We start from the raw sequence: 54,312 nt of genomic DNA, 5'->3' as shown, positions 1-54,312 counted from the left end.
GGCCTTTACCTTCGGGCAGAACTGGCCGCTTGGCTCTGCCCTGTCGATGATCCTGATCGTCATCATCGGGGGGCTTGCGCTGTTCGGGGTCTCCAAGGTCGATCTGGACGCGATCATGGGAAGGAAACGCTGATGACCACCAGCCGCTCGACCCGGATCGTGCTTTACGTCTACGGCATCCTTGTCATCGCGTTCCTTTACCTGCCGCTGATCTCTGTCGGCTTCGCCTCCGTCTCGCAGGCGCGGTATCTGAGCTTTCCGATCAAGCGCTATTCGACCAAGTGGTATGGCGAGGCGCTGGCCAGCAGCACGGTCAGCGATCTTCTGACGACATCGCTTTCGGTCGCGGTGCTGGTCACGCTGATTTCGGTCGTCGTGGCCTTCTTCGGCGCGCTGGCTTTCGCGCGCTATCACTGGCGGTTCCGCACCACGTTCCAGAAGCTGATCCTCTTGCCGATCTTCTTTCCGCAGACGGTTCTGGGCCTTGCGCTGCTGATGTGGTTCAACTCGCTTGGCATCATCCCAAGCTGGAAGACGGCGGTCGTTGCCCATCTGGTCTGGATCGCGCCCATCGCGACGCTGATCGTCGCCATCCGCGCCTACAGCTTCGACCCGGCGCTGGAAGAGGCCGCGCGCGACATGGGCGCCGGCACCTTCACCATCCTGCGCGAGGTCACGCTGCCCCTGCTGATGCCGGGGCTGGTCTCGGCCGGGCTTTTCGCCTTCCTCCTCAGCTGGGGGAACTTCCCGCTGTCGCTGTTCACCACCGGCGCGGATTCCACCCTGCCCGAATGGCTTTATGCCAAGATGGTGTCGGGCTATTCGCCTTTGGTGCCGACGCTGGGCGTCATGTCGGTGGTTGGATCCTTTGTCCTGATCCTTGCCGCCTTCGCTGTGGCCTGGCTGGTGCGGGCCAACCGGGACGCAAAGGTCGCGCAGGACTGAAAACAACGAGAAACTCACAGGGAGATCGCATCATGCTTACGTCACTGAAAGGCAAAAGCGTCATCGTCACAGGCGGGTCCAAGGGGATCGGCCGCGGCATCGCCACCGTCTTTGCGCGCCAAGGGGCGAAGGTCACCATCGCCGCACGGAATGAGGACGACCTGAAGAAGGCGGCGGGCGAGATCGCGGGCGACGTGCGCTATGAGGTCTGTGATGTATCCGACTGGGCTTCGGTCAAGGGCATGGTGGACAGCACCGCCGCCGCGCAGGGGGGCCTGCATGTCATGTGCGCCAATGCGGGCGCCTTCCCGCAAACGAAGATCGTCGATATGGACCCCGGCGAATGGGACCGGGTGATGGCCACGAACCTTCGGTCCGCCTTCCTCTCGGTCAAGGCGGCGATCCCGCATTTCCAGAAGGCGGGCAAGGGGCGCGTCGTCCTGACCTCCTCCATCACCGGGCCGATCACCGGCTTTCCGGGCTGGTCGCATTACGGTGCGTCGAAGGCCGGGCAGCTTGGATTCCTGAAGACCGCCGCGATGGAACTGGCGCGCTATAACACTACCATCAACGCGGTCATGCCGGGCAATATCTATACCGAAGGGCTTCAGGATCTGGGCGAGGATTACCTGGCCACGATGGCCGCCTCCATCCCCCTGAAGCGGCTGGGCGGGGTTGAGGATATCGGCAACGCGGCGCTGTTCTTCGCCTCGGATGAGGCGGGCTATATCACCGGCCAGCAGATCGTCGTCGATGGCGGTCAGATCATCCCGGAATCGCTGGAAGCCATCGCTGAGATCTGAAGGAGGGCGCGATGTCCGGTTCCGACATGCCGCTGGAAGAACTGCTGGGCCATCTGAACGATCTGGCCCAGTCGTCCCTGTCGCTTTGGGACGTGCCGGACGGCGCGACGGCGCGGCTGATCAACGTCTCCGAAAACGCGACCTATCTGGTCGAGGCGCCGGGCGGCTACCGTGCGGTCTTGCGCATTCACCGGGAGAATTACCACACCCACCGCGCGATCGAATGCGAGCTGGGATGGCTTGAGGCGCTGGACAGCGCGGGCGTGGTCATCACCCCCGGCGTCTATACCGGGCGGAACCGCGACCCGATCCAGCAGGCCCATGGCGACGGGCTGCCCGCGCCCCGCTACATGGTCCTGTTCCATTTCGTCGAAGGCAAAGCCCCCGATGAAAGCGGCGATATGACGGCGGGGTATGAGGAGCTTGGCGCGATTGCCGCGCGCTGCCACGAGCATGTCCTTGGCTGGAAGAAACCGGATGATTTTCAGCGCCTGACCTGGGACGAAAAGGCGGTCTTCGGCCCGACCCCGACCTGGGGCAACTGGCGCGACGCGCCCGAGGTGACGCCCGACATGGCCGGGGTGCTGGAGAAGGTGGAGCAGACGGTGCGCGACCGCCTTTCCGCCTTCGGCAAGGCGCCGGAGCGTTTCAACCTGATCCATGCCGACATGCGGCTGGCCAACCTTCTGATCGACGACAGGGGGACGCGGCTGATCGACTTCGACGATTGCGGCTGGGGCTGGTTCCTTTACGATTTCGCCGCCGCGATCAGCTTCATCGAGGACGATCCCCGTATTCCTTCGCTCAAGGCGGCCTGGGTGAAGGGCTATCGGTCGGTTCGCGATCTGAGCGCGGCGGAGGAGGTCGAGATCGACACCTTCGTCATGCTGCGGCGGATGGCGCTTCTGGCCTGGATCGGCAGCCATATCGAGGCGCCGGAACCACAGGCGCTGGCCCCCGGTTTCGCCGCCACGACGGCGCGGCTGGGCCAGGCCTATATGGAGCGTGTGCGCGCCATGGGATGAGGAGCAGGGGATGAGCGACTGGAAGAAAGCCTTTCGCAGTTTCTACTACGAGACGGCCGAGGACCCCGAGGACATCGCGCTGGAGCGCCGCCACACGGCGGTTCTGGTGATCGACATCCAGAACACCTACCTTGAACCCAAGGACGATCCCGAGGAGCAGCGCCGCTGGCAGCCCTTCTTCGACCGGATGAGCGGGACGGTGATCCCCAATTGCGCGCGGCTGATCGACTGGGCGCGGGCCGAAGGGATCGAGGTCATGTATGCCCGCATCGCCTGCCAGACCGAGGATGGCCGCGACCGCTCTCTCAGCCAGAAGAAGCCCGGCTTCAACTACCTGCTTCTGCCGAAAGACCGCACCGACAGCCAGATCGTCGACGCGCTGGCCCCGCGCGGGGATGAGATCGTGGTGACCAAGACCACCGACAGCGCCCTGACAGGCACCAACCTGCGGCTGATGCTGCGCAATATCGGGATCACCCATGTGATCGTGGCGGGCATCTTCACCGACCAATGCGTCAGTTCCACCGTCCGCTCGCTGGCTGATGAAAGCTTCGACGTCCTCGTCGTCCACGATGCCTGCGCGGCGGCGACCGATGCGCTGCATGAACGCGAGCTTGAGATCATCAACATGATCTATTGCCATGTCGTCGGTCTTGACGATCTGCCGGGCTTCCTGACCGGCGCGGGTTGAGCGCCCGCCTCAGCCGGACATCTGGATGGAGTGTTCGGGCCGCCAGCCGACCCAGACCGGCCCGCTTTCGGGCAGGTCGCGGAAATCGGCATCGCGGCCGAGGACCTTGATCACCTCCCCCCGCCAGTCGAGCAGGCAGGTGCCAAGCGCACCGCCAAAGATCTTCTGCCCCAGCCGCGCTTGCAGGCGGCAGGGCAGGTCCGGTTCGGCCACCGACAGGTGCAGGTTTTCGGGCCGCACGGCGACGGTGGGGGTCCGCACGCCCGGAACCAGCGTCCCGTCGGCCAGCCGCAGCCCGCCCGCCTCCACCGTGCCGGAAAAGATCCGCGCATCGCCAAGGAAGGTGGCGGTGAAGCTGTCCTGCGGGTCGTCATAGACCTCACGCGGGGGGCCGTGGCGGATCAGGCGGCCGTCTTTCAGGATGCCGATCCGGTCGGAAAGCGTCAGCGCCTCTTCCTGATCGTGGGTGACAAAGATCGTGGTGATGCCGATTTCCCGCTGGATGCGCTTCAGTTCGATCTGCATGTCCACCCGCAGCGCCTTGTCGAGCGCCGAAAGCGGTTCATCCAGCAGCAGCACGCGCGGCTGGGTGACGATGGCGCGGGCCATGGCGACCCGCTGACGCTGTCCGCCCGAAAGCTGATGCGGCTTGCGCGCACCGAAGGCCGCAAGCTGCACAAGCTCAAGCGCCTCGGCCACGCGGCGTTTCTTCTCCGCCTCGGTCACCTTGCGGACGGCCAGACCGAAGGCCACGTTTTCGGCCACCGTCATGTTCGGGAACAGCGCATAGTTCTGAAACACCATGCCGATGCCGCGCTTTTCGACCGGGACATTTTCCACCGGCTCATCGTCGATGAAAACCCTGCCGGTTTCCGGCAGGACAAACCCGGCGATGGCGCGCAGAAGCGTGGTCTTGCCGCTGCCCGACGGGCCGAGAAGGCCAAAGAAGCCGCCATCGGGAAACTCAAGCGTCACGTCGTCGAGCGCCCGCGCCGCGCCATAGGTCTTGACCAGATGTTCGACCCGGACCATCGCCATCAGCGTTCCCCTCCGAAATTCGAATAGCGTGCGGCAAGCAGCATGATGCCCATCGACACGGCGATGATGATGGTCGAGATCGCGTTGATCTCGGGCGTGAAGCCCTTGCGGATCGAGGTGTAGATCAGCACCGGCAGCGTGCTGTCGCCGGGTTCGGACAGGAAGTAGGACACGACGAACTGGTCGAAGCTGACGGCAAAGGCGAACAGCCCGCCCGCGATGATGCCGGGCAGGATCCACGGCACGGTGACGGCGCGGGTGATCTGCCAGGGCGAGGCGCCAAGGGAACGCGCGGCCTCTTCCAGCGTGCGGTCGAAACTCGTCAGCCGGGCCGAGACGACGACGATGACGTAGGGCAGCGCGAGGGCGACATGGCCAAGGATGACGGCGGGTGTCCCGCGCCCCAGACCGATGCCAAAGAAGAAGATCAGCATCGCGGTCCCGGTAATCAGCCACGGGATCGCAATGGGCGGGAAAAGCAGCACCTGCAACACCCGCTTGCCGGGGAAGTCATAGCGGAAAAGCGCGATGGAGGCCGCGGTGCCGAGGCTGGTGGCGATCGCCGTCACAATGACCGCGATCCAGACCGATCGCCAGGCGGCGGAAAGGATTTCCCGGTTCCCGGCAAGCTTGGCGTACCAGTCGGTCGTGAAGCTGAAGGGAAGCTGATAGAACTCTGACGCGTTGAAGGACATCGCCGCCATGACAAGGATCGGCGCGTACAGGAAGAACAGGATCAGGCCGACATAGGCACGGCCGAGATGGGCGAGGAAAGCGTTGCTCATGTCCGCGCCCTTTTCAGGATCGGGCTTGCGGCGGCAAGGATCGCCAACACCACCGCGAGCAGGATGAAGGAAAGCGCCGCCCCAAGGGGCCAGTTGAAGACGGCGACGAACTGATCCTCGATCACCGTGCCGTAATAGGTGCCAAGGCGTCCGCCAAGTAGGCGCGGCTCCATGAAGGACCCCACGACCGGGACGAAGATCAGCACCGCACCGGCGATGATGCCGGGGGCCGAAAGCGGCAGGATCAGCCGCCAGAGGATCGTCCGCCGTTTTGCCCCCAGCGACCGCGCCGCCTCGATCAGGCTGTCGTCGATGGCTTGCAGCGCGAGGTAGGAGGTCAGGATGACGTAAGGCAGGTAGGAATGGACGAGGCCGATCACGATGGCCGTCGGGCTGAACATCAGGTTCAGCTTTACGTCCCACGGCAGCACCGCGTTCACCGCCCGGTCCAGAACGCCATTGCCGCGCAGCACGATGGCCCATGAGAAGATGCGGACGAGCGAGTTCGACCAGAAGGGCAGGATCACCAGCAGAAAGAGCGCCTCACGCGACCGGCCCTTGACCACCTTGGCCAGCACCCAGGCGCAGGGAAAGCCGACGATCACCGACACGGCGGTCACGATCAGGCCAAGCTTGAGGGATTTCCACAGCAGCGTGGCATAGGTTGTCGTCTCGAAGAACGCCCGGTAGTTGTCCAGCGTGACGTGCCAGTCGCGGCCCCCGAAGGGGACGTCAGAGAGGAAGCTGAAGAAGGCCATCGCCGACAGCGGCAGGAAGACCGCCACCGTCAGCCACAGATAGGCGGGGGACAGAAGTGTCACGGCGCGCAGCCGGTCCTGACCTGCGATGGTCGTGGCCATCTGTCCCCCCCTTCCCTCGCGGTTACTGCGCCGCCTTCAGGTCCTGCCAAAGTTTCAGGTAGGCTTCCCGGTCTTCGTCGGAAACCGGCTTCATGAACTGCACCCGCGCGACCGTGGCCGGGTCCTCCACCAGCTTGCGGTTGAAGCTGGTTTCCGGCAGCGCGGCCAGTGCCTTGGTGTTCGACGACACGGGCGCGCCCTCGGCGTCCCATTTGACGTAGAACTCCGGGTCGACCATCCAGTCGATGAAGGCCGCCGCCGCGCCCTTGTGGGTGGAGCTTGCCGGGATCGACAGCCCGTCAAGCCAGCCGATCGCGCCTTCCTCCGGCACGACGAAGGCGATGGGCAGCCCCTTGGCCTGCGAACGCGACGCAGAACCGGACCAGTAGGTCGCAACCGCGAATTCCCCCGCCGACATGAATTGATTCCAGTCGTTTTCCGAGGACCAGAAGGTCGTGATCTGCGGCAGAAGCTCGGTCAGCTTGGCCTTGATCGCGTCAAGGTCGGTGATCTCGTTGATGTTCTGCCCCAGCGCCATCGCGGCGAATTGCACCGCCTCAAGCCCGTCGTCGCGGATCGAGACGCGACCCTTCCACGCCGGGTCCCAGAGGACCGAAAGAGAGGTCGGCATCTCGGCAAAATCGCCCGTATTCACCGCGATGGAGGTCAGGCCCCAGGTCCACGGAACGCCATAAAGCGCGCCGCCGGGGTTCAGGTCCTCATTCCCCGCCAGCGAAGGGTCGAGATCGGCGAAATGCGCGATCTTCGACGTGTCGATGGCGTCGATCAGCCCTTCGTCCTTGGCCTGCGCGGTATAGGCAGAGTTGATCAGCACCACGTCATAGGCGCCCGGATTGGTGCGCAGCTTGGTCAGCATCTCCTGTTCGGAGGTGAAGTATTCGTGGACCACGGTGTTGCCGGTCTTTTCGGTAAAGGCGGCGATGGCCCAGTCAAGGTCGGTGCCGTAGCCCTGCCAGTTCAGCACGCGGATTTCGTCGGCAAATGCGCCCTGTCCGGCAAGGATAAGGGCGGATGTCAGCAGCAGTCGTTTCATGGGGTCCTCCTGTGTCGGTTGTGTCATGCCGTCCGTGCCGGTTCATTGGCCTGCGCAAGAACCGAAAGGACATCAGCTTTCGTCGGGGCCGTGGACGGCCCTTCTTGGGTTGTGGAAAGGGCGGCGGCGATGTTGGCGAAACGTGCGGCCCGGAACGGGTCGCCGGTTTCGGCCAGCGTGGCGATGAAGGCGCCGATATGGGTGTCGCCCGCGCCGTTGGTGTCGACCGCGCGGACCGGGTGGCCGGGGATGTGGCGCGGTGGGCTGTCTGCGGTGGCGAGGAAGCAGCCATTCGCGCCGTCGCGAACGATGGCCCCGCCGGGCCGGTTGGCGAGCGTGGCGGCGGCAGCCTCGGGGTCGGCGCAGCCGGTCAGGGCCATCGCCTCGGCGCGGTTCGCGCTGACCCAGGTCGTGGCGGACAGGGCGGCGTCGCGGCTGCGGTCGGGGATCTGCGCCACCAGCGGCGAGGGGTCGAAGACAAGGTCGATCTTGCCCGCCCGCGCCTCAAGCCATTCCGTCAGCGCCGCGCGGCTGTCGCGGTAGCCAAGCGCATAGCCGGAGAGAAGGCACCAGTCCCCCGCGCCGGGCATCAGCGCCGCCAGGTCCGCCGCCGTCACGATGCCGTCCGCGCCGGATGCGGCGACAAAGGTCCGCTCCCCCGCCCGGTCGATGAGGCAGGTGCAGCAACCTTGATCCTGCCCGGAGAGCCTTTCGCGCAGGGTGTCGATCCCCTCATCCGCCAGCGCCGCCGCCACGATATCGGCAAACGGCCCGGTGCCGAGCGTTCCGGCATAGGCGACGGCCATGCCCGCCCGCCGGGCGGCAACCATCGCGTTGTAGCCGCCCCCGGCGCACAGTACCGCGCGCCGCACGATGGCCTCTTCCCCGGCGCGGGGGACGGCCTCCACCCAGTAGATATGATCGACGATCACGCCGGACAGCTGGACAAGGCGGGGGGTCATGCCGACACCTCCGCCAGGCGCCGCGCGCGGATAGACAGCAGCCCCCGCGCGACCGGATCAAGGTCAAGCCGGTTCACCGCGACGACCTGCGCGGCCTTGTCGGGGGGAAAGCCGGAAAGCCCGGCGCAGGCCCCCGCCATGGCGCAGGCAATCGCGCCGATGGTGTCCGTGTCGTCGCCGATATTCGCGGCGATCAGGCCCGCCTGCCAGGGATCGCCCTTGGCCAGCACGACGACGCCGAAGGCGGCTGGCACGGCCTCGTGGCTGGCGACAGAGGTGCCGATACGGGTGGCCAGATCCTCTTCCGTGCCGGTCCGGGCAAGCGCGATGGCGGCCGCGATCCGGCCTGCCATGTCCGCCTCACCCACCGGCGCGCCAAGGGTTGCGCCGATCCGCGCGACCGCCATCGCCTTGTCCAGCGCCGCCGCGAAGGATTGGCCCGCGACCCCAAGGCTGATGGTCATGGCAACGGCCGCCGCGGCAGAGATTGCTTCGCGCGTGTTATGGGTCACCCGGCAGGCTTCGGCAACGCGGGCGACCAGCGCCGCCGGATCGCCGGGCGGGGTCGCGATGCCGACCGGCGCGATCCGCATGGCGGCGCCGTTGGTCGTCCCCTCCCGCCCCGTCTCGCTCGCCGGCACTCCGGCCAAAAGCGCATCGAGCGCGCGTTTCGACGACGGGCCGAGAAGGTCGCGCAGCCCCCGCGCCCGCACGTCGCGTTCCCAGCCCAGCAGCGCCTCGGCCCATGCGCGGTCATCGACGCCAGCGGGGGAGCCGATCATCAGATCGGCCAGAAGCAGGGTCTGTTCCGTGTCATCCGTCACCATCCCGGCGCGAAGGCCATGGGAAACGGGGTGATCCGCGACAGGGTCGATCAGATCGGTGATCCGGCCATAGGCCGCTGCGATCCGCGCGCGGGGCAGCGTCTGCGACGGCATCCCCAGCGCATCGCCAAGCGCCACCCCGATCAGGGCGCCAAGCGCGCGATCCATCTTATGCCCCGGCCCGCCCATCAGAAATCAATCCTCAGGCCAAAGCGGGCGGGGTCGAGGATGCTGTCGACATATTCCAACACACTGCCATCCGCGCAGCGCGTCACCCGCTCCAGCCGCAGCATCGGCGCGCCGAACGGACGCTCCATGATCGTTGCATCACTTTCCGGCAGGGCGGGAATGACGCTGACCGTTTCCTGCCCCTTCGCGGCGAAGAGGCCAAGATCGGCAAGGCTGCGGTTCAGCGACCCTTCGGCAAGCCCGGCCCCGATCACATCGCCATACCCTTCGCGCCAGGGCAGGCGGCTGCGTTCCAGTGAAATTCCGGTTTTCGTCGCGGTGCAGAACCGCAGGCGATCCACATGCAGATAGTCGGCCGCCGTCCCCAGCGCCCGGTCCGCCCGGCCGCTGCCGCCACGGTCAAGGCGCAAAAGCCGCGTCGTCACCTCACCCCCGCCATGGGACAGCGCGACGGTCCAGCCCAGGTTGCTGTCGATGGTGGTGCCGTCATAGGTCACGAAGGACCCGATGCCGGTGCGGGTGGTGATAAGGCCCTGCCGTGACAGGATCTCAAGCCCCTTGCGGACGGTGTTGCGGCTGACCGAAAAGCGCCGCATCAGCCCGACTTCGCTTTCCAGAAGGTCGCCGTGACCGACGCGCCCTTCGCGAATCTCACGCTCAAGCGTCTGCGCGACGAGTTCGGATTTCGCGATGCCGGTACGGGGGGACATGAGCCTCTCGCAGAACCTGTTCCTACCTGTACCTTATCGGCATCCCGACACCTGTCAAGACGGTTGCAGACGGTTCACGCGACTTCGCGGGCGGGCAGCGCGATGTCGGCGAGTGTGGAGCGGTTGAGGTCCTCGATAAACCGCGTCTCGGCATGGCGAAGCCGCGCTTTCAGGCGGCAACACCCGCCGATGGTGCAGTCGCCGCCGGTGGGGCCAAAGCATTCGACCAGGTCCTGCCCCTGCTCCAGCAGCCGCACGACATCGCCAAGCCGCACCTTGGCCGGGTCCTTGCCCAGCCGCGCGCCCCCACCGCCGCCGCGCCGGGTTTCCACGATGCCGCCACGGGCGAGCTGCTGCATGATCTTGGTCAGATGGTTGCGCGACAGGCCGAATTCCTCGGCCAGTTCGGCGGTCGAAAAGGCCGTCTCCGGCGCGCTGGCCAGGCGCATCAACATGCGCAGCCCGTAATCGGTGAAAGAGGTCAGACGCATGGCGGGTGGCCTTATGAATAAACATTTACAATACCTATTAGCAGTCCTAGAAAGATTGGCAACCCGACGGAAGGAGGCGCGAGATGCATGAGTCCGGGAATGACGGATCACGGATCGTCTCGGTCCGCCCGAAGATGACCGCCGCGCTGATGGAACGCACGGGGCTGACCGAGGGGTTGCTGACGGCTCTTGTCTACCGTTTCTACGCCAAGGTCCGTGCCGACGCGGTTCTGGGGCCGATCTTCGAGGCGCGGATCGCCGACTGGGGTCCGCATCTTGACCGGATGGTTGCCTTCTGGTCCTCGGTCGCGCTGATGACCGGGCGCTACCACGGCGCGCCGATGCCCGCCCATGCCGAACTGCCGATCGAATGGGAACATTTCGAACGCTGGCTGGCGCTGTTTCGCGAGACGGCGGAGGAGACCTGTCCCGCCGAAGGGGCCGCGCATGTCATCACCGCGGCCGAACGGATCGCGCGATCGCTCCACATGGCGGTCGAAGGCGCCGCCCGCCCCGTCCCCTCGCTTCAGTGACCGCGATGCCAGAGCGCCCGCCCGTTCCCGACGATCCGGCAGAGCGCCTTCGCATCAAGCGGATCTATCGGGCGGTTCGCGTGTCGGACGGCAAGCGGATCCTTGTCGACCGGCTCTGGCCACGCGGGATCGCCAGGGACCGGGCGCGGCTCTTTTCCTGGTGCAGGGAGATCGCGCCAAGCGATGCATTGCGGCACTGGTTCCATGCCAACCCCGACCGCTGGCCGGAGTTCGAGGCGCGCTATCGCGCGGAGCTTGCCGCGCTGGGTGAACTGATGGATGAGCTTGCCGGATATACGCAGGACGGTATCGTGACGCTGATCTATGCCTCGAAGGACGAGGAAAGAAACAACGCCGTCGTGCTGCGGGACGTGCTGCGCGACCGGATCGTCAAGGGAGAGACGGGGAATGGCTGAGAACACGCGAAATGCCCTGCACACGCCGGTCTGCGACCTGCTCGGCTGCGAGGTTCCCGTCCTGCTCGCCGGAATGGGCGGCGTGTCGCATTGGGAGCTTGTCGCAGCGGTGGCGAAGGCGGGGGGGTACGGTATCCTTGGCATGGTCCGCGAAAGTCCTGCCCTGATCGCCGAGGAGGTGGCGGGCGTCCGGGGCGCGACCGACCGGCCCTTTGCGGTGAACGTGATCCCGTCGGCGACGGAACCGGGGCTGCTCGACGCGCAGATCGGGTGCTGCCTCGACCTTGGCGTCACCGCGTTCAGCTTTTTCTGGGACGTGATGCCCGATGTCGTGGCGCGGGTGAAGCGCGCGGGCTGCCTGGTGCTGCATCAGGTCGGAACGGTCGATGCGGCACGGATGGCCGAGGATGCCGGGTCCGACGTCATCATCGCGCAGGGTGTCGGCGCGGGCGGGCATGTGCATGGCCGCCAGCCGGTTTTCGAGTTGACCGAAGAGGTGCTGAACGCCGTCTCTGCCCCCGTCGTCGCGTCGGGCGGGCTTGGCACCGGGGCCGACCTTGCGCGCGCCCTGTCGATGGGCGCGGCCGGTATCCATTGCGGCACGGCCTTTATCGCGACCGCGGAATCCTTTGCCCATCCCTATCACAAGACCCGCGTGGTCGAGGCGACCGGCGCGGATACGGTGCTGACCGATGTCTTCGTCCTGAACTGGCCGAAGGGTGCGGCGGTGCGGGTGATCGACAACAGCGTGACCAAGGCCCTGGGCGGCGCCTATCTGGGACACGACCCCGACACATTGCCGCGTGAGGCGATCGCCTGGGACGGCGATCAGCCGCGCCTGCGCTTCAGCACGGATTCGCCCCTGCGCACCACGACCGGCGATCTTGAGGCGATGGCGCTTTACGCCGGTGAGGGCGCCGGGGCCATCGACGCGGTCATTCCCGCCGCAGACCGTGTCGCCGCGATTGCCGAAGGGGCGCGGCGCATTCTGGCCAGCACGTCCTAAAGCGTTTCGGGTTTTCGTTGAGAAAGTAAGTATCAGAATTCGAACGAAATAAGTTCAAATTCTGATTCAGTGTAAACCCGAAATGCTATAACGCCCGCGCCCGTCCTCCCCCAGCATCGCGATCAGGGCGAGGAGGATCAGCGCGATCCCCGGCAGGATCATCACCGGCGGTCCCCCTGCCCCAAGCGCGATTTCCCAGAGGATCACCCAAACCGGGACGAGGTAGGTATAGGCCATCACATTCGCCGCCGGGATGCGCAGGCTTGCGAACTGGGTCAGGGCGAAGCTGGCCGCGGTGGCGAAGACGGCGGTGTAAACGATCGTGATCCAGACAATCGGCGGCAGGGCTGCCCAGTCCGTCGCCACCAGCGCGGGCAGACCCGCGAGCATCAGGCCAACCATGGCGCCGATCACCGTGCCGAGGGTGAAGACCAGCGCGCTTTCCCCGCGATTGAGGATGCGGATCAGCGGGATATAAAGCGAATGCGCGACGCAGCCGAGGAAATAGATCGCCTCCCCCTGGCCGAGCTGAAATGAAAGCAAAGCGGCGAAGTCGGCGCGAAAGATTAGCCAAAGCGCGCCAAGGGCGGCGATCCAGACCGCGACGGCCATCCGCGCCGAAGGCCGCTGACCCAACAGCAGCCAGCCGAAGCCTGCGGTAACAAGCGGCGTGGTCGCATAAACGGCGGCGGCGGACACCGGGCGGGCGGTCTTCAGCCCTTCGAACATCAGCACGAAGTAAAGCGAGAAAAGCCCGCCAAGCAGGATGTAGCGCCAGAGCGCGTGGAAGGCGACGGCGGGGACCCGTTCGCCCCGAAAGCGGAGAAATGCCCACAGCACCACTGCCGCCAGCGCGAAACGCAGTGTGGTCAGCGCCAGCGGCGTGATATGCGGGGCGGCCATCGCGCCAAGGCTGAACGACCCGGCGACCAGCGCCGAAACCGCCAGCATCGCGGCGTGGCTTGAAGCCGTGGCTTTCATCCCGGCGCCCCCCGACGCGCACAAAACGAACACCCCCCGTCATGGCGGACGGGGGGTGTTGTCATGGCTTGGGCAGGCCCTATTTGAAGGCGCTGGCGGGGTAGAACTTCACGTTCTCCCACTTGCCATCCTTGGCCTGCTGGATCGAGTAAGCCCCGTCCGGCGTTCCGCTTTCGTCAAAGGCCAGCGGGCCGGAGGCGCCTTCGTAGTTGATGTCCTTCCCGGCCGCGATCGCCTCTTTCCCGGCGGCGAAGGAACCGACCGCCTCACCGCCATCGGCGACAGCGCGGATCACGCTGTTGATCCCCTCGCCGGTGCAGGCGTCCGCGCTTTCCAGCGACAGCGCGATCAGCGTCGCCATGTCGAAGGAGTTCGACGCGAAGGGACCCGGCTCTCCGCCCTTCTTCTCCTGATAAAGCGCCTCGAAGGCCTTGTATTCCGGCAGCGAACTGTCGGAATCCGCGAATTCGACATAGGCCCGGTCGTTAAGGTATTGCGCGCCGACGGCGTCAAATATCTCCGGCACGGCAAGGTCGGCGGTGAACAGCCATTCGCCTTCGAACCCGCCTGCGGTGGCCTCCTTGATGACGGTCACACCGGATTCCTGCCCGCCCGCAAGGTAGATCGCGTCCGGTTCATGCGCGAGGACCGAGACAAGCTCGGCCTGATAGGAGGGCTGGCCGGGGTTGTAGATGATATAATCCGTCAGCTCGATCCCCGAGGCTTTCAGCTTGTCCTGCGCGACCTGCGCGGGGGAGATGGTGGATTCCTCGTTCTGCACCATGACGGCCACGCGCTTGTAGCCCTTGTCGGTCAGCCAGAGGCCCGAGGCCGCGCCATCGCCAAGGTCGGAAGACACGGTGCGGTAGACGTAATCACCGCCCAGTTCGTTCAGCGTGATGGTCCCGGCATAGGGCGACATGATGACGGTTTTCGTCCGCTTCGCCAGATCGACCAGCGCCACCATCACGCCCGAGGTCGGGCCGACGACGGCGACGGCGCCTTCGCTTTCGATCATCTTGGTGGCCTCACGGATACCGACCTCAGGGTTGCCGCCGGTATCGGCGATGACGGTGCGCAGGTTGCCGCATTTGGTGCCGCCCGCCGCGTTGACCTCGGCCACGCCAAGTTCGACCGCACCGGCGACGATCTTGCCGAATTCGCCCAGTTCGCCGGTCAGCGGAACGAGAACGCCGATGGTCACATCCTCGGCCCGCGCCGCGACGGTCGAGGCCGCGACGGCCCCGGCAAGCAGGGTGGATTTCAGAAGGACACCCTTGATAGAGACTTTGGTCTTCATTTCACTTCTCCCTGTTATTTCTTCTAGTGGACTTGAAGCAGAACCTCTTCGAGCCGGCCGGGCTCGAGGAGGGTTTTCGCCGCCATCGTCTCGGAGTTGCGGCCGGCATCGACCACATAGGCGGTCCCCGATGTGGCCAGGATCTTTTCGGGGTTCTGTTCGACGACCCAGATCACGCCCATCCCGTCCTGGGCAAGTTCGCGCACCCATGACACGATCCGGTCGACGAAGATCGGGGCCAGCCCTGCCGTCGGTTCATCCAGGATCAGGACATCAGGCCCGGCGACCAGCGCCATCGCGATGGCAAGCGTCTGGCGTTCCCCACCCGACAGGGTCGAGGCCAGTTGCCCCGCGCGTTCGCCAAGGATCGGAAAGCGCCGCAACACCTCCCCAATCCGCTCCCCTGCGCCTTCGAAGGCAAGGGCCGAGGCGGAGAGGTTGTCGCGCACCGTCAGTTCGGCGAAGACGTTCCTTTCCTGCGGCACATAGCCGATCCCTTCCTTGCAGATCGACAGGGCCGTGTGACCGGCAAGGGAATTGCCCCGGTAACGGATTTCCCCCGCCATCACCGGCAGATGCCCGGCGATGGTCTTCATCAGCGTGCTTTTGCCCGCCCCGTTGGGGCCGAGAACGGCGGTGATTTCCCCCGCAGGCGCGATCAGGTCGATCCCGTGCAGGATCTGGACCTTGCCATAGCCGGATTTCAGGGCCTTGACCTCAAGCTGCATGATCGGCCCCCAGATAGGCTGCGATGACCTTCTCATCTGCCTTGATCTCACCCGGTGTGCCTTTGGAGAGCAGTTCCCCGTTCTGAAGCACGACGACGGAATCGGCGATCTGCAACAGGAAGTGCAGGTTGTGTTCGACCACCACGAGTGTGCGCCCCTCGGCATGAAGATCGACGAGGATGCGGCTGAGCTTCGCCTGAAGGCTGGGATCGACCCCGGCGGTCGGTTCATCCAGAAGCAGGATGCGCGGGTCGCGCACAAGCTGACGCGCGACCTCCAGCATCCGAAGCTCCCCCCCCGACAGGTTGGCGACGACATCGTTGATGCGTTCCGTCAGGCCGACCCGGTCCAGCACCTCGCCCGCCTTGGCGCGCAAGGCCCGTTCCCGCGACCGCCAGCCACCGCGCAGAACCGAAAGCAGCGTCTCGCCTTCATTATCCGCCCCGACCATGACGTTTTCGAGAACCGTCAGCGACGGGAAGGCGCGCGGGGTCTGGAAGGTGCGGCCAAGGCCATAAGAGGCAATGTCTGACGGTCGCGCGACGGACAGGTCCTTGCCGTCAAGAATGACCGCGCCCGAGGTCGGCTTCAGCACGCCCGAGATCAGGTTGAAGGTCGTGGATTTCCCCGCCCCGTTCGGGCCGATCAGGCCAAGGAACGTGCCTTCGGGAACCGAAAAGCTTAGCCCCGCATCGCCACCCACGGCCTTCAGCCCGCCGAAGCGTTTGGTGACCTTGTCGACGACAAGAAGATCGCGCGTCATGCTGCCTGCCTCCGTCTTGCGAGGGCGGAGAAGGGCTGCCAGCGCAGGATCACGATGAAGAGGATGCCGGTCACGATATCTTCGGCCGAGGCAGCGATTTCCGCCGCGCGGACGGATTCGAAGGGAATGGCGCGGATCACCTCCTGAAACCCGACAAGGGCCATGGTGCCGATGACCACGCCAAGAAGCGTGCGTTCGCCGCCAAGGACCAGCGCGATCCAGACAAAGAACGTGACTTCGGCCGAGAACAGGTCGGGATTCACCAGCGTGGTGATCATCGCGTAAAGCGCCCCGGCAAAGCCGATGGGGATGGAAGAGATGACGAAGACCTGAAACCGCAGCCGGGCGATGTCCTTGCCGATGGCCTGCGCGGCCACCTCATCATCCCGGATCGCATCGACCGCGCGGCCATAGGGCGAGGCCAGAAGGCGGCGGAACGCATAGGCCGTGGCCAGCATCAGGGCGAAGGCGGCCAGCGCATAGACGATGTTTTCCGACAGGCCAAGGATATTGGCATCGGGCCGTTCGACATTGGCAAGACCGACGGTGCCGTTCCCGATCCCGCGTTCGTTGACCAGAAGCGAATTCAGCATCTCGGCAAAGGCGAAGGTGGTCAGGGCGAGGTATTCGCCGCGCAGCCGCAGCGTGGGCCAACCGGTCAGGATCGCGAAAGCCATCGCGGCGATGCCCGCCGCGATGAAACCGACCCACCACGGCATGTCCAGTCCGACAAGGTATTGGTCAAGACCGTGCGGCGGTTCCTGCGTCACGATGGCATAGGCATAGGCCCCGGCGGCGAAATAGGCGACGGTGCCGAAATTGATCATGCCTCCCCGCGCGTATTGCAGGTTCAGCGACAGCGTCAGCACCGAAAAAAGGCTGCCGAACATCAGGACCGTAAGGCCGATCTGGAAGACGGTGTTCATGAGCGCCTCTTCATCGACAAGCCCTCGGGCCGGACCAGAAGAGCGATGATGACCACCGAAAAGGCGATCAGCGGCCGGTAGCCCGCGGGGATCCAGAAGACCGAAACATCCATGGCGATGCCGACGATCAGCCCGGCCACGATCACGCTGTAAAGCGAGCCGAGCCCGGCAAGGATCGCGACGGCGAGGATCTGAAGGATCTGGTGAAAGGCGATGTCGGTCGACAGCGTCGCGATCAGGGCCAGCATGACACCGGCCAGCCCCGCCAGCCCCGAAGACAGAAGCCATGTGGCGCGCGAGGTCTGGCGCACGTCGATCCCGCGTGAGGCGGCAAGCTCGGGATTGGCCGACATGGCCCGGATCGCAAGGCCGGTCTTGGTGCGGTTGAGAAACAGCGCCAGCGAAATGCCGGTCAGCGCGGCAAGCCCGACGACGATCATCTGGTAGTTGGTGATCCTGAGGCCGAAGAACTTGTAGGTCGTCGCCAGCGGAATATCGAGCGTGCGAATGCCGGTGCCGATGATTGCATGCATCAGCCCCGCGATCACATAGGCGACACCGACCGAGGAAATCAGCACCACGGCGGGACCCAGTTTTCGGATCGGGTCATAAACGACGCGGCCGATGAAAAGGCCGATCAGGGCGGTCGCGACGATGGCGACCACGGCAGAGGGGATGATCGGCCAGCCCGCGCCTGCGTTCAGGCCCCAGGTGATGAAGGCCGACACGCCCAGCATTTCCGCGTGGGCGATGTTGAGGAAGCCTTCGACCTGCCGGGTCAGCGAAAAGCCGATCGTCGCCAGGATCAGGAAGCATCCGGTCACGACTCCGGTCAGGGCGTATTGCGCCAGCAAGGTCAATCGTCGCTCCCTTCGTCCGGCGGGCGCTTTCCCGTCGGCTGTTGTCTCTGTCGCGGTTTCCCGCCGCCCGGTCAGGCCGGACCCAGCGGGGCGCGATCGGTTTCTATTTACGAAGTATGCTCCTCTTTCATTCAAACGCAACGATTTTCTTGCGCGAATGAATTCGGGGCCTGCGGGAACGGGCAGGATCGGCGGCGGATCAAGGGCAAAAGGCCGACGGGCCAGGCGTCAGATCGTCCCCATCGGGGCGCGGCTTGCCTCGTTATTGGCGTCCACCAGCTTGTTGATCAGGCGAAAGAACTCTTCCCGCTCGTCATCGTCGAGGGGCGCGATCAGCCGGTCCTGCGCCTTGGCCATCCGGGGCCGCACGCGCCTGATGAAGGTCTTGCCCGCATCGGTGATCTTCACGATCTTCGCGCGCCGGTCGAATTCCGAGGGCATCCGCGTCACCAGCCCGCGCCGTTCCAGCCGCCGGATCACGTCGGCGCCGCTGGTGCGGTCGATTCCCACCGAGGTCGACAGCGTCAGCTGGTCCATCTCTTCCCCGCCCTGCAGAACCGACAGGATCGCCGACTGCACCGGGGTGATATCCTCACCGCCGCATTCCTCGGCGAACAGACCGACATGGATCTGGTGCAGGCGGCGGATCAGGTAGCCGGGCCGGGTCCAAAGCTCTTCATAGGTCCGGCTTTTGACTTTTCCCGGCCGCGCCGTCTTTTTCGGTGTGTTTTCCATGTCCCTGCTCACAGCTATGTTGCAGACTAGAGATGCGGGCGGCGGCGCCAGAAGGTGCGACCTGCGCTTATTGCCCAGTTTGGTCCTTCCAGACAAGTCCGGGCATGAGCTTGTTGCATCGTAAAAATTATGCAGTATGCTTCCTTTATGATCCAATCGTCATGGGTCCGGCAACCCCCTTGCCCGTCGCTGGACAAGGGATCGCACGGTCCGGGGCTGGAGGGAACAGGTCTTGACCACCGGAATTGGCGCACGCATCGAACGCAAGGAAGACCGGCGGCTGCTGACCGGGCAGGCGAAGTTCGTCGGCGACATCAAGCTGCCGCGACAATGGGAGGCCGCCTTTGTCCGCAGCCCCGTGGCGCATGGCCGCATCCGCGCCATCCGCAAGCCCGAGGGGATGGCGGACCGGGTTTTCACCGCCGCCGATCTCTCCGACATCCGCCCGATCCGCGCCGAATCCTCGCTACCCACCTACAACGCCTCGGACCAGTATCCGCTTGCCAGCGGCAAGGTCCGTTTCGTCGGCGAATGCGTGGCGATCTGCATCGCCCCCACCCGCGCCGAGGCCGAGGATCTGGCCGAACAGGTGGAGATCGAGATCGACCCCCTGCCCCCCGTGATCGACGCGCTGAAGGCACGCGAAGCGGATGCGCCTTTGTTGCATGAAGAATGGGGCAACAACCTTTTCCTGACCACCTTCTTCGACGGCGATATCGAGACGCTGCGCAAGACAGCGCCGGTCGTGGTCGAGCGGGAATATTCGACCGCGCGCCAGTGCATGAACCCGATGGAGGGCAAGGGGACGCTTGCCCATTGGGATGAAAAGGCGGGCCAGCTTGTCGTCTATACCTCCACCCAGGTGCCGCATCTGATCCGCACCGGGATTTCGGAATGCCTTGGCCTCGATCAGGGGCAGGTGCGCGTCATCGCTCCCGATGTGGGGGGCGGCTTTGGCTATAAATGCGTGCTTCAGCCCGAGGAACTCTCCGTCTCATGGGTCGCGCGCAAGACCGGCCGCCCGATCCGCTGGACCGAGGACCGGCGCGAACACCTCGTCGCGGGTGCGAATACCCGCCAGCATCACTACAAGCTGACCGCGTTCGCCGACGAACGCGGGCGGCTGTTGGGGCTGGATGCGGAGATCACCGTTGATGTCGGCGCCTATTCCGTCTGGCCCTTCACCGCCTGTCTTGAGGCGGCGCAGGCGGGCGGCAACCTGCCGGGTCCCTATGACTTCGGCACCTATCGCTGCCGCACCTTTTCGGTCGCGACCAACAAGCCCGCCTTCACCCCCTATCGCGGCGTCGCCCGCCCCGGTGTGTGCTTCGCGATGGAACTGACGATCGACGCCATCGCCCGCGCCGTGGGGCGGGAACCGTCGGAGGTGCGCAAGGAAAACCTCGTCCCCGCGGGGAAGATGCCCTTCACCAACGTGACGAAGAAATTCTACGACAGCGGCGATTACCCCGAAAGCGTGGCGCAGGCGGAACGGCATATCGGCCTGGCCGGGTTTCGCGCCCGTCAGGCCGAGGCCCGCGCGAATGGCCGCTTCCTCGGCATCGGGTTTTCCACCTTCACCGAACAGTCGGCGCATGGGACGAAGGTCTTCGCTGCCTGGGGTCTGCCGCTTGTACCGGGCTACGAACAGGCGATGGTCAAGATCACGCCCTCAGGCTCGGTCGAGGTGCGGTCTGGCAATCACAGCTTCGGTCAGGGTCTGGAAACCACGCTTGCGCAGGTGGCCAGCGAATGGCTGACGGTCGACATAAGCCGGATCAACGTCACGATGGGCGACACGGGCCTGACGCCCTATTCGACCGGCGCCTATGCGTCGCGCGGGATGGTCATGGCGGGCGGGGCGGTGTCGAAGGCGGCAGAGGTCCTTGCCGGACGGGTCAAGACCCATGCCGCGCATCTCCTGCAATGCAAGCCGGGCGATATTCGCCTGTCCGACGGCAAGGCCTGGTTCGGAAAGGCGCATGTCGGGTTCGAGGACATCGCGCGCGCCTGGTACCTGCGCCCCGACCAGCTTCCTGATGATGTCGAGACGGCGGGGCTTGAGGTCACCGAAGGGTACAAGCCGGAGATCGACACCGGAGTGTTCACCTATGCGACCCACGCCGCCATCGTCGAGGTCGATCCCGATACCGGCAAGGTCGCGATCGAGGATTACTATATCTTCGAGGATTGCGGACGCCGGGTGAATCCGCTGATCCTTGAAGGCCAGGCTTATGGCGGCGCGGCGCAGGGCATCGGGACAGCGCTGTTCGAAGAGGTGCTTTACGATGCCAACGGGCAGCCGCTGACCTCGACCCTCGCCGACTATGTTCTGCCCGGCCCGGCGGAGCTTCCGCATTTCCGGCTTGGCCATGCGGAAACGCTGTCGCCCTATACGCGCCACGGGATCAAGGGCGTTGGCGAAGGCGCGGCCATCGCGCCGGGGGGCGCCATCGTCAACGCGATCAACGATGCGCTGTCGCCCTTCGGGGTTGAGATCAACGCCATCCCGGCGACCCCCGAAAAGGTGCTGGGCGCGATCCTTCGGGCCAGCGCCGCGCGGGAGGCTGCCGAATGAAACCCTCCCCCTTCGAGATTTCGCGACCCGTGACGCTGGACGCGGCGCAGGCGGCGCTGCGCGGGGACGATCACGGCACCAAGCTCATCAGCGGCGGGCAGTCTCTTGGCCCGATGCTGAACCTGCGGCTTGCCCGGCCCGCGCATCTGGTGGATGTCACCGCCCTGCCGGGCCTTGCCGACATCCGCGAGACGGACAGCCATGTGGAGATCGGCGCGGCCGTCACCCATGCGCGGATCGAGGATGGCGAGGTGCCGGACCCGATAGCGGGCATGTTGCGCCATGTCGCCTCGGGCATCGCCTATCGCGCCGTGCGCAACCGCGGCACCATCGGCGGCAGCCTCTGCCATGCCGACCCCGCCGCCGACTGGGTCACGGCGATGACGGCCCTTGGGGCCGTGCTGGTGGTGCGGGGCGGCACCGGCGCCCGCGAAATCCCGATGGCGGGTTTCATGCTGGGCGCCTACCGCACCGCGATGGCGGAGGATGAGGTGCTGACAACGATCCGCATCCCGCGCTACTCGGACCAGGCGCGCTGGGGCTATTACAAGATCTGCCGCAAGGTGGGGGAATTCGCGGACGCCATCGCGGCCTTCGTCGCCGACCCGGCAAGCCGCACCTGCCGCGTCGTCTTCGGATCGACCGGCGGCGCGCCGTTCGTCAGCGCGGAACTTGCCCGGCAGATCGCGACGACGGGGGCCGTCCCGCCGGTTGAGACGGTGAAGGCCGTGCTGCGTGACAGCGGCCTGAACTTGTCCGACGTGAAGATCCACCAACTCGCCATCGCCCATTCCCGCGCCGTGACAGAGGCCCTTTCCGATGCCTGAGACCCTGACCCTGACCGTCAATGGCGAGGATTGCACCGTCACCGTCCCGCCCCGGACGCAACTGGCCGAAGTGCTGCGCGACCATCTCGACCTGACCGGCACGCATCTTGCCTGCGAACAGGGTGTCTGCGGCGCCTGCACCGTGATGATGAACGGCAGGCCGGTGCGGTCCTGCATCACCTATGCCCATGCCTGCGACGGCGCGGTGATCGAGACGATCGAGGGGCATCGCGGCGACCCGGTCATGGACCAGTTGCGCGATGCCTTCTCGCGCCACCACGCGCTGCAATGCGGGTTCTGCACGCCGGGGATGCTGGCGACCGCGCGGGACATCGTGACGCGCTTCGACGTAGCCGATGAAGCCACGATCCGGCATGAGCTGAGCGGCAATCTCTGCCGCTGCACCGGCTATGTCGGGATCGTCGGCGCGATTTCCGAGGTCATCGCGGCGAAGGGTGCGACCTCCGCCCCCCCTGCCCCGGCGCGGGACACCAAGCCCTTCGCGCCGTTCGAGCCGGTCGAGACCGCCGCAGCCCCTACCCCGACCGCCCCGCAAGGCTCTGTTTCGATCGAGGGCGGCTGGACGGTGGTCAAGCGCAGCTTTGCCCTGAGCCATGCGCCGGACTCCGTCTGGCAGCTTTTCCGCGACCCGGCCCGCGTGGCCCCCTGCATCCCCGGCGCGACGGTGGAAAGCCTTGATGCCGAAAGCTTCACCGGCGCGGTCGAAATCCGCTTTGGCCCGATCCGGGCGCGCTTTGGCGGGCGCGGCAGCTATGACAATGACGATGCCGCCCGCGCGGGGACGATCCGGGGCGAGGGCGACGACAAGCAGGGCAAGTCGAAAGTCCGGGGGGCGCTGCGCTATGCCATCGCGGAAGGTACGACGCCCCAGGTGAGCCGCGCAGAGGTCGAGCTTCGGTTCGAAATCGACGGCATGCTGGCGCAGTTCAACCGGCCGGAGCTGGTGACGGGTTTCGTCGATTACATCCTGGCGCAGTTCGCGGCCAATTGCGATGCCGTCCTGTCGGGGGGCGAGGCCGGACCGGCGAGACGGCTGAGCGTCCTTGGGATGCTGTGGTCGGTGCTGAAGGCGCGCTTCTCCCGCTAAGGCGGGCAAGCCTCAATCGACGAAGGCGCGTTCGACGACGTATTCGCCGGGCTTGCTGTTCGCCCCTTCGGTAAAGCCGCGCGCCTCCAATATCCGCTTCATATCAAGGTTCAGCGCCATCGAGCCGCAGATCATCACCCGGTCATGCGCCGGGTCAAGCGGCGGGACGCCAAGGTCGGCAAAGAGCTTTCCGCTTTCGATCAGATCGGTGACACGCCCCATCCTGTCCGAGGTCTCGCGCGTCGTGGTGGCGTAGCGGCGGAACTTGACGGCGGCATCCTCCCCCACCAGCGGATCTTCGGCCAGACGCCGTTCCAGATCGTCGCCATAGTCAAGCTCACTCCTCAAACGGCAGGTTTGGGTCAGGATGACGCTGTCGAATTTCTCATAGGTCTCCGGTTCCCGCATCAGGCTTGCAAAAGGCGCGACGCCGGTGCCGGTGGAGATCATCCAAAGCCGCTTGCCGGGCAGAAGCGCGTCGATGACAAGCGTGCCGGTCGGCTTGGTCCTGACGATCACCTGATCGCCCACCTTGATCTTTTGCAGGCGCGAGGTCAGCGGGCCGTCGGGGACCTTGATCGAATAGAACTCAAGCTCTTCATCCCAGAAGGGCGAGGCGATGGAATAGGCGCGCAGGATCGGTTTGCCGGTCTCCCCCGGCAGGCCGATCATCACGAATTCGCCCGACCGGAAGCGAAAGCTCGACGGTCGCGTGACGCGGAAGGAAAACAGCCGGTCGTCCCAGTGCCGGACACTCAGCACGGTCTGCGCATCGGGCATGGGTTGAACGGGCGCGGCGGCCGGATCGGGGGCGACGGTCATGGGGGTCTCCGGTTCGGGAAAGGGTTGGGCTGCGCGGGCCGGTCAGGGGGTCACGCGCAGGCCGTCCACCTCAAAGCCTTCGGGCTCATCAGTGTCGATCGGGTCAAGCCGGACGATGGGCGCATCACCCGCAGGCTCAGGGAAGGGAACGGCGGCGCCGTCCACCTCATAATGTTCGGCATCGGCGTCGTCGGGCATCTCACCCGCCTCATAGATCGGCTTTTGCGCATGGGGTTCGGGCGGCGCTTCGCCGGTGATGAGAAGCCCTGCCTTGTCAGGCTTGCCGTTCCAGTCCTCGGCATCGGGCGGCACGGTCCCGATCTCGGTGATATTCGGCCAGATCTCGGCGTATTTCGCGTTGAGGGCAAGCCATTCGTCCAGCCCCGGCTCCGTATCGGCGCGGATCGCGTCTGCGGGGCATTCGGGTTCGCAGACACCGCAGTCGATACATTCTTCGGGGTGGATGACCAGAAAGTTCTCCCCCTCATAGAAGCAGTCCACGGGGCAGACCGTGACGCAATCCTGGAACTTGCAATTGATGCAGTTCTCCGTGACGACATAGGTCATGAATCACCTCTCATTTTTAGGACGTATACTCCGTAAAATCAGAGAAGGCAATTCCTATCCCAGAATCGGCACGGGAACCACGTCATAGGCGTGCGAAATCCGGCGGTTCAGCACCGGGTCAATAAGGTCAAGCGCGAAGCGCGGGCTGAACCGGACCCCGCCGATGGCGCCGCAGGTGCCGCCGAACATCAGGGTGCGTTCGGCAAGTTCACCGCCATCCGCCTTCAGATGGCCAAGCAGTTCCGCAGGCGACAAAAGCCCGGCCACGCCGCCATCCTGATAGACGACCTCCCCGCCCGCCTCGTGGATGGTGGACCGGATCAGGATCTGGTCCCAATGCCCCTCGACCTCGTCCAGCGGCCAGAACTCCGTCGCGATGGGCTTGTCGCAAAGCTGCTTGGCCACCGTAATCCCCATATGCTCCACCACCCGGTCGGTATGGTCCGATCCCGCGCCGACCCAGATCCGGCCCTTGTGGTTCAGCAGGACATATTCCACCTCACCGCTCGACCCGTCGCCGATGACCTCGATCGCATCGGCCACCGAAAGGCGGGAGACGCCGACGCGGTAGAAGAGCGGCGTCTTCGCGGGCGGCTTCACCCCGATCTTCGCCAGTTCGTCGATATGATGCTGAAGGGCGGCCTTGTCCCGCCCGGTCCAGCCGCCGACGATGACCTTTTCGATGGTGACCCGGTCACGCTCCTGCCCGGTTCGTGAGGTGAAGGTGGCGTCGAATTCGACCCTGGCTGACATGATGTGCCCTTTCGGTTAACGGCCCCGGATGGTGCCTTCCAATCCCCGCGCGATGGACAGAAGCCTGCGGTCCCCGCCCGTCCGGCCCATCAGCATCGCACCGACCGGCAGCGCCCCCTCCCCGTGGCAGGGGATGGAGATGGCGGGCAGGTCGAGGAAGTTGCCAACAGCGGTATTGCGCAGACAAAGAAGGTTGGTTGCCGCCGATTTCTCGGGGTCGGCAAGGCTTTCCAGCGTCGGCGCGACGATCTGCACGGTGGGAAGGATCAGCGCGTCGAAGGCATCCGTCTTGCGGGCCACCAGCGCGCGCATCGTCGCGCGCGCCTCGACCGTGCGGATATAATCTTCGGCCGTTTGCGACTGCCCGGCGCTGAAGCGGTCCCGGACCCAGGGGTCGTAGAACCCGGCCCGCGATTCCAGAAACGGCTTGTGCCAGGCATAGGCCTCGGCCCCGACGAGGCCGCCCTTGCCGTTGATCTTCGGCAGTTCCGCCAGTTCGTCGATGGTCAGCGGCATCAGCCGCACGCCCCTGCTCGACAGCCGGGTCAGCATCTTCTCGTAGGCGGCGGCGACCGCGTCATCCAGATGCTCGGTCACATAGCCGTCCAGCACGGCCAGCCGCAGACCGCCTTCGGGGAAAGACTCCACATCCTCCCCCGCGCCGCCCGACAGGATGGAATCCAGCACCGCGCAGTCGGAGACGGAATTGGCGAAGGGGCCGATACAGTCGAGCGATTTCGACAGCGGCACGGTGCCGTCTTTCGGCACCCGGGTCGATGTCGGTTTGAACCCCACGACACCGCAGAAGGCGGCCGGGATGCGGCAGGACCCGCCGGTATCGGTCCCGATGGCAGCAGGCACCATCCCCTCGGCCACCGCCACCGCCGCGCCGGAGGAGGAGCCACCGGGGATGCGATGCGCCGTCTGGTCATGCGGATTGCGGGGCGTGCCGAAATGGGCGTTGATGCCAAGCCCGGAATAGGCGAACTCCGTCATGTTGTTCTTGCCGACGATGACGAACCCGGCCGCGCGCAGGCGCGCGACGATGGGGGCGTCGGCCGTGGCGGGCGGCTGATCGTCCAGCACCCGCGACCCGGCGGTCGTCACCTCTCCCTTGACGTCGAACAGGTCCTTGATCGCCAGCGGCACCCCGGCGAAAGGCGGCAGCGCGATCCCCTTGGCGCGGGCCGCGTCGATCCAGTCCGCCTGCGCCCTCGCCGCGTCGGGGTAGCTGCGCAGGAACACCACATCGCCCTGCCCCGCCGGGTCGGCGATGCGCGACAGCGCCTCTTGCACCAGATCGGCGCTTTTCAGGCTGCCCCGGTTCAGCTTGCGCGAAAGGTCGGTCAGGTTCTGGATCATGTCACGGTCCCGCAAAAACAGACCGCCCCAGAGCGGGGCGGTCAGGGAAGGCCTGCGTTTACTGCGGGTCGTAGTAATGCTGTTCCAGCAGCAGGCAGCCTTCCTCGGTGCGGAACGGGCCATGCGCGACATGCGGCGGGCGGACGCAATAGGTGAACGGTCCGAACCGCTCACCACCCGCCGGGCCTTCGTTGCCGACCCACATGTCGCCTTCGATCACGAAGACCTCTTCCCAGTAGTCATGCTCGAACGGGACGGTGGTATAGGTCCCCGGCTCGAACTTCAGCAGACGGGTCCAGCCGCCCTTGCGGTTCTCCATGTCGAGATGGCCGGACAGGATCTTTTGCTTGATCCCGGACGGGTAGCCCTTTGGCGTTTCCCAGCCGCTGTCCATGTCGAGCTGGTAGAATTCGCGGTGTTCCTTGTTGACGGCCATGATCGTCTCCTTACTCGGCAGGTTCCTTGTTGAACTTGGGGCTGTTGGCGCGGATGGTGTCCATGTTGTTGCGCCGGGTCTTGAACTTGTCCTTCTCGTAGACATCCGCCGGGATGTTGAAGAAACCGGCGTCAAGCTGGGCGGGTGAGGTTTCCTTCATCTCGATCGAATCGAACGGGCAGACATCCATGCAAAGCTCGCAGCCGATGCAATTGCCGGCATGCACCTCAACCGTGCCTTCCGGGGTCTGCGACAGGGCCTCATAGAAGCAGACCTGGATGCAGATGTTGCAGGTCGGGTTCTTGCAGGTGTCGTCATTGACGACGGCATGGATGCGGTTCTTCGAGAACTGTTCGGAATAGTCTTTCACCGACCGGGTAGAGGCGAGGCCGATCATCTCATCGACGCTGGCATAGCCGTTTTCGTCCATGAAGCTTTCAACGCCCTCGATGATCTTCGGCAACCACTTGATGCCCTTGACCATCAGGACCGAACCGACCTGAACGATGGTGGACCCCGCCATGATGAATTCGATCACGTCGCGGTGGTCGAAGATGCCGTTGGAGCCGGAGATCGGCATCCCGAGTTCCTCGTGGATGCGGTGGACCCAGCGCAGCGACAGCGGCTTCACCCAGGTGCCGCCGATCCCGGCGGGGCCGCCGATACGCGGCTGGCCGGTGTCGATGTCGACGACAAAGCCGGTGTGGCGGTTGATCGCGGTGACGCCCGCCGCGCCTGCCTCGCGCACCGCCTTGGCGATGGCGAGCGGCTTGGACTGATCGGGCGTCAGCTTGACGACGACCGGAATATCGACCGACTCGCAGACCTGCCGCGTGACCTCATAGGCCACCTCCGGCTCCTGCCCGATCATCGACCCGCCATGGACGCCCGGCATCATCGCCGGGTGCGGGCAGCCGAAGTTCAGCTCAACCATCGGCAGGCCGCAATCCTCGATCGTGCGGCAGATGTCCTTCCAGCCGTTGATGTCCTTGGCCCCGGCACTGCCGATCAGATGCGCGCCACGTTCCGCGGCGTATTTCTGCGTTTCCTTCAGGTCGGGGATCCAGTCCTTGTAATAGGTGCTGGAATAGCCCGAGCGGCTGTAGAAGACGAAATCCCGCGCCGGTTTGCCGCGGATGATGTCGCCCTTCGAATTCATCACGCAGTATTTCGAGTTCTGCGTCAGCCGCGCCATGTCCTCGATATCGGTCAGCGTCTTGATGATCGCGCCGGATGCACCGGCATCGAAGCACTGACGCATCAGGTCGGGACTGTTGGTGGTTTCCAGCGACGCGATGATAACGGGGTTTTTGAACTTCACTCCGCAGAAGTCCACGCTCATATCCGCCATCTGTATCCTCCCGCGCGTTGTCAGGTGGCCGGCGGAATGTTCGCCGGCAATATTAGGTAGTATACTCCTTTTTATTTGCCCGGCAAGTCGTTTGATGGAAACGCCCGTCGGGGCGCTTTTCAGCGCGGGCGGGGTTTTGCGGGCGTATGGGGGACAGTCAGAAGGAGGGCGGGCTGATGGCCCAGATCACCACGGTGTCGACCGCGCCGGGATTGGCATAGCGATGTGGTTCGCGTGAGGAGAATGCGCAGCAATCGCCCTTGTGCAACAGGAAATGACGCGACCCGATCCAGATTTCCAGCGAACCTTCCATGACAAAGCCGACCTCGTCTCCGTCATGGCTGTAGGATTGCGTGCTGGCGCCACCGGGCGGGATGCGGCAGAGAATCATCTCCACCTGCGACGACAGCTTCGGCGTCAAAAGCTCATCCGTCAGGCCCTGTTCGTAGTGCAGCTTCAGCCGGTTTCCCGCGCGCACCACATAATCCCTCTCTTCCACCGGGGCGGCGGCGGGGCCGGAGAAGAACCACTGCACCGTCACCCCAAGGCTCTGCGCCAGCCGGACCAGCGCGGGAACGGAGGGGGAGGCAAGGTTGCGCTCTATCTGGCTGATATAGCCGACGGAAAGGTCTGCCGATTCCGCCAAAGCGCCCAGCGTCATCCTGCGCCGCTTGCGCAATCCGCGGATGCGTTCGCCGAGGACGGCGGTTTCAGGCAAGGTTGGTTCGGCCATTCCGCTCCCTTCGCTCCGGCGCCCAAGCTAACCGGAACGCAGATGCGCACATAGTAAAATTTTCATTGCTTTTTTAGATGTCAGTATAATTATGCGCAAGACTCTTGTCCTGAAGGGAATCCCATGTCGAAGGTTCTGCACTACCGCAAGGCGGACCGTGTCTTCGAAGCCTATGGTGACGATGCCGCCAGGGCCTCCATCAGCCGCCTTGTCGGGCCTGAGGTCAGCCGCTCCATGGGCGCGGGCGTGGCGCGGTTCGACGATTGCTCCATCGCCTGGACGGTCCTTTACGACGAACTGATCGTGACGCTTGAGGGGCAGTTCCGCCTTCGCGTCGGGGATGAGGTCTTCGACTGCGGTCCCGGCGATGTCCTCTGGGTGCCTGAAGGCACGGCGCTGCATTACGAAGGTCAGGGCGCGACCGTGTTCTACGCCCTGTCGCCGGTCGACTGGCGGGCGCGGATGGCGCAATGACCGACCGTTTCCCCCACCTCTTCTCGCCCCTGAAACTGCGCGGACTGACGCTGCGCAACCGTATCCTGTCCACCGGCCATGACACCACCCTGCCGACCGAGGCGAAGGTGAATGACGAACTGATCGCCTATCACCGCGCGCGGGCCAAAGGCGGCGTCGGGCTGATCGTCACCCAGGTCGCCGGGGTGCATGAAACGGCGCGCTACAGCGCCCATGTCCTGATGGCGACCGACGACGATTGCATCCCCGGTTTCCGCGCGCTGGCCGAGGCGTGTCATGCCGAGGGTTGCGCCGTCTTCTCGCAGCTTTTCCATCCGGGGCGAGAGATCATGGAGACCGCCGACGGCCTGCTGGCGGTGGCCTATGCGCCCTCATGCGTGCCGAACGAACGGTTCCACGTCATGCCCCGCGCGCTGGATCAGGCGATGATCGACGAGATCGTGGCGGGCTATGCCTCTGCCGCGCGGCGGATGCGCGACGCCGGGCTGGACGGGGTGGAATTCGTTGCCAGCCACGGCTACCTGCCCGCGCAATTCCTCAACCCCGCCGTCAACCTGCGGACCGATGCCTATGGCGGGTCGCTGGAAAACCGCCTGCGCTTTTCGGTCGAGGCGCTGACGGCGATCCGGGCCGCGACGGACGGGGATTTCGTCATCGGCCTGCGGATCAGCGCGGATGAAAGGGACGATACCGGCCTTGATGCGGCCGAAACACTGGCCGCCTGCCGTCACCTCGAACCGCTTCTCGACTTCATCAATGTGACGGCGGGAACCTCTGCCACGCAGGCGGGCGCGGTGCATATCGTGCCGCCGATGGCCTATCCGGCGGCCTATCTGGGTGCCGAGGTCAAGCGCATCAAAGCCGCGCTGACCGTCCCGGTCTTCGTCGCCGGACGCATCAACCAGCCGCAAGAGGCCGAGGCGCTGGTCGCCGATGGGGCCGCCGATATGTGCGGCATGACCCGCGCGATGATCTGCGATCCCGAGATGCCGCGAAAGGCGAAGGAAAACCGCCCCGACGACATCCGCGCCTGCATCGCCTGCAATCAGGCCTGCATCGGACATTTCCACCGGGGCGTCCCGATTTCCTGCATCCAGCACCCCGAAACCGGGCGGGAATTGCAGTTCGCACGGCTTGCCCCCGCCGCGACGCCCCGCAAGGTCATGGTCGTGGGCGGCGGTCCGGGCGGGATGAAGGCCGCGATCACCGCGGCCCGGCGCGGCCATGACGTGACGCTTTATGAGGCCGGGGACCAGCTCGGCGGTCAGGCGCGGCTGGCGCAGCTTCTGCCGCGCCGCGCCGAATTCGGCGGTATCATCACCAACCTGCAACGGGAGTTGGAGGCGCAGCAGGTCCGCATCCGGCGCGGCATCCGCGTGAACCGCGCGCTGATCGCGGCCGAGGCGCCCGATAACGTGATCCTCGCGACCGGCGCCCGCCCCTATCTGCCGCCGCTGGAAACCGACGGATCGGTCCAGATCGTCGACCCCTGGGCGATCCTGCGGCGCGAGGTCAGGCCGGGACGGCGCGTCGTCGTCTCGGACTGGCGCGGCGACTGGATCGGGCCGGGGATCGCCGAGATGCTGGTGCGCGAAGGCTCGGCGGTCGACCTCGCGGTCAACAGCACCCATGCCGGCTCAGCCCTGCCGCTTTATGTCCGCGACAACACGGTGGCCGAACTGCACCGGCTTGAGGTGCCGATCACGACCTATGCGCGCCCCTTCGGCATCGACGGCGGCACGGTCTATATGCAGCACAATGCGGGCGGCCAGCCGATCCTGTTTGAAAATGTCGACATGCTCGTCCTCTGCCACGGCCATCAGCCGGAAACCGCGCTTGAGGCCGAGTTGAAAGACCTTGGCATCCGGCCGCACCTTCTGGGCGACTGCCTCGCCCCCCGCACGGCGGAAGAGGCGGTGTTCGAGGGGTTGAAGGTCGGCTGGGCGATCTAGGCGAAGGGCGCGGTCAGGCCAGCACCGCGCCCATGGCCATCGCGACGGCGGCCTGCGTCGGGTCGATGACGGGCCGCTTCAGCGCCGCCTGCAAGGGGACGCGGTGGCGGGCCATCCCGGCGCAGCCGAGGATCAGCACATCCGCCCCGTCCCCGATCAGGTCCTGCCCGACCTCTGTCAGCCGCGCCAGCGTCCCCTCGCCGCGCGCGCTTTCATCCACGCTCATGTTCAGCGCCCGTTCCCCGGCCAGCCGATGGTCCACCCCCATCCGCCGCATATAGCGCAGATGGCGCGGGATCGAGGCCTCGGCAATGGCGAAGATGCCGAAACGATCGCCCCGCGCCAGCGCGGTCAGCACACCGGATTCCTGGATGCCGAAGACCGGCACCTTGGCGGTAGCCCGGCAAAGGTCGATGCCGGGATCGGAATAGCAGGCAATAACAAACGCCGCCGCGTCGGGGCGCGTCTCGATCAGCGCGGAAAGCGGCAGGGCGACCTGATCGACATGGCGCTGGCTTTCGATGCCGAAGGGGCCTTCGGCCAGCGTCACACACTCGATCCGCGCCGCGCCGCGAAATCCCGCCAGCGCGTGGTCCAGCCCATCCGTCACCGCCTGGTTGGAGTTCGGGTTGATGACGACGATCGGCCCGGTCATGGCGCGATCTCCGCGCCGAAGTTCCAGCCCGGGTCAAGTTCCGGCGTGCGGGTGCCGGGATGGCCGGTGAAATCGGGCCGCGCGCGGGCGACGAACCGCCCCCGTCCCGGTTCGGCCACCAGCTTGCCGCCCTCGATCACCGCCTCCCCGCGCGACAGGACCGTGACGGGCCAGCCGGTCACCTGACGCCCCTCGAACGGCGTATAGTCCATGTTGTCGTGCTGATCCTCGACCGTGACGGTGCGCGTCTCCTCCGGGTCCCAGATCGCGATGTCGGCATCCGCGCCGATGGCGATCGTCCCCTTTTGCGGGTGCATCCCGTAAAGTTTCGCCGCGTTGGTGGAGCCAAGGGCGACAAACTGGTTCAGCGTGATCCGCCCGCCCCTGACCCCTTCGGAGAAGAGCAGAGGCAGCCGCAGCGCGATCCCCGGCATCCCGTTGGCAATCTGCTTGAAGCTGGCGTCCGGCCCTTTCGACAGCTTGCCGCTGGCGTCGAACCGATAGGGCGCGTGGTCGGAGGAGAAGACGGAGAATGTCCCCGCCTGAAGATGCCGCCAAAGCGCCTCTTGCGTGGCGGTGTCGCGGACAGGGGGGGAACACATGAACTTTGCCCCCTCCATGCCGGGGCGGTCCAGATCCTCCTTGGTCAGGAACAGGTATTGCGGGCAGGTCTCGCCAAAGATCTTCGCACCGTCCAGCCGGGCCTTGGCCACCAGCCCCGCCCCTTCGGGGGTGGAGACATGGACGATCAGCAGGGGCGCATCGACGAACCGGGCGAGCGTGATGGCCCGGTTGATCGCCTCGGCCTCGGCCGCCGCCGGGTGGCTGATCGCGTGATAGCGCGGCTGCGTATGGCCCGCCGCGACCAGCCGGTCAGAGATCCACTTGATAATCCCGGAATTCTCCGCATGAACCATGGTCAGCGCGCCGTGGCGTTTCGCGACCGAGAGAATGTCGAGGAACTGGCCGTCGTCGATCTTCATCAGGTCATAGGTCATGAAGACCTTGAAGGAGGTCACGCCGCGCGCGAAGGCCTGTGGCAGTTCCTCGGCCAGCGCCTTTTCCGTCGGATCGGCGACGATCAGGTGATAGCCGTAGTCGATGACCGAGGCACCTTCAGCGCGACTGTCGTAAAGGTCCAGCGTCTCGATCACGCCCATGCCGCGATGCTGGGCCGCGAAGGGGACGAAGCAGGAATTCCCGCCAAAGGCGGCGGAGATGGAGCCGCTGCGATAGTCGTCCGCCGTCATGCCCCCCGTCGCGCTTTCCTGCGCGATGTGGCAATGCGCCTCGATCCCGCCGGGCAGGACCAGCTTGCCCGTCGCGTCGATCTCCCTCTCTCCCGACAGGCTTTCGGCGATGGCGGTAACGCGCCCGCCGGTGATGCCGATGTCGGCCTTGAAGGTATCGGACGCGGTGGCGACGGTGCCGTTCCTGATGACAAGGTCCATGGTCACACCGACCTGATGGAGCCGCCGTCGCAACGGATCAGGCTGCCGGTGATATAGCTCGCGGGTTCGGAAACGAGGAAGGCGGCGGTCTTGGCGAATTCCTCGACCGTGCCGTAGCGCCCCGCCGGGATGGTCTTGGCCGAGGCCGCACGCGCCTCGTCCAGCGTGATGCCGCCGCGCTTCGCCGCCGCTTCGTCCAGCTCGTCCACCCGTTCGGTATGGATGCGGCCGGGGATCAGCATGTTGACGGTGATCCCTTCGGCCGCAAGGTCGTTCGACAGCGATTTCGACCAGCCGACAAGGGCGGAACGGATCGTGTTTGACACGGCCAGCGTCGGGATCGGCTGGATCACGCCCGACGATCCGATGGCCAGCACCCGGCCCCAGCCCGCCTTGCGCATCGCGGGCAGCAGGCGATCGGTCGTCTCGGCCACGCGCAGCACCATCTGGTTGAACTGCGCGGTCAATTTGGTCAGGTCGGCCTCGACCATCTTGCCCGGCGGCGGCCCGCCTGTGTTGGCGACAAGAATGTCCGCCGCGCCCATGGTGTCGGCCACCGCCCGCGCCAGAGTGTCGGCGGCATCGTCGCTTGCAAGGTCGCAGCCGACCCAATGCGCCCGGCCCTGCCCCTTCGCGTTGATCGCCGCCGCCTCGGCCGCCAGCCTGTCTTCCGAGCGGCCCGAAAGCAGCACATCGGCGCCCTCCTCCGCCAGCACCCGCGCGATGCCAAGGCCCAGCCCGCGCGAGGAGGACATGACCAGCGCCCGCTTGCCCTTCAATCCAAGATCCATCAGCCCAGCTCCCCCAACCGTTTCTCAAGCCGCGCGACCAGACGGCTCAGTTCATCGTGATCGGCCTTCGTCATCACAGGCCCCGGCGCGCGGACCTTGGCGGTGGCGATGACACCGCGACGGCGCAGCGTTTCCTTGCGGATGGCAAGGCCAAGGCCAAGCTGCTGTTCGTAGCGCACCAGCGGCAGATAGGCGTCGAAGATATCCTCGGCCCGGTCATGGTCGCCCTTCAGCGACAGGTCCACCACCTGCACCATCATCTCGGGATAGGCGAAGCCCGTCATCGCCCCGTCCGCGCCGCGCTGCATTTCCTGCGGCAGGAAAAGCGCGGAATTGCCAGTCAGGATCGACAGACGCGGCTGTTCGCCCGTGCCCGTCTCTGCCCGCACGCGCGACAGCTTGGTCAGGCCCGGCCAGTCCTCATGCTTCAGCATCACCACCTGCGGATTGTCGCGGGCGATCTTCAGGATGCTCTCGACCGACATACGCACGCCGGTGGTTTGCGGGTAATCCTGAAGGCAGACGGGAACATCGGGGCCAAGCGCCTTGCAGACCTGCCCGAAATAGCCCTCGATCCGGTCCTCCGGCCCCATGCCCTGCATCGGGGCGAGCATCACGCCCGCCGCGCCCGCCGCCATCACCTCGGCCGTCAGCGCGCGCATCGGGTCGATCCCGGCGCCCGAAACACCGACGATCACCGGCACCCGCCCGTCGATCCGCGCCAGCACCCGCTTGACGAAGCTGCGCGATTCCTCGCCCGACAGTTTCGGCGCCTCGCCCATGATGCCAAGGATGGTCATCCCGGTGACGCCGGTTTCAAGGTAGAAGTCGACCATCCGGTCGGTCGAAGCGAGGTCAAGCGCGCCATCCTCGGTAAAGGGCGTCGCCGCGATCACGAAGACGCCGGAGGAGTTGCGGTGGATCAGGTCTGTCATCTTGGGTCCATTGGTTGCGGTATGGCGTGGCGCCCGATTTCTTCCAGCCGGGCGTAACGGTCGGCGAACAGCCGGGCGATGGGGAATTCACCACCCCAGTCCACATGCATGCGGCCAGTATCGACCAGCCCGTCGCGCGCCGCCAGTGCCACCGCCTCGCCCACCACGATATCGCGTTCGGGCGAATAGCGCAGCGTGTCCTTCAGCCGGCATTCGATGGCGGCGGGCGCGGCCGCAAGGCGCGGCGGCGCGACGAGGGTTGAGGGTGCAAGATCAAGGTTCAGCGCCGCCGGTTCGCCCATCTCGGGCGGATAGGCGGCGGCGGTGGCGACCATCGTTTCCACCAGATCGGGCGTCACGATGTTGACCACGAATTCCCCCGTCTCGGCGATGTTGCGGGCCGTGTCCTTGGGGCCGGAGCCGTCGCGGTGATGTTCAAGGCCAAGGATGATCAGCGCCGGGTCCTGTCCGAAGAGGTTGAAGAAGGAAAACGGCGCCGCGTTGACCCGGCCCGTCCTGTCCTGCGTCGTCACCCAGGCCACCGGACGCGGCACGACGATCGCCGTCAGCAGCTTGTAGCGGTCGATGGGCGCCAGCCGGGTGAGGTCGAGTTCGGTCATACCTTCACGACCACGCCGGTCTGGCTGGCGATCAACCCGTAATGCTCGATCCGGCGGTGGCGCTTGAAGTCAAAGATCGTCTCTTTCCCGAAGACCGACAGGTCCATGTCGCAGGCATGGACCAGCAATTCGTCCCCCGTCGTTTTCGCGCGTTCCACGACATAGCCGTTCGGATCGACGATGATCGACCCGCCCATAAGCGGATGCCCGTCCTCATCCCCCGCCTTGGCGACGCCGACCACCCATGTGGCGTTCTGATAGGCGCCTGCGGTCATGGAAAGCTCGGAATGATAAAGCCGCTTGTCCTCGCCCTCGCGGCTGTCCTGGCTGTTCACCGAGGGCGTGTTGTAGCCAAGGATCACAAGCTCCACCCCCTGCAAGCCCATCACCCGGTAGGATTCAGGCCAGCGCCGGTCGTTGCAGATCATCATGCCGACGACGGCATCCTGCGTCCGCCAGACCGGAAAGCCCGTGTCGCCGGGTTCGAAATAGCGCTTCTCCAGATGCTGGAAGGCGCGTTCGGTATCGTATTCCGAATGGCCGGGCAGATGGGTCTTGCGGTATTTCGCGATGATGTTGGCCTGCCGGTCGGTCAGGATCTGGGTGTTGAAGTGATGGCCGTCCGGGGTCAGTTCGGCATAGCCGAAGCTGATCGCGATCCCCAGATCCCGCGCGCGGTCGAACAAGGGCCGGGTCGCGGCGTTCGGCATCTCGGTCTCGAACCAGCCATCGACTTCGGCCTGATCCTCCATGTACCAGCGGGGGAAAAAGGTCGTCAGCGCCAGTTCCGGGTAGACGACCAGCGTACAGCCCGCGCGCGCCGCCTCCTCCAGAAGCGCCAGCATCCGCGCGACGATGGCCTCGCGGCTGTCGGCCTTCTGGTTCGGACCCATCTGGGCCGCTCCGATAACGATCTCTCGCATGATCTTCCTTTCAGACAGCAATGCGGCGCTGGTAGCGGCTGAGAAGCCGCACCACGGGCCAGAGCAGGACAAGATAAACCCCCGCCGCCAGCGTCAGTGGCGAGGCGTTGTAGGTCACCGACCGGGCCAGGTCGGCAGCATGCAGCAACTCCCCCAGCGACACGACCGAGGCGAGCGAGGTCAGCTTTACCACCTCGACCGTGTTGGAGATCAGGTCGGGCAGCACGTTGCGGGTGGCCTGCGGCAGGATCACATGGGTCAGCGTCTGGCGCTGGGTCAGGCCGGTCGATCGCGCCGCCTCCCACTGGCCCTTGCCGATGGAGATCAGACCCGCGCGGAAGACCTCTCCGTAATAGGAGGAGTTGTTCAGGAGGAACGCGATGGCGACCGCGACGAAGGGCGACAGGCGTATGCCCGCGAAGGGCAGGCCCGCATAGACGAAGATCAAGAGGACCAGCGGCGGTATCGCGCGGAACAGATCGACCAGCGCCACCGCGGGCCAGCGCAGCCAGCGCGACCGCGCGGTCGAGGCCAGCGCCGCCATCAGCCCGCCCGCAAGGCCCAGCGGAATGACCACCGCGCAGATCAGAAGCGTCATCCCCAACCCGCGCAGGATCGTCGGCAGGGCTTGCACCATGATGTCGATATTGAAGAACTGCTGGATCAACTGGTCCATGTGTCAGCCCTTCTTCCAGGCAAAGCGGCTTTCCAGCCAGCGCGACAGGATCACAAAGGGCAGGAACAGGACCACATAGGCGACGGCCGCCAGCGTCAGGGGCGAGGCATTGCCCGAAAAGCTTTGCGCCGTCGTCGCCTGATTCAGGATATCCGGCACCCCGATCACGGTGCCAAGCGCGGTCATCTTGGTGATGGCGATGGCGCGGTTCGTCAGCGGCGGGATCACCATCCGCACCGCCTGCGGCAGCACGACGAAGATCAGCGTCTGGGTAAAGCCCAGGCCGGTCGAGCGCGCCGCCTCCCACTGGCCCTTGTCGGTGGAGGTGATGCCCGCCCAGACGATCTCTTCCGCGAAGGCGCCAAGCGTCAGGCCGAGGATCACGAAAAGGACCGTGGAGCTTGACAGCGTCACACCGACATTGGGCAGGCCGAAATAGGCCAGCAGGATCAGGACCAGGGGCGGCAGGGCGCGGAAGATGTCGGCATAGATCACGATCAGGAACGACACGGGGCGCAGCCGGTAGGCGCGGATACAGGCCAGAGACGTTCCCAGAAGCGTCCCGGCGATGACGATCAGGATCGACAGTTCGATCGTCACCCAGACGCCCTGAAGGATCGCGGGCGTGTATTTCGCCAGCACTGCCCCGTTCAGGAAGGTCTCTATGAAACGGTCCAGATTGCTCATGGACCGTAACTGTAGCGGGACAGGAAAGCGCGGGTGCTTTCGTGCTGCGGGTTGGTGAACAGATCCTCGGGCGGGCCTTGTTCGACGATATGGCCATCGGCCATGAAGACCACGCGGTCGGCGGCCTCGCGCGCAAAGGCCATTTCGTGACTGACGACCAGCATCGTCATGCCGTCCTCTTTCAGCTCCCGCATGACGCCCAGCACATCGCCCACCAGTTCGGGGTCAAGCGCCGAGGTCGGTTCGTCAAAGAGCATCACCGCCGGTTCCAGCGCAATGGCGCGCGCGATGGCGACGCGCTGCTGCTGGCCACCCGACAGTTGCGACGGGTAGTTGCCCGCCTTGTCGGCCAGCCCGACGCGGGTCAGCGCGGCGGCGGCGCGGGTGTCGGCCTCATCCCGCGACTGCTTCAGCACCTTGCGCAAGGCCAGCGTGATATTCCGCCGCGCGTCGAGATGGGGGTAGAGGTTGAAGCCCTGGAACACCATCCCGATCCGGCGCCGCACCTTGTCAAGGTTGACGCCGCTGCCGGTGATCGGCTGGCCTTCCAGAAGGATCTCGCCCGCGTCCGGCTCCTCCAGCCGGTTGCAGCAGCGCAGCATGGTGGACTTGCCCGAACCGGAGCGGCCGAGGACGAAGACCATTTCGGACTTCTCCACCGCAAGGCTGACATTCTTCAGCACTTCGAGCGTGCCGAAGGATTTCCTCAGCCCGATCACCTCAAGCGTGGGCCGCCCCGCACCGGGCGCGGCCCCGCCATTCTCTGCCTCCGGCTTACGCACAGCCGGGCGTGTGGTCGTCTTCGACATAGCCGTCAAAGCCGGGTTCGCCCCAGCCCGGACGCGGTGTCAGCGCGGCGGAGCCTTCGGCCGGATCGGTCCCGAACCACTTCTTGTGCATCGCCGCCATGGTGCCATCGACCTTCATGCATTCGATGACCGCCTCGACCTTCGCGCGCAACGCCTCATCCCCCTTGCGGAAGGGCATCCCCCAGACAAGGCCGGTGGAGTGCAGATAGCTGAGCTTCACGCCGGGGGTCTTCTGCGCCGCCCAGGCGATGACGGTGTTGCCCGCGACCGTGGCATCGGCGCGGCCCGACAGCACCGCCTGCACCGCGTCGGTCGCCGTGCCGTAGCTTTCCACGGTCCAGCCCACCTCATCGGCCAGGCCACGCGCCCAGCTGTCATAGGCCGAGCCCTTGTTGACCGAGATCACCTTGCCCTTGAACCCGTTCAGATCGGTCACGTCAGGGGCGTCCGCCTTCACGAGGAACTGAAAGTCGGTGTTCAGGTAGCCCTCGGAAAAGAGGTAATTCGCCGCGCGTTCCTCGGTGATGGTGGTCGGGGCGACGACGAAATCATAGGTCCCCGCCTGAAGGCCCGGCAGGATGCCGGAGAACTGGGTCGCGACAATCTCCATCTCGGCGCCCAGACGTTCGCCGATGGTATTGGCCAGATCGACGTTGAACCCCTCCACCCCGCCATCCATCGTCGGCATCGCATGGGGCGCGAAGGTGCCGTCGAGGGCGACGGTGAACTTGTCCTGCGCCAGCGCGCCGCCGCAGAGGGCGAGCGATAGCGCGAGGCTGCTGATCATGATTTTCATTTTTTGTGTTTCCTCTCTGTTGGTTTGCATGGGCGCCATGGCCAGACCGGGAAGAACCGGGCCGCCGAACGTGGTGAGAGGCCAGCCCGCACCCTGCACGGGAAAGTTCAACACAGGGGCGGAGCGTGAGGCAATATAGCTGGTTATTAAATACTTCACCTGCGGAATAATGTTTGCTTATACTGCATCCGAATTGTGCAGCCGGGGCGATCCATGTTCACGCTAAGACAGTTGGAAACCTTCCGCGAGGTGGTGCGCGCCCGCACGACCGTGGGCGCCGCCAAGGCGCTGAACGTCTCGCAGCCCGCCGTGTCCAACATGATCCGGCAGATGGAGGCGCGGATCGGCTTTCCGCTGTTCGAACGTCTCGGCAACCGCCTTGTGCCGACCCCCGATGCCGATGAGATCTACCGCGATAGCGAATCCATCTTCTCGCTCTACCAGGCGTTCAGCCACCGGATCGAAACCCGCCAGCGCAGCGAGGCGGGGCATTTGCGCGTCGTCGGGACGCCGCCCCTGGCCAATGCGCTGATCCCGCAGGCGCTGCGGGAATTCCTCTCGCGCCGACCGGCCGTGCGGGTGCATCTGGACACGCGCCGCATCACCGGCGTCATGGAATCCGTCGAAACCCGGATGGCCGACATCGGCCTTGGCCTGAACCCGCCCGAGCGTGAGGGGCTGTCCTATGAGGTCCTCGCCATGGCGCAGATGGTCTGCGTCTTTCCGCCCGGCCATCCGCTTGAGGACAAGGTGGCGATCACCTCGCGCGACCTCACCGGCCTGCCGCTGGTGCTGTATGAACCGAATACCAGCCTCGACCGTGCGATTTCATCCGACATCCTGACGCGGGAGTTGCGGACGCAGGCGGTGGCCGAGGTGCGCTATTCCTCGCTTGCTTGCCTGATGGCCGAGGCCGGGCTGGGCGTGGGTTTCGTCGATTCCCTGACCGCGACGGTTGGCGACCGCTACCGGCTGTCCGCCCGCCCGCTTTACCCCAGCCAGCCGGTCCCGGTCTGCGTCATCACCCGCAAGGGCGAGCCTGCCAAGCGGATACAGGCGACCTTCCTGTCCGAATTGCGCCGATCACCCGCGCTGATGGCGATCCAGGAATACGGGGCCGAGGTTCCCGACCATGCCCGGTGAGGGCAGGGAAGGCTATCCGGCGAACGGTGGCCCTTCGCCAGCGGTTTTCGCAATGATCCCGCGCACATGCTGACCCCATTGCCCGACGAAATCGCGGGCCAGAAGGGATAGCGGGCGTTGCTTGGGCGTGACGATCGAATAGCCGAAGGGAACGGCGGGTTCGAAGCGGGCGAACCAGATCCGCCCCCTGTCGCCATTCATGCGCCGGTAGCTTTCCGCGCTCAGCGGGTCCAGCACGGTGCAGATCTGCCCTGCCTCCACGAACCGCAAGAGGGGGATGAAATACTGCGCCTCGACCCGTGGGTCGACGGTTACCCCTGCCCGCTCGAAAGCGGCGCGCGTATCGCGATGGGTCGGGTGACCGGCCGACAGGAACCCCATCGGCGCATCGTCAAGGTCGCGCGCCCCGATGACCGGGCGCCCGGCAAGCGGGTGGTCGCCCGGCACGGCGCAAAGGCAGTCGCAGGTCAGCGTTTCGGCATTGTAGAGGTTGGTGTTCAGGTTGCCCGCCGACAGGTCGCAGAACCCGACATCGAAGGCCTGCGCCGCGATCAGGTTCAGGATCTGCGGCGAGCTGCGGCTTGACAGCGTGATCCGCAGATCGTCGGCGCCGGACTTTATCCGGCTGACGAAGTCCGGCAGCAGATAGACCGAAGGACCCGGCATCGCGACGATCCGCAGCGACCCTTTCGACCGGTTGCGCATCCCCACAAGGTTGGTTTCCGTCGCACTCACGCGCGTCAGGATCTCTGCCGCCTCTGACAAGAGGTAATGCGCCTCCGGCACGGGGACGAGCTTGCGCCCCTCACGCTCGAACAGCTCCATCCCCAGGTTCGCCTCAAGAGCCTTCAGGGAGGCGCTGATCGCAGGCTGGGTCCGGCCGAGGTTGCGCGCCGCGGCACTGACCGAGCCGGTTTCCATGACTTCGCGAAAGACGGCAAGCTGTTGCAGGTTCATAGCCGCAGCATATCAATCCAATTTATGAAAACCATATAATTACGAATTTGCTTTTATTTCTTTCATCGGTCCTGATGGCCCCAAGCATGCCCGTTCCGCGAGGCTGCTGCGAAATGTCTTTCACAGGGAGTATGACATGGGACTTCTGAAGCAGATTTCCGGCGCCGCTTTGGCCGCGGTGTTCTGTGCCGGTGCCGCCGCCGCGCAGGACCCGACCTTTTTCCGCATCGGCACCGGCAGCGCCGGTGGCACCTATTTTCCGATCGGCGGCACCATCGCCAACGGCATCTCGGCCCCTCCCGGCTCGCGCCCCTGCGAAGAGGGTGGCCAGTGCGGTGTGCCGGGCCTGATCGCCATCGCCCAGTCCACCACCGCCTCGGTCTACAACAACACCGCCGTGGAGAACGGGGAGCTTGAGGCAGGCATGGCCGCCGCCGACGTGACCCGCGACATGTATCTCGGCACCGGCAAGTTCGAGGGCAAGAAACACGAAAAGCTGCGCATCGTCGCCAACCTCTTCCCCGAGGACCTGCATCTTGTCCTGCCCAAGGGCCAGAAGATCAACAACCTCGGCGACCTCGCGGACAAACGGGTGGGCATCGCCCAGGCCGGATCGGGGACGCAGGTCGCGGTGCTGCAAATGCTCGAAGCCTGGGGCGTGACGCGCGACAACATGGAAGAGGCAGAGCTGAACAACAGCCAGTCCGCCGAACGTCTGGCCGACGGGCAGCTCGACGCCTATTTCTATGCTGCGGGCTGGCCGGTCGCCGCGATGGTGCAGCTCGCCTCCACCAAGGGGATGGAGCTGCATTCCTTCGCCGACGAAGACCTCGCCAAGATCAACGAGATCATCCCGGCCTATATCCCGTCCACCATTCCGGCGGGGGTGTATGAGGGCATCGACTATGACGTGCATACGCCCGCCGTCAGCGCCCTTCTGGTCGTCTCCTCCGACCTCAGCGACGACCTCGTCTACGGGATCACCAAGGCGCTCTGGAACGAAAACACCCGGATGCTTCTCGACAACGGCCATGCCAAGGGCAAGCTCATCACGCTTGATACCGCGCTCGGCGGCATGGACACCCTCGGCGTGCCGCTGCATCCCGGCGCCGAACGCTTCTACCGTGAAGCGGGCCTGCTGAAATAGGCCACGCTTCCGGGTCGGGTGGCGGTCCGTCAAGGGCCGCCCCCGACCGCCAAAGCCATCACGCATCGCTTGTCGCGGAGACCGGACATGGCCGAGGTCAAAGGCGGTATCAACATCTGCGGGATTTCCATCGGCGTCTTGTCGCTGGAGTCCTACTTCCCCAAGCCTCCGGGCCATATCAAGAACCCTTCGGGCCTGCCGTTCACGCTGGCCTATGAGGTCATCGAGGGGCTGACGGTTCCCCGGCTGCTGACCGATCCCAGCCCCGACATGATCGAACCCCTGCTTGCGGCCGCCCGGCGGCTTGAGCGGAGCGGGGTCAAGGCGATCACCGGGTCCTGCGGGTTCCTGGCGCTGTTCCAGAAGGAGATCGCGGCGGCGGTATCGGTCCCGGTCTTTGCCTCGGCCCTGATCCAGGCGCCGCTGATCCACGCGATGACGGGGCGACCGGTGGGGGTGCTGACGGCCTCGGCCAGGGCGCTGACCGGCGCCCACCTTTCCGGCGTGGGCGCAGCGGATGTGCCGATCGTGGTCGAGGGGATGGACGAGACCGAGGAATTCGCCAGCGTCATCCTGCGCGGCGAACGGAACGACATGGACCTTGCGAAGATCGAGGCAGAGCTTCTGGCGGCGGGCCGCAGGCTGATTGACCGCGCGCCCGAAGTGGGGGCGTTGCTGCTGGAATGCACCGACCTGCCGCCCTATGCCCATGCCCTGCAACGGGAACTGGGCCGCCCGGTCTTCGACATCATCACATTGGCGGGCATGGTCCACGCGGCGGTGCTGCGCAGGCCCTATTCCGGCTTCATCAACTGACCCGTCAGACGGCGCGAGGGGAGTGACATGAGCGTGAAGAACGACACCGGCGGCGAAGACCGCGACCTGACCGCCGAAGAGCTTGCGGCGATCGAAGAGGAATATGACGAAGGCGCGCGGACGCGGGCCGTCTCGACCGGGTTCGCGCGGTTCCTGAAAGTCGTCGCGCTGGCCTTTGCGACCTATCACTACCTGACCGCCGGCTTCGCGCTGCCCGCGGATTACTGGCACATGGGCTGGCACCTGTCGGGCCTCTTCATCCTGATCTACGCGCTGTTCCCGATGTTCAGGACGCACAGCGCCTATGAGATGAAGACCGGCCCGCTGCATCTGGGCGGGGTCCCCCTTTTCGACGTGCTTCTGATGGCGCTTGGCGTGGCTTCGGCGCTTTACCTCGGTTTCGCGTGGCAGGGCGTTCCCTGGCTGGGGATCGAGGAACAGACCTTCCGCATGGGCAATCCCAACATCTACGACATGATCTTCGGCTGCATCCTGATCGTGCTGGTTCTGGACATCGCGCGGCGCACGCTGGGCTGGGTGCTGCCCGCGATCATCTGCGTCTTCATGGCCTATGCGCTGTTCGGGCCGATCTTTCCCGGCATCCTTCAGCATCCCGGCGTGAAGTTCCGCACCTTCGTGTCCTCGATGTATTTCCCGCAAGAGGGGATCTTCGGCGTCACGCTTTGGGTCGTCTCGACCATCGTCTTCCACTTCGTGCTGTTCGGCGTGATCGCGCAGCGCACCGGGCTGGGCCAGCTTTTCATCGACAATGCCACGATCCTGGCCGGGCGCTATACCGGCGGGCCTGCCAAGGTCTCGGTCGTGTCCTCCGCCTTCTTCGGCACGATCTCCGGCTCTTCCGTGGCCAATACCGTTTCGACCGGCGCGCTGACGATCCCGAACATGAAGCGTCTGGGCTATCCCGGCCATTTCGCGGGCGGGGTCGAGGCGGCCGCCTCGGCGGGCGGACAGATCACGCCGCCGATCATGGGGGCCGCGGCCTTCATCATGGCCGAGTTTCTTGAGGTCCCCTATACCACCATCGTCATCGCCGCGATCTTCCCCGCGCTTTTGCACTACATCGGCGTCTTCAGCGTCGTTCACCTGATGGCACGGCGGCTGAACCTTCAGGGCCTGTCAAAGGAAATGCTGCCCCGTCTCGGCACGGTCTGGCGCGATGGCTGGGCCAATATGGTGCCACTTGTCGGCCTTCTGGTGGTGCTGTTTTCCGGCTATACGCCCTATATGTCCGCCTTCTGCGGCATCTCACTGGCGATCATCACCGGCATGGCGCGGGTGCGAAACCCGGCGACGCTGTTCTATCCCGGCGCCTTCATCGCCTTCGTGGCGTGGAAATACACGGGCGAGGGCTTTGACCTGCCGATGTCGGCAATCCTCATCGCCTGCGCGGTGCTGGGCAGCTTCAACCCGCAAGAGCGTATCCGCCTGCCGCAAATGGCCGACACGTTCGAGACGGGGGTGAAATACGCCCTTGCCGTCGGCGCGGCGGCGGCCGCGGTGGGCATCGTCGTCGGCGTCATCAACACGACCGGCGTCGGCTTTCGCATCGGCTTCATGGTGACGCAGGGCGCGGGCCAGATCGGCGCCAACCTGCATACGCTGCTGAGCTTCGGCAGTTTTGAGCTTTTCTCGGTCGAGGACATCACGCTGTTCATCAGCCTCGTCCTTGTCGCCATCGCCTGTATCCTGATGGGCGCGGGCGTGCCGACGACGGCGCTTTACATCATGCTGGTCTCGGTCGCGCAGCCCGCGCTGGCGCAACTGGGCGTGCCGCCGATCGCGAGCCACATGTTCGTGCTGTATTACGGCGTCGTGGCAGAGATCACACCACCCGTCTGCACCTCGGCCTATGCCGCCGCTGCGATTGCCAATTCAAACCCGTTCCGCACCGGGATTTCCGCCTTTTCGCTGGGGCTGGGCAAGATCGTGGCGCCGATGGCCTTCGTCTATGCGCCGGTCCTGTTGTTCGTCTCGCAGACCGGCTTCGACCTCTGGACCTTCATCTATACCGCGACAAGCTGCATCGCAGGCGTCATCTGCCTGTCCACCGCCGTGGTCGGCTATTGGCTGGCGCCGATGGGTGTCGGGTTCCGCATCCTGATGGGGCTTGCCGGGATCGTCTTCATCGCGCCCTCGCTTCAGGCCGACCTGATCGCGGCGCTGATCGCCGCGCCCGCCGTCCTGACCCAGATCGTCCAGCGGCGCCGGATCGCCGAGGAAGGGTAGCACCATGGCAGAGGAAGTAACCGTCCTTGGCGCCGGTATCGTCGGCATCTGCACCGCGCTCGCGCTGGCCGAACGCGGGGCGAAGGTCACGCTGATCGACCGCGACGCGCCGGGTCAGGCGACGTCCTTCGGCAATGCGGGCATCATCTCCCCCTGGTCGGTGGTGCCGCAATCCATGCCGGGCCTGTGGAAGAAGATCCCCGGCTGGCTGCTCGACCCCTTGGGACCGGTTTCGGTGCGCCCGTCCTATCTGCCACGCATGGCGCCCTGGGGGCTGCGTTTCCTCGGCCAGGGGCGCGAAGGGCGGGTGCGCGACATCTCTGCCGCGATGGAGGTGCTGAACCGCGATTGCGTGACGCTCTACCGCCGCCTTCTGGCCGGAACCGGGCATGAGGATCTGATCCGCGACAGCTATTACGTCCACGCCTATCGCAACGCCGGGGACGCGCGGCTTGATACGCTGGAGGGGGAATTGCGCCGCACCGCCGGGGCGGAGGTAGAGCGGATCGGCGCGGCCGAACTGCGCGCGCTGGAACCCGCGCTGTCGCATGACTTCACCGCGGCGATCCTTATCAAGGGGCAGGCCCGCACCCTATCGCCGGGCCGGGTCGGGACCGTGCTGGCGGAAAAGTTCCAGGGGATGGGCGGGCAGGTCCGGCGCATGGCGGTGCAATCGCTGCACCGGACAGAGGGCGAATGGCTGTGCCGCACCGATCAGGGCGAGGTGCGGGCGGCCAAGCTGGTTCTGGCGATGGGGGTCTGGTCGGCGCGGCTTCTGCGCCCCCTCGGCATCCGCATCCCGGTTGAGGCGGAGCGGGGCTATCACGTCTGCTTCACCGATCCCGGTATCAGCTTCACCCATTCGGTGATGGATGCCGAGATGAAGTTCGTGGCCTCTTCCATGTCCGACGGGCTGCGCGTGGCCGGCACGGCAGAGTTCGCGGGCCTCGACGCGCCGGTCAATGACAAGCGTCTGGCCGGGCTCATCAGCCTTGCCCGGCGCATCTCCCCAGACCTGAGGGCCGAGGCGCACACGACGTGGTCCGGCCAGCGCCCCAGCCTGCCCGACAGCCTGCCTTGTATCGGCGAAATCGAAGGCTTCCCCGGCCTGATCGCCGCCTTCGGGCATAGCCATTACGGGCTGATGATGGCGCCGAAGACGGGCGAACTGGTGGCCGACATCGCCACCGGCCGGGCGGCGAATATCGACCTGTCCCCCTATCGCGCGACGCGGTTTTAAAGCGTTTCGGGTTTGTGTTGAGAAAGTAAGTATCAGAATTCGAACGAAATAAGTTCAAATTCTGATTCAGCGTAGACCCGAAATGCTATAGGGCCGCTGTCGTCGGTTGCGACACGTCGATAAAGCCCCCGGATCGCCTGCGATCCGGTTCGCGCCCGACCCCGCCCCCCAAGGGCGGGCGCGAAATCCGCGCGGCGTTTCGGGGTGCGTCACGGTTTCGGGTCTGCGCACCCCTGCGCCCAGATCAACCGCGCCCACCCTCGGTGCCGGGCGCGAACCTCTGTCGCGCCCCGTGGTCGCGGTTCTGACAGCTCAGCCCGCGACCTTGCGCGGGACGCCGGGCAGGGCGCAGAGCATCTCGTAAAGCAGGTTCGCACCGATCAGGGCGGTGTTGCCCGAGGGGTCATAGGGGGGCGAGACCTCAACCAGATCGCCGCCGACAAGGTTCAGCCCGGCGCAGCCGCGCACGACCTCCAGGGCCTGCCAGGTGGTCAGTCCGCCGACCTCCACCGTGCCGGTCCCCGGCGCGAAGGCGGGGTCGAGGCTGTCTATGTCATAGGTCAGGTAAACCGGCGCATCGCCGATCTTTGCCCTTATCTCCGCCATCAGCGGCGTGAGCGACTTCCACCAGCATTCCTCGGCCTGGATCACGGTCCAGCCCTTGTCGCGGCCCCAGTCGAAATCCTCGGCCGCATAGCCCGACCCGCGCAACCCGATCTGGAAGACCTTGTCGTTCAGCAGGCACCCGTCCTCCCACGCGCGGCGGAACGGGCAGCCATGCGCGACCTCCTCGCCGAACATCGTCTCATTGATGTCGGAATGCGCGTCGATGTGGATCAGGGCGACCGGCCCGTGCTTGTCGCGCATCGCCTTCAGGATCGGCCAGGTCAGCGTGTGATCCCCGCCGAGTGTCAGGGGGATGACGTCGTGTTTCAGGACCTCGCCATAGAACGCCTCGATGATCTTCACCGATTTCTTCAGATCGAAGGTGTTGATCGGCACGTCCCCGAGGTCCGCCACCTGCAACGCCTCGAACGGGGCGGCGCGGGTGGCCATGTTGTAGGGCCGGATCATCCGGCTTTCGTCGCGGATCTGGCGCGGCCCAAGCCGCGTGCCGGAACGGTTGGAGGTGCCTATATCCATCGGAATGCCGATGAAGCAGGCATCCAGCCCTTCGGCGCTTTCCGCCGCGGGCAGGCGCATCATCGTGGCCGGGCCGCCAAAACGCGGCATGTCATTGCCGCCAAGCGGCTGGTTGAATGTGGTCGTCATGCGCCCTTTTCCTTCAGCCATGCGGTGATGATCTCCCGATGCCGTTCCCCGGAATAGGACGGGAAATGGCCGCCATGGACGACCCGCGCGGGCAGGTCCAGAAGCCGCTGCATCGAGGCGATGTATTGCGCCGCCTCTTCATCCGTCGTGCCTTCGATCAGCGGCCCGTCATAGACGATGTCGCCCGAGATCAGGACACCCGTCGCCGCCTCCCAGAGCGCGATACCACCGGGGGAATGGCCGGGGGTGTGGATCACCTCGAAATGCCGGTCGCCCAGGTCGATGACGTCGCCGTCCTGCAATATCCGCGTCGCGGGGGCGCCCTTCACCGTATAGGTGGCCGATTGGTAGGGTTCGGGCGGCAACTGGTGGAAGATGTCGTCGGTGACGTATTGGCCCGCCAGCGTGTTGTCGCGGTTGGCATGGGCGAGGATTTCCGCCTCTGCCGCGTGGCACAACCGGCAGGGAAATTCGTGGTGGCAGCCGATATGGTCGAAATGGGTGTGGCTTGCGACGGCATCGAGCGGGCGTTCGCTGACCAGCGGCACCCATTCGCGTAAGGACAGCACCCCCATGCCGCTGTCGACCAGCATATCCCGATCCCGCCCCCGGACATGCCAGATATTGCAGCGGTAGAATTCCTGGATATGCGGCTCATCAATCCAGGTGATGCCATCCGATTGCGGGCGGATGCGGTACCAGTCCTCTGCTCTCGCGCGGATCATGCGGCCTCCAATATCATCGGGTTCGTCCCCCAAAGCGCGACCTCAGCCCCTGTTTCAGGCAGATCGCCCAGCGGCAGATGCGCCACGATCTGCATATCGGGCGCGGCGACGGGGGTGAAGTGGCAGCGGTGATAGGTGCCGAAGAAGGCGGCATCCGTCAGCCGCGCGGGGCCAAGCGCAAGGCTGCCCTTAAGCCCGACATTCTCGGGGCGCAGGCAGAGCGTTCCCGGCTTGTCGGTCGTGAGGGCAAGCGGGCCAAGCGCGCTTTCCGCCCCCTGCCCCGCAGGCCTGACCGGGATGCGGTTCACCTCTCCCATGAAACCCGCCGAAAAAAGCGAGCGTGGTTCAAGGTAGATCTTCTGCGGCGTCCCCAGATCCTCGATCCGCCCCTCGTTCATTACCACGATCCGGTCGGCGATCGCCATCGCCTCTTCCTGGTCATGGGTGACATGGACGAAAGTGGTGCCGACCTTGCGCTGGATCGCCTTCAACTCCTCCTGCATCTGGCGGCGAAGCTTCAGGTCCAGCGCGCCAAGCGGTTCGTCCAGCAAAAGCACATCCGGGTCCACCGCCAGCGCGCGCGCCAAGGCGACGCGCTGCCGCTGCCCACCCGACAGCTCATGCGGGCGCCGCCCCGCCTTGTCGGCAAGACCCACCAGCGCCAGCATCTCCTCCGCCCGGCGGTTGCGGTCGCCCCGCCCCGACCCGCGCATCCGGGGGCCGAAGGCCACGTTGTCGCGAAGCGACATATGCGGGAAGAGCGCGTAATCCTGAAACATCGTCGTCGTCGGGCGATCTTTCGGCGCGACATGGGTCATGTCCCGCCCGCCGATCAGCACCCTGCCTTCCGTGGGCGTCAGGAAGCCGCCAAGAATTGACAGCAGCGTGGTCTTGCCACAGCCCGAGGGGCCAAGCAGCACCACGAACTCCCCCGCCGCGATCTCAAGGTCGATCCGGTGCAGCGCGGTGAAGGTGTTGAAAGTCTGGCGAACCGACTGAACGGCGACATCGGCGGTCATTTCCGCACCTTTCTGAATACGGTGAATTCCAGCACGACCAAGAGCGCGACCGAGACGAGGAAGACGAGCGAGCCGATGGCATTGGTCGCGGGCGACAGACCCGAACGCAGCATCGACCAGATCTCCACCGGCAGGGTCACGTCGAAGCGGGTCAGGAGGAAGGCGATGATGAACTCATCCCAGCTGAAGGTGAACGAGAGGAAGAAGGCCGCCAGAAGTGCTGGCCGCAGCATCGGGGCGGAGACATGCCACAGCACCCGCAATTCCGACGCGCCCAGATCGCGCGCCGCGCGTTCGGCGTTTTGCTGATGCGCGCCCATCGCGGCGAAGAGGATCGCGAAGCACAAGGGCAGGTTGATGACGACATGGCCGATCCCGGCGGCCATGAGCGACGGGCGGAGGCCGATATGGTTGAAGGCCGACAACAGCCCCAGCGCGATGATGAGGTAGCTGACCGTCATCGGCGCGATCAGAAGGCCGCGCATCACCACCGATCCCGGCAGTGCCACCCGCGCCAGCCCCTGCGCGGCAAGGAAGCCCAAGACCAGCGCCACGGCCGAAGACGCGGCGGCGACCATCAGCGAATTGACCAGCGCCGCCATCAGGTCGCGGTCGCCCAGCACATCGGCATACCACTTCACCGTCGGCCCGTTGAAGGGCGGCACCGGCAGGCGCCCGTCCTGAAACGAGAACAGCACCAGCGCGCCGACCGGCAGGAAGATGAAGCCGTAGGCGAGCGCGAGATATATCCAGCCAAGCACGCGCATCAGACCCGGTCCATCTTCAGCCAACGGGCCGAGGCCGCATAGGCCAGCGTCACCAGCGCCATCAGCACCACCGACAGCGCCGAGGCCATGGGAAAGTCCCCCCGCCGCCCCAGTTGCAGCATGATCAACTGCGGCAGGGTCAGTTCGTTATTCCCGCCAAGGATCTGCGGCGTGATGTAATCGCCGATGCAGAGGACGAAGGTCAGGAAGGCCCCGGTCATGACGCCGGGCAGCGTCAGCGGCAGGATCACCAGCCGGATCACCTGCCAGCCAGAGGCACCAAGATCAGCGGCCGCGCGGGCGTAGTTCGGCGACAGCTGCACAAGGTTGGAATAGATCGTCAGCGTCAGGAGCATCACGAAGAAATGGACGAAGCCGATCACGGTAGCCGTTCTTGTCGCCATGATCTGCACGGGTTCGTCGATGATCCCCGCCCCGATCAGCGCCTGCATCACCACGCCGTTCGCGCCAAGGACCAGCGCCCAGGAATAGCTGCGCACGACATAGGACGTCCAGAACGGCAGCACCGCCAGCATCAGCGCCAGCCTTTGCCAGCGCTGCGGCACCCGCATGGCGATGATCCAGGCGAGCGGCCATGCCAGCACCACGGAAATCACCGTCACCACCAGGGTGATTTCCAGCGAAACGCGGATGCCCTTCAGAAAGGACGGGTCGGTGAAGATACGGACGTAGTTCTCAGGCCCCGGTCCCGCCACGACCTCCCGCCCCTCCAGATGGCCAAGGCTCAGCCAGACCATCCCCGCGAAGGGCAGGACGAAGAAGGCCAGCGTCCAGAGAAGCGCGGGCGCGACAAGCGCCGAGGCGCGGCGGCGTTCTGCCTGTTCGATGCTCATCACCGGGCTTCCCGTCAGGCGGCCGGCCCGTAAGCCGGCCGCGTTGGCGTCACTGTTGCAGCATGTCCGTCCACATCGACTGCATCTCGGCGTCAAGATCGGCATCCGGCACCGGGTAAAGCTGCGCGCGGGACAGGTAGTCTGCCTGCTGGTCCCAGCGCAGCACGGCCTTCTGGCTGTCGTCCAGCACCTCACCCGCCTTCTTGTTGACGGGCATCCCCCAGTAGCAGGACGAAGTCGCAAGCCGCGCCTGCCCTTCGGGCGAGACGATGTATTTCACGAACTCCTTCGCCAGATCGGGGTTCTGCGAATCCTTCAGGACCGCAATCGACTGCGCCCAGAGAAGCGCGCCCTGTTTCGGGATCGTCCAGTCCAGATCGGGGTTTTCCGAATGCAGCACGGCGGTCAGCCATTCGCCGCCGCCGATCAGCACATCGACCTCACCCGTCGCAAGCGCGGTCTGGCTGGCGACCACGTCGCTGACCTGACGGCTCGCGGCCTTCAGCTTGTAAAGCGGGTCGCGGAGCGTTTCGAGGTTCGCGGCGCTAAGGTCCTTGGTCGCGACGCCCTGCGACAGGCCGACAAGGCCCATCACCGGCAGGTAATAGTCATAGATCGCGATCTTGCCGTCATACTTGCCGGACCAGAGGCTGCCCATGTCCTCCATATCCGCCTCATCCACCTTGGCCTTGTTGAAGGCGATGGTGTTGTAGCCGAACTTTTCGGTGACGGCATAGGTCGTGCCATCGACGCTGTTGTGGCTGTCGAGCGTCAGTTCGGGGAAGTAGTCGCCCATCGGAAACTCTGCCGGGTCAAGGGGCGCAAAAACGCCGCGTTCAACAGCGCGGCCCACGTCCACCGCGTCGATCACCATCACGTCCCAGTCGCCCGGTTGCGACTGGTCAAGGATGGCAAGCCCTGCGGCGGTGCCTTCGTATTCCTTGGTGTTCACGCGCACGTCATGCGCGTCCTCGAAGGGCTTGAGCAGATCGGCATCGGCATGGTCGCACCAGATCAGCGCGTTCAGTTCCTCCGCCGCCATGGCGGGCGCGGCGAGGGTAACGACAGCGGCGGTTCCGGCCAGCGCGGCACGAAGGGGGAAACGGGTCTTGGACATGTCACATCTCCTGATGGTGGGATTCCGCTTCTTGTGGCGGTCACAAAAAACTTGAACGGGTTCATTTTTAAAGTCAATGTCAATTTTAGAAGGAAAGAGGGATCGCCATGGCCGGGTTGAGGGCAAGACAGAAAGCCGACAGGAACCGGCGTATTCTTGAGGCGGCGGGCGATCTGTTCCGGCAGTCCGGCTATGACGCCGCGCGGATCGAGGATATCGCCGATCGCGCCCAGGTCTCGGTCGGGACGTTCTACAATTACTACAAGAACAAGGGCGACTTGCTGCTTGCCACCGTCGCGATGGAGGTCGAGGAGGTTCTGGAAACCGGCCGCAGCCGCCTTGCCAATCCGCCGGGCGACGTGGCCGCGGCGCTGACCGGGCTGATCCGGGTCTATTACGACCACTCGCTCAACTACCTGACGAAAGAGATGTGGCGCACCGCCATGTCGATCTCCATCCAGCACCCGGAGACGCCGTTTTCGCGCCACTACACAGAACTCGACGCACGGCTGAGCGCACAGGTCAGCGCGATGCTGCGCACGCTTCAGCTTCGCGGCGCCGTGCGGGCCGATATGGACGCCGCCGGGATGGGGGAGATCGTGTTCAACAACCTCAACCAGCTCTTCATCCATTTCGTGATGGATGAGGAGATGACGCTGGCGGATCTGAACATCCTTATCGCCCGCCAGAATGCCATCGTGGCCGGGCTGATCGCGGGAGAGCGTTCGGCCGAGTCGCGGCCGCAGGGGGCCGAGGGTGCGGCGGAATGATCGTTCCGGCAATACAGCGATAACGGCGACACAATAAGGACGTTGTTCCTGTCATGCGTCACGCGAAGGGACATCGTTTCCCACCACCCGCCTTTTCATCGCACCCGTTTCTCTGCCTCCTTTTCCACCGGATTCCCGGTCCATGGCGGCGCCCCCTCGTCACGGCTCTGGCCCTTGCACCGCCACGCATTCAGGCAGAAATCACCTGCAAACATTCGATGAGAGGTGTCCCCATGAAGCTTTTCACCCTTGCCGCGCTGGCCTTTGCCGGGTTCGGCTCTGCTCTGTCTGCGGCGAACGCCTTCGG

58 protein-coding genes and 1 pseudogene (2 of these 59 running past the window's edge) are annotated in these 54,312 nt (G+C 65.4%); 20 read left to right on the top strand and 39 right to left on the bottom strand.

The window, feature by feature from the left end; genetic code table 11:
* The 5 genes in view from LX70_RS14375 to LX70_RS14355 are tightly spaced (at most 32 nt apart) and all read left to right on the top strand, a layout consistent with a single transcriptional unit that may run on beyond the window.
* Positions 1-133: the 3' end of an ABC transporter permease gene (locus LX70_RS14375; protein WP_105515473.1), read on the top strand. 722 nt of this gene lie to the left of the window's left edge; only the last 133 of its 855 coding nucleotides appear in the window; the start codon falls outside the window, past its left edge; its stop codon occupies positions 131-133.
* Positions 133-945 (top strand): ABC transporter permease, encoded by an 813-nt coding sequence (locus LX70_RS14370; RefSeq protein WP_105515472.1) that lies wholly within the window; start codon positions 133-135, stop codon positions 943-945. The genes LX70_RS14375 and LX70_RS14370 overlap by 1 nt, the downstream gene beginning before the upstream one ends.
* A 32-nt stretch (positions 946-977) precedes the next feature.
* The gene (gene fabG, locus LX70_RS14365; protein WP_105515471.1) at positions 978-1,748 is read left to right on the top strand and encodes a 3-oxoacyl-ACP reductase FabG; all 771 of its coding nucleotides are present in this window, start codon (positions 978-980) and stop codon (positions 1,746-1,748) included.
* An 11-nt stretch (positions 1,749-1,759) separates the two neighbouring features.
* Positions 1,760-2,773 carry a phosphotransferase enzyme family protein gene (locus LX70_RS14360; protein WP_211301726.1) on the top strand — a complete coding sequence of 338 codons (1,014 nt, stop codon included), beginning with the start codon at positions 1,760-1,762 and terminating at the stop codon, positions 2,771-2,773.
* 10 nt (positions 2,774-2,783) lie between these two features.
* A complete protein-coding gene (locus LX70_RS14355) occupies positions 2,784-3,464 on the top strand; it encodes a cysteine hydrolase family protein (RefSeq protein ID WP_105515470.1) in 681 nt (226 codons plus the stop codon).
* 9 nt (positions 3,465-3,473) lie between these two features.
* On the opposite strand, the gene LX70_RS14350 is transcribed toward LX70_RS14355, so the two are convergent.
* The 8 genes from LX70_RS14350 to LX70_RS14315 all read right to left on the bottom strand — a co-directional run bounded on the left by LX70_RS14350 (position 3,474) and on the right by LX70_RS14315 (position 10,377).
* Positions 3,474-4,502: an ABC transporter ATP-binding protein gene (locus tag LX70_RS14350; protein WP_105515469.1), complete on the bottom strand. Its 1,029-nt coding sequence runs from the start codon at positions 4,500-4,502 to the stop codon at positions 3,474-3,476.
* On the bottom strand, positions 4,502-5,287 hold the full coding sequence (locus LX70_RS14345) for an ABC transporter permease (RefSeq protein WP_105515468.1): 786 nt from the start codon (positions 5,285-5,287) through the stop codon (positions 4,502-4,504). Before LX70_RS14345 ends, LX70_RS14350 begins: the two co-directional genes overlap by 1 nt.
* Positions 5,284-6,147 carry an ABC transporter permease gene (locus LX70_RS14340; protein ID WP_105515467.1) on the bottom strand — a complete coding sequence of 288 codons (864 nt, stop codon included), beginning with the start codon at positions 6,145-6,147 and terminating at the stop codon, positions 5,284-5,286. The genes LX70_RS14345 and LX70_RS14340 overlap by 4 nt, the downstream gene beginning before the upstream one ends.
* 22 nt (positions 6,148-6,169) lie before the next feature.
* Positions 6,170-7,201 carry an ABC transporter substrate-binding protein gene (locus tag LX70_RS14335; RefSeq protein ID WP_105515466.1) on the bottom strand — a complete coding sequence of 344 codons (1,032 nt, stop codon included), beginning with the start codon at positions 7,199-7,201 and terminating at the stop codon, positions 6,170-6,172.
* 23 nt (positions 7,202-7,224) lie between these two features.
* Positions 7,225-8,163: a PfkB family carbohydrate kinase gene (locus LX70_RS14330; protein WP_105515465.1), complete on the bottom strand. Its 939-nt coding sequence runs from the start codon at positions 8,161-8,163 to the stop codon at positions 7,225-7,227.
* Entirely contained in the window at positions 8,160-9,155 is a 996-nt protein-coding gene (locus tag LX70_RS14325) for an ADP-ribosylglycohydrolase family protein (protein WP_245885098.1), read from the bottom strand. The genes LX70_RS14330 and LX70_RS14325 overlap by 4 nt, the downstream gene beginning before the upstream one ends.
* 20 nt (positions 9,156-9,175) lie before the next feature.
* Positions 9,176-9,886: a GntR family transcriptional regulator gene (locus LX70_RS14320; protein ID WP_105515463.1), complete on the bottom strand. Its 711-nt coding sequence runs from the start codon at positions 9,884-9,886 to the stop codon at positions 9,176-9,178.
* A gap of 74 nt (positions 9,887-9,960) precedes the next feature.
* Positions 9,961-10,377, bottom strand: a complete 417-nt coding sequence (locus tag LX70_RS14315) for an Rrf2 family transcriptional regulator (RefSeq protein WP_105515462.1) — start codon at positions 10,375-10,377, stop codon at positions 9,961-9,963.
* Between the two features lie 83 nt (positions 10,378-10,460).
* Here LX70_RS14315 and LX70_RS14310 point away from each other — a divergent pair, with 83 nt between their 5' ends.
* Genes LX70_RS14310 through LX70_RS14300 form a run of 3 tightly spaced genes read left to right on the top strand, consistent with a single transcriptional unit; the run spans position 10,461 to position 12,332 of the window.
* Positions 10,461-10,910, top strand: a complete 450-nt coding sequence (locus tag LX70_RS14310; protein ID WP_245885097.1) for a group III truncated hemoglobin — start codon at positions 10,461-10,463, stop codon at positions 10,908-10,910.
* 5 nt (positions 10,911-10,915) lie between these two features.
* Positions 10,916-11,326: a DUF488 domain-containing protein gene (locus tag LX70_RS14305; protein ID WP_105515461.1), complete on the top strand. Its 411-nt coding sequence runs from the start codon at positions 10,916-10,918 to the stop codon at positions 11,324-11,326.
* The gene (locus LX70_RS14300) at positions 11,319-12,332 is read left to right on the top strand and encodes an NAD(P)H-dependent flavin oxidoreductase (protein ID WP_105515460.1); all 1,014 of its coding nucleotides are present in this window, start codon (positions 11,319-11,321) and stop codon (positions 12,330-12,332) included. The genes LX70_RS14305 and LX70_RS14300 overlap by 8 nt, the downstream gene beginning before the upstream one ends.
* Positions 12,333-12,398: 66 nt before the next feature.
* Here the strand turns inward: LX70_RS14300 and LX70_RS14295 are convergent, their stop codons facing one another.
* The 7 genes from LX70_RS14295 to LX70_RS14265 all read right to left on the bottom strand — a co-directional run bounded on the left by LX70_RS14295 (position 12,399) and on the right by LX70_RS14265 (position 18,625).
* Positions 12,399-13,313: a DMT family transporter gene (locus tag LX70_RS14295; RefSeq protein ID WP_105515459.1), complete on the bottom strand. Its 915-nt coding sequence runs from the start codon at positions 13,311-13,313 to the stop codon at positions 12,399-12,401.
* Positions 13,314-13,392: 79 nt separating this feature from the next.
* A complete protein-coding gene (locus LX70_RS14290; RefSeq protein WP_170076205.1) occupies positions 13,393-14,613 on the bottom strand; it encodes an ABC transporter substrate-binding protein in 1,221 nt (406 codons plus the stop codon).
* Between the two features lie 23 nt (positions 14,614-14,636).
* Entirely contained in the window at positions 14,637-15,341 is a 705-nt protein-coding gene (locus tag LX70_RS14285) for an ABC transporter ATP-binding protein (protein WP_170076204.1), read from the bottom strand.
* Complete coding sequence (locus LX70_RS14280) at positions 15,331-16,104, bottom strand: ABC transporter ATP-binding protein (protein ID WP_105515457.1); 774 nt, start codon at positions 16,102-16,104, stop codon at positions 15,331-15,333. The genes LX70_RS14285 and LX70_RS14280 overlap by 11 nt, the downstream gene beginning before the upstream one ends.
* A complete protein-coding gene (locus LX70_RS14275) occupies positions 16,101-17,030 on the bottom strand; it encodes a branched-chain amino acid ABC transporter permease (protein WP_105515456.1) in 930 nt (309 codons plus the stop codon). The genes LX70_RS14280 and LX70_RS14275 overlap by 4 nt, the downstream gene beginning before the upstream one ends.
* Positions 17,027-17,890, bottom strand: coding sequence for a branched-chain amino acid ABC transporter permease (locus LX70_RS14270; RefSeq protein WP_170076203.1), 864 nt, complete (start codon positions 17,888-17,890; stop codon positions 17,027-17,029). Before LX70_RS14270 ends, LX70_RS14275 begins: the two co-directional genes overlap by 4 nt.
* A gap of 228 nt (positions 17,891-18,118) precedes the next feature.
* The gene (locus LX70_RS14265) at positions 18,119-18,625 is read right to left on the bottom strand and encodes a MarR family winged helix-turn-helix transcriptional regulator (protein ID WP_105515454.1); all 507 of its coding nucleotides are present in this window, start codon (positions 18,623-18,625) and stop codon (positions 18,119-18,121) included.
* Positions 18,626-18,857: 232 nt separating this feature from the next.
* Here LX70_RS14265 and LX70_RS14260 point away from each other — a divergent pair, with 232 nt between their 5' ends.
* Genes LX70_RS14260 through LX70_RS14250 form a run of 3 tightly spaced genes read left to right on the top strand, consistent with a single transcriptional unit; the run spans position 18,858 to position 23,138 of the window.
* Positions 18,858-21,203, top strand: a complete 2,346-nt coding sequence (locus LX70_RS14260) for a xanthine dehydrogenase family protein molybdopterin-binding subunit (RefSeq protein WP_105515453.1) — start codon at positions 18,858-18,860, stop codon at positions 21,201-21,203.
* Complete coding sequence (locus LX70_RS14255) at positions 21,200-22,030, top strand: FAD binding domain-containing protein (protein WP_105515452.1); 831 nt, start codon at positions 21,200-21,202, stop codon at positions 22,028-22,030. Before LX70_RS14260 ends, LX70_RS14255 begins: the two co-directional genes overlap by 4 nt.
* Positions 22,023-23,138: a 2Fe-2S iron-sulfur cluster-binding protein gene (locus tag LX70_RS14250; RefSeq protein ID WP_105515451.1), complete on the top strand. Its 1,116-nt coding sequence runs from the start codon at positions 22,023-22,025 to the stop codon at positions 23,136-23,138. The genes LX70_RS14255 and LX70_RS14250 overlap by 8 nt, the downstream gene beginning before the upstream one ends.
* A gap of 12 nt (positions 23,139-23,150) precedes the next feature.
* On the opposite strand, the gene LX70_RS14245 is transcribed toward LX70_RS14250, so the two are convergent.
* The 7 genes and pseudogenes from LX70_RS14245 to LX70_RS14215 all read right to left on the bottom strand — a co-directional run bounded on the left by LX70_RS14245 (position 23,151) and on the right by LX70_RS14215 (position 29,162).
* Complete coding sequence (locus LX70_RS14245; protein WP_105515450.1) at positions 23,151-23,960, bottom strand: ferredoxin--NADP reductase; 810 nt, start codon at positions 23,958-23,960, stop codon at positions 23,151-23,153.
* 270 nt (positions 23,961-24,230) lie between these two features.
* A pseudogene (fdxA, locus tag LX70_RS20875) lies at positions 24,231-24,527 on the bottom strand (ferredoxin FdxA); the annotation flags it as partial.
* A 54-nt stretch (positions 24,528-24,581) separates the two neighbouring features.
* A complete protein-coding gene (locus LX70_RS14235; protein WP_105515448.1) occupies positions 24,582-25,280 on the bottom strand; it encodes a DUF2848 domain-containing protein in 699 nt (232 codons plus the stop codon).
* Between the two features lie 15 nt (positions 25,281-25,295).
* Positions 25,296-26,642 (bottom strand): amidase, encoded by a 1,347-nt coding sequence (locus LX70_RS14230; protein ID WP_105515447.1) that lies wholly within the window; start codon positions 26,640-26,642, stop codon positions 25,296-25,298.
* Between the two features lie 58 nt (positions 26,643-26,700).
* Positions 26,701-27,078, bottom strand: coding sequence for a cupin domain-containing protein (locus tag LX70_RS14225; RefSeq protein ID WP_105515446.1), 378 nt, complete (start codon positions 27,076-27,078; stop codon positions 26,701-26,703).
* Positions 27,079-27,088: 10 nt separating this feature from the next.
* Positions 27,089-28,429, bottom strand: a complete 1,341-nt coding sequence (locus LX70_RS14220) for a 4Fe-4S dicluster-binding protein (RefSeq protein ID WP_105515445.1) — start codon at positions 28,427-28,429, stop codon at positions 27,089-27,091.
* A 157-nt stretch (positions 28,430-28,586) separates the two neighbouring features.
* The gene (locus LX70_RS14215) at positions 28,587-29,162 is read right to left on the bottom strand and encodes a helix-turn-helix domain-containing protein (RefSeq protein ID WP_105515444.1); all 576 of its coding nucleotides are present in this window, start codon (positions 29,160-29,162) and stop codon (positions 28,587-28,589) included.
* Positions 29,163-29,285: 123 nt separating this feature from the next.
* Between LX70_RS14215 and LX70_RS14210 the strand changes: the two genes are divergently transcribed.
* Positions 29,286-29,636, top strand: a complete 351-nt coding sequence (locus LX70_RS14210; RefSeq protein WP_105515443.1) for an AraC family ligand binding domain-containing protein — start codon at positions 29,286-29,288, stop codon at positions 29,634-29,636.
* On the top strand, positions 29,633-31,588 hold the full coding sequence (locus LX70_RS14205; RefSeq protein WP_105515442.1) for an oxidoreductase: 1,956 nt from the start codon (positions 29,633-29,635) through the stop codon (positions 31,586-31,588). The genes LX70_RS14210 and LX70_RS14205 overlap by 4 nt, the downstream gene beginning before the upstream one ends.
* A 13-nt stretch (positions 31,589-31,601) precedes the next feature.
* On the opposite strand, the gene LX70_RS14200 is transcribed toward LX70_RS14205, so the two are convergent.
* Genes LX70_RS14200 through LX70_RS14155 form a run of 10 tightly spaced genes read right to left on the bottom strand, consistent with a single transcriptional unit; the run spans position 31,602 to position 39,931 of the window.
* On the bottom strand, positions 31,602-32,243 hold the full coding sequence (locus LX70_RS14200; protein ID WP_105515441.1) for an aspartate/glutamate racemase family protein: 642 nt from the start codon (positions 32,241-32,243) through the stop codon (positions 31,602-31,604).
* On the bottom strand, positions 32,240-33,700 hold the full coding sequence (gene hydA, locus LX70_RS14195) for a dihydropyrimidinase (protein WP_170076202.1): 1,461 nt from the start codon (positions 33,698-33,700) through the stop codon (positions 32,240-32,242). Before hydA ends, LX70_RS14200 begins: the two co-directional genes overlap by 4 nt.
* A complete protein-coding gene (locus LX70_RS14190; RefSeq protein WP_105515439.1) occupies positions 33,697-34,485 on the bottom strand; it encodes an SDR family oxidoreductase in 789 nt (262 codons plus the stop codon). The genes hydA and LX70_RS14190 overlap by 4 nt, the downstream gene beginning before the upstream one ends.
* A complete protein-coding gene (locus tag LX70_RS14185; RefSeq protein WP_105515438.1) occupies positions 34,485-35,420 on the bottom strand; it encodes a dihydrodipicolinate synthase family protein in 936 nt (311 codons plus the stop codon). Before LX70_RS14185 ends, LX70_RS14190 begins: the two co-directional genes overlap by 1 nt.
* Positions 35,417-36,040 (bottom strand): flavin reductase family protein, encoded by a 624-nt coding sequence (locus LX70_RS14180; RefSeq protein WP_105515437.1) that lies wholly within the window; start codon positions 36,038-36,040, stop codon positions 35,417-35,419. Before LX70_RS14180 ends, LX70_RS14185 begins: the two co-directional genes overlap by 4 nt.
* Positions 36,037-36,963 carry an N-carbamoyl-D-amino-acid hydrolase gene (locus tag LX70_RS14175; protein ID WP_105515564.1) on the bottom strand — a complete coding sequence of 309 codons (927 nt, stop codon included), beginning with the start codon at positions 36,961-36,963 and terminating at the stop codon, positions 36,037-36,039. Before LX70_RS14175 ends, LX70_RS14180 begins: the two co-directional genes overlap by 4 nt.
* 10 nt (positions 36,964-36,973) lie before the next feature.
* On the bottom strand, positions 36,974-37,639 hold the full coding sequence (locus tag LX70_RS14170) for an amino acid ABC transporter permease (protein ID WP_105515436.1): 666 nt from the start codon (positions 37,637-37,639) through the stop codon (positions 36,974-36,976).
* A gap of 3 nt (positions 37,640-37,642) precedes the next feature.
* On the bottom strand, positions 37,643-38,326 hold the full coding sequence (locus tag LX70_RS14165; RefSeq protein ID WP_105515435.1) for an amino acid ABC transporter permease: 684 nt from the start codon (positions 38,324-38,326) through the stop codon (positions 37,643-37,645).
* On the bottom strand, positions 38,323-39,135 hold the full coding sequence (locus LX70_RS14160) for an amino acid ABC transporter ATP-binding protein (protein ID WP_105515434.1): 813 nt from the start codon (positions 39,133-39,135) through the stop codon (positions 38,323-38,325). The genes LX70_RS14165 and LX70_RS14160 overlap by 4 nt, the downstream gene beginning before the upstream one ends.
* Entirely contained in the window at positions 39,101-39,931 is an 831-nt protein-coding gene (locus LX70_RS14155) for a transporter substrate-binding domain-containing protein (protein ID WP_105515433.1), read from the bottom strand. Before LX70_RS14155 ends, LX70_RS14160 begins: the two co-directional genes overlap by 35 nt.
* Positions 39,932-40,144: 213 nt before the next feature.
* On the opposite strand from LX70_RS14155, the gene LX70_RS14150 reads away from it, so the two are divergent.
* The gene (locus LX70_RS14150; RefSeq protein WP_105515432.1) at positions 40,145-41,074 is read left to right on the top strand and encodes a LysR family transcriptional regulator; all 930 of its coding nucleotides are present in this window, start codon (positions 40,145-40,147) and stop codon (positions 41,072-41,074) included.
* Positions 41,075-41,086: 12 nt separating this feature from the next.
* Here LX70_RS14150 and LX70_RS14145 read toward each other — a convergent pair whose 3' ends face one another.
* Positions 41,087-42,031, bottom strand: a complete 945-nt coding sequence (locus tag LX70_RS14145; RefSeq protein WP_105515431.1) for a LysR family transcriptional regulator — start codon at positions 42,029-42,031, stop codon at positions 41,087-41,089.
* 136 nt (positions 42,032-42,167) lie between these two features.
* Here LX70_RS14145 and LX70_RS14140 point away from each other — a divergent pair, with 136 nt between their 5' ends.
* The 4 genes from LX70_RS14140 to LX70_RS14125 all read left to right on the top strand — a co-directional run bounded on the left by LX70_RS14140 (position 42,168) and on the right by LX70_RS14125 (position 47,481).
* Entirely contained in the window at positions 42,168-43,178 is a 1,011-nt protein-coding gene (locus LX70_RS14140; RefSeq protein WP_105515430.1) for a TAXI family TRAP transporter solute-binding subunit, read from the top strand.
* Positions 43,179-43,265: 87 nt separating this feature from the next.
* Complete coding sequence (locus LX70_RS14135) at positions 43,266-43,994, top strand: aspartate/glutamate racemase family protein (RefSeq protein WP_105515429.1); 729 nt, start codon at positions 43,266-43,268, stop codon at positions 43,992-43,994.
* A gap of 27 nt (positions 43,995-44,021) precedes the next feature.
* Positions 44,022-46,241 carry a TRAP transporter permease gene (locus LX70_RS14130; RefSeq protein ID WP_105515428.1) on the top strand — a complete coding sequence of 740 codons (2,220 nt, stop codon included), beginning with the start codon at positions 44,022-44,024 and terminating at the stop codon, positions 46,239-46,241.
* Positions 46,242-46,245: 4 nt separating this feature from the next.
* Positions 46,246-47,481 carry an NAD(P)/FAD-dependent oxidoreductase gene (locus LX70_RS14125; RefSeq protein ID WP_105515427.1) on the top strand — a complete coding sequence of 412 codons (1,236 nt, stop codon included), beginning with the start codon at positions 46,246-46,248 and terminating at the stop codon, positions 47,479-47,481.
* Between the two features lie 312 nt (positions 47,482-47,793).
* Here the strand turns inward: LX70_RS14125 and speB are convergent, their stop codons facing one another.
* From speB to LX70_RS14095, 6 genes are read right to left on the bottom strand one after another with little or no spacing between them, the layout of a single operon-like run.
* On the bottom strand, positions 47,794-48,753 hold the full coding sequence (gene speB, locus LX70_RS14120; RefSeq protein WP_105515426.1) for an agmatinase: 960 nt from the start codon (positions 48,751-48,753) through the stop codon (positions 47,794-47,796).
* Entirely contained in the window at positions 48,750-49,478 is a 729-nt protein-coding gene (locus LX70_RS14115) for an MBL fold metallo-hydrolase (RefSeq protein ID WP_105515425.1), read from the bottom strand. Before LX70_RS14115 ends, speB begins: the two co-directional genes overlap by 4 nt.
* The gene (locus LX70_RS21140) at positions 49,475-50,497 is read right to left on the bottom strand and encodes an ABC transporter ATP-binding protein (RefSeq protein ID WP_105515424.1); all 1,023 of its coding nucleotides are present in this window, start codon (positions 50,495-50,497) and stop codon (positions 49,475-49,477) included. Before LX70_RS21140 ends, LX70_RS14115 begins: the two co-directional genes overlap by 4 nt.
* Positions 50,494-51,264: an ABC transporter permease gene (locus LX70_RS14105; protein WP_105515423.1), complete on the bottom strand. Its 771-nt coding sequence runs from the start codon at positions 51,262-51,264 to the stop codon at positions 50,494-50,496. The genes LX70_RS21140 and LX70_RS14105 overlap by 4 nt, the downstream gene beginning before the upstream one ends.
* Positions 51,264-52,118, bottom strand: a complete 855-nt coding sequence (locus LX70_RS14100; protein ID WP_105515422.1) for an ABC transporter permease — start codon at positions 52,116-52,118, stop codon at positions 51,264-51,266. Before LX70_RS14100 ends, LX70_RS14105 begins: the two co-directional genes overlap by 1 nt.
* A 49-nt stretch (positions 52,119-52,167) precedes the next feature.
* Positions 52,168-53,235, bottom strand: a complete 1,068-nt coding sequence (locus LX70_RS14095) for an ABC transporter substrate-binding protein (RefSeq protein WP_105515421.1) — start codon at positions 53,233-53,235, stop codon at positions 52,168-52,170.
* 107 nt (positions 53,236-53,342) lie between these two features.
* On the opposite strand from LX70_RS14095, the gene LX70_RS14090 reads away from it, so the two are divergent.
* Together LX70_RS14090 and LX70_RS14085 are read left to right on the top strand one after the other, a co-directional pair.
* Positions 53,343-54,005, top strand: coding sequence for a TetR/AcrR family transcriptional regulator (locus LX70_RS14090; RefSeq protein WP_105515420.1), 663 nt, complete (start codon positions 53,343-53,345; stop codon positions 54,003-54,005).
* A gap of 233 nt (positions 54,006-54,238) precedes the next feature.
* Positions 54,239-54,312 carry the beginning of a sulfurtransferase gene (locus LX70_RS14085; protein WP_105515419.1) on the top strand. The gene runs 853 nt beyond the window's last position, so only the first 74 of its 927 coding nucleotides appear in the window; it begins with the start codon at positions 54,239-54,241; the stop codon falls past the right edge of the window.

This window comes from Albidovulum denitrificans, assembly GCF_002973535.1.
Lineage (GTDB): Bacteria > Pseudomonadota > Alphaproteobacteria > Rhodobacterales > Rhodobacteraceae > Albidovulum > Albidovulum denitrificans.
Note: the sequence above shows the minus strand (reverse complement) of the source record. Positions and strands in the feature narration are given on the sequence as shown.

Excerpts from the sequence above, each read along its gene's own strand:
- LX70_RS14370 (WP_105515472.1), top strand. The coding sequence starts at position 133 with ATGACCACCAGCCGCTCGACCCGGATCGTGCTTTACGTCTACGGCATC.
- fabG (WP_105515471.1), top strand. The coding sequence starts at position 978 with ATGCTTACGTCACTGAAAGGCAAAAGCGTCATCGTCACAGGCGGGTCC.
- LX70_RS14360 (WP_211301726.1), top strand. The coding sequence starts at position 1,760 with ATGTCCGGTTCCGACATGCCGCTGGAAGAACTGCTGGGCCATCTGAAC.
- LX70_RS14355 (WP_105515470.1), top strand. The coding sequence starts at position 2,784 with ATGAGCGACTGGAAGAAAGCCTTTCGCAGTTTCTACTACGAGACGGCC.
- LX70_RS14350 (WP_105515469.1), bottom strand. The coding sequence starts at position 4,502 with ATGGCGATGGTCCGGGTCGAACATCTGGTCAAGACCTATGGCGCGGCG.
- LX70_RS14345 (WP_105515468.1), bottom strand. The coding sequence starts at position 5,287 with ATGAGCAACGCTTTCCTCGCCCATCTCGGCCGTGCCTATGTCGGCCTG.
- LX70_RS14340 (WP_105515467.1), bottom strand. The coding sequence starts at position 6,147 with ATGGCCACGACCATCGCAGGTCAGGACCGGCTGCGCGCCGTGACACTT.
- LX70_RS14335 (WP_105515466.1), bottom strand. The coding sequence starts at position 7,201 with ATGAAACGACTGCTGCTGACATCCGCCCTTATCCTTGCCGGACAGGGC.
- LX70_RS14330 (WP_105515465.1), bottom strand. The coding sequence starts at position 8,163 with ATGACCCCCCGCCTTGTCCAGCTGTCCGGCGTGATCGTCGATCATATC.
- LX70_RS14325 (WP_245885098.1), bottom strand. The coding sequence starts at position 9,155 with ATGGATCGCGCGCTTGGCGCCCTGATCGGGGTGGCGCTTGGCGATGCG.
- LX70_RS14320 (WP_105515463.1), bottom strand. The coding sequence starts at position 9,886 with ATGTCCCCCCGTACCGGCATCGCGAAATCCGAACTCGTCGCGCAGACG.
- LX70_RS14315 (WP_105515462.1), bottom strand. The coding sequence starts at position 10,377 with ATGCGTCTGACCTCTTTCACCGATTACGGGCTGCGCATGTTGATGCGC.
- LX70_RS14310 (WP_245885097.1), top strand. The coding sequence starts at position 10,461 with ATGCATGAGTCCGGGAATGACGGATCACGGATCGTCTCGGTCCGCCCG.
- LX70_RS14305 (WP_105515461.1), top strand. The coding sequence starts at position 10,916 with ATGCCAGAGCGCCCGCCCGTTCCCGACGATCCGGCAGAGCGCCTTCGC.
- LX70_RS14300 (WP_105515460.1), top strand. The coding sequence starts at position 11,319 with ATGGCTGAGAACACGCGAAATGCCCTGCACACGCCGGTCTGCGACCTG.
- LX70_RS14295 (WP_105515459.1), bottom strand. The coding sequence starts at position 13,313 with ATGAAAGCCACGGCTTCAAGCCACGCCGCGATGCTGGCGGTTTCGGCG.
- LX70_RS14290 (WP_170076205.1), bottom strand. The coding sequence starts at position 14,613 with ATGAAGACCAAAGTCTCTATCAAGGGTGTCCTTCTGAAATCCACCCTG.
- LX70_RS14285 (WP_170076204.1), bottom strand. The coding sequence starts at position 15,341 with ATGCAGCTTGAGGTCAAGGCCCTGAAATCCGGCTATGGCAAGGTCCAG.
- LX70_RS14280 (WP_105515457.1), bottom strand. The coding sequence starts at position 16,104 with ATGACGCGCGATCTTCTTGTCGTCGACAAGGTCACCAAACGCTTCGGC.
- LX70_RS14275 (WP_105515456.1), bottom strand. The coding sequence starts at position 17,030 with ATGAACACCGTCTTCCAGATCGGCCTTACGGTCCTGATGTTCGGCAGC.
- LX70_RS14265 (WP_105515454.1), bottom strand. The coding sequence starts at position 18,625 with ATGGAAAACACACCGAAAAAGACGGCGCGGCCGGGAAAAGTCAAAAGC.
- LX70_RS14255 (WP_105515452.1), top strand. The coding sequence starts at position 21,200 with ATGAAACCCTCCCCCTTCGAGATTTCGCGACCCGTGACGCTGGACGCG.
- LX70_RS14250 (WP_105515451.1), top strand. The coding sequence starts at position 22,023 with ATGCCTGAGACCCTGACCCTGACCGTCAATGGCGAGGATTGCACCGTC.
- LX70_RS14245 (WP_105515450.1), bottom strand. The coding sequence starts at position 23,960 with ATGACCGTCGCCCCCGATCCGGCCGCCGCGCCCGTTCAACCCATGCCC.
- LX70_RS14235 (WP_105515448.1), bottom strand. The coding sequence starts at position 25,280 with ATGTCAGCCAGGGTCGAATTCGACGCCACCTTCACCTCACGAACCGGG.
- LX70_RS14230 (WP_105515447.1), bottom strand. The coding sequence starts at position 26,642 with ATGATCCAGAACCTGACCGACCTTTCGCGCAAGCTGAACCGGGGCAGC.
- LX70_RS14225 (WP_105515446.1), bottom strand. The coding sequence starts at position 27,078 with ATGGCCGTCAACAAGGAACACCGCGAATTCTACCAGCTCGACATGGAC.
- LX70_RS14220 (WP_105515445.1), bottom strand. The coding sequence starts at position 28,429 with ATGGCGGATATGAGCGTGGACTTCTGCGGAGTGAAGTTCAAAAACCCC.
- LX70_RS14215 (WP_105515444.1), bottom strand. The coding sequence starts at position 29,162 with ATGGCCGAACCAACCTTGCCTGAAACCGCCGTCCTCGGCGAACGCATC.
- LX70_RS14210 (WP_105515443.1), top strand. The coding sequence starts at position 29,286 with ATGTCGAAGGTTCTGCACTACCGCAAGGCGGACCGTGTCTTCGAAGCC.
- LX70_RS14205 (WP_105515442.1), top strand. The coding sequence starts at position 29,633 with ATGACCGACCGTTTCCCCCACCTCTTCTCGCCCCTGAAACTGCGCGGA.
- LX70_RS14200 (WP_105515441.1), bottom strand. The coding sequence starts at position 32,243 with ATGACCGGGCCGATCGTCGTCATCAACCCGAACTCCAACCAGGCGGTG.
- LX70_RS14190 (WP_105515439.1), bottom strand. The coding sequence starts at position 34,485 with ATGGATCTTGGATTGAAGGGCAAGCGGGCGCTGGTCATGTCCTCCTCG.
- LX70_RS14185 (WP_105515438.1), bottom strand. The coding sequence starts at position 35,420 with ATGACAGACCTGATCCACCGCAACTCCTCCGGCGTCTTCGTGATCGCG.
- LX70_RS14180 (WP_105515437.1), bottom strand. The coding sequence starts at position 36,040 with ATGACCGAACTCGACCTCACCCGGCTGGCGCCCATCGACCGCTACAAG.
- LX70_RS14175 (WP_105515564.1), bottom strand. The coding sequence starts at position 36,963 with ATGCGAGAGATCGTTATCGGAGCGGCCCAGATGGGTCCGAACCAGAAG.
- LX70_RS14170 (WP_105515436.1), bottom strand. The coding sequence starts at position 37,639 with ATGGACCAGTTGATCCAGCAGTTCTTCAATATCGACATCATGGTGCAA.
- LX70_RS14165 (WP_105515435.1), bottom strand. The coding sequence starts at position 38,326 with ATGAGCAATCTGGACCGTTTCATAGAGACCTTCCTGAACGGGGCAGTG.
- LX70_RS14160 (WP_105515434.1), bottom strand. The coding sequence starts at position 39,135 with ATGTCGAAGACGACCACACGCCCGGCTGTGCGTAAGCCGGAGGCAGAG.
- LX70_RS14155 (WP_105515433.1), bottom strand. The coding sequence starts at position 39,931 with ATGAAAATCATGATCAGCAGCCTCGCGCTATCGCTCGCCCTCTGCGGC.
- LX70_RS14150 (WP_105515432.1), top strand. The coding sequence starts at position 40,145 with ATGTTCACGCTAAGACAGTTGGAAACCTTCCGCGAGGTGGTGCGCGCC.
- LX70_RS14145 (WP_105515431.1), bottom strand. The coding sequence starts at position 42,031 with ATGAACCTGCAACAGCTTGCCGTCTTTCGCGAAGTCATGGAAACCGGC.
- LX70_RS14140 (WP_105515430.1), top strand. The coding sequence starts at position 42,168 with ATGGGACTTCTGAAGCAGATTTCCGGCGCCGCTTTGGCCGCGGTGTTC.
- LX70_RS14135 (WP_105515429.1), top strand. The coding sequence starts at position 43,266 with ATGGCCGAGGTCAAAGGCGGTATCAACATCTGCGGGATTTCCATCGGC.
- LX70_RS14130 (WP_105515428.1), top strand. The coding sequence starts at position 44,022 with ATGAGCGTGAAGAACGACACCGGCGGCGAAGACCGCGACCTGACCGCC.
- LX70_RS14125 (WP_105515427.1), top strand. The coding sequence starts at position 46,246 with ATGGCAGAGGAAGTAACCGTCCTTGGCGCCGGTATCGTCGGCATCTGC.
- speB (WP_105515426.1), bottom strand. The coding sequence starts at position 48,753 with ATGACGACCACATTCAACCAGCCGCTTGGCGGCAATGACATGCCGCGT.
- LX70_RS14115 (WP_105515425.1), bottom strand. The coding sequence starts at position 49,478 with ATGATCCGCGCGAGAGCAGAGGACTGGTACCGCATCCGCCCGCAATCG.
- LX70_RS21140 (WP_105515424.1), bottom strand. The coding sequence starts at position 50,497 with ATGACCGCCGATGTCGCCGTTCAGTCGGTTCGCCAGACTTTCAACACC.
- LX70_RS14105 (WP_105515423.1), bottom strand. The coding sequence starts at position 51,264 with ATGCGCGTGCTTGGCTGGATATATCTCGCGCTCGCCTACGGCTTCATC.
- LX70_RS14100 (WP_105515422.1), bottom strand. The coding sequence starts at position 52,118 with ATGAGCATCGAACAGGCAGAACGCCGCCGCGCCTCGGCGCTTGTCGCG.
- LX70_RS14095 (WP_105515421.1), bottom strand. The coding sequence starts at position 53,235 with ATGTCCAAGACCCGTTTCCCCCTTCGTGCCGCGCTGGCCGGAACCGCC.
- LX70_RS14090 (WP_105515420.1), top strand. The coding sequence starts at position 53,343 with ATGGCCGGGTTGAGGGCAAGACAGAAAGCCGACAGGAACCGGCGTATT.